This is a genomic window from Longicatena sp. 210702-DFI.1.196 (assembly GCF_020563125.1).
Lineage (GTDB): Bacteria > Bacillota_I > Bacilli_A > Erysipelotrichales > Erysipelotrichaceae > Longicatena > Longicatena caecimuris.
This window is the reverse complement of sequence record NZ_JAJCPX010000001.1, coordinates 1-57,671: the sequence shown is the minus strand read 5'-3', so window position 1 is coordinate 57,671 and position 57,671 is coordinate 1. Positions and strand designations below refer to the sequence as shown.

At 38.3% G+C, this 57,671-nt stretch carries 50 protein-coding genes (1 of these 50 running past the window's edge); 6 read left to right on the top strand and 44 right to left on the bottom strand.

The features are described from left to right. From LI241_RS00255 to LI241_RS00245, 3 genes are all read right to left on the bottom strand, one after another. Window positions 1-316, bottom strand: the 5' portion of a protein-coding gene (locus tag LI241_RS00255; protein ID WP_008689125.1) for an RNA polymerase sigma factor. Its footprint begins 173 nt before the window's first position; 316 of the gene's 489 nt are visible here — the first part of the coding sequence; the start codon lies at window positions 314-316; the stop codon falls past the left edge of the window. A gap of 187 nt (window positions 317-503) precedes the next feature. Continuing rightward, the gene (locus LI241_RS00250) at window positions 504-1,778 is read right to left on the bottom strand and encodes a glucose-6-phosphate isomerase (protein WP_008689126.1); all 1,275 of its coding nucleotides are present in this window, start codon (window positions 1,776-1,778) and stop codon (window positions 504-506) included. Between the two features lie 14 nt (window positions 1,779-1,792). Further along, complete coding sequence (locus LI241_RS00245; protein WP_008689127.1) at window positions 1,793-2,146, bottom strand: CvfD/Ygs/GSP13 family RNA-binding post-transcriptional regulator; 354 nt, start codon at window positions 2,144-2,146, stop codon at window positions 1,793-1,795. Between the two features lie 197 nt (window positions 2,147-2,343). On the opposite strand from LI241_RS00245, the gene LI241_RS00240 reads away from it, so the two are divergent. Then, entirely contained in the window at window positions 2,344-2,802 is a 459-nt protein-coding gene (locus tag LI241_RS00240) for a divergent PAP2 family protein (RefSeq protein ID WP_008689128.1), read from the top strand. A gap of 15 nt (window positions 2,803-2,817) precedes the next feature. Next, the gene (locus LI241_RS00235) at window positions 2,818-3,054 is read left to right on the top strand and encodes a NifU family protein (protein WP_008689129.1); all 237 of its coding nucleotides are present in this window, start codon (window positions 2,818-2,820) and stop codon (window positions 3,052-3,054) included. A 170-nt stretch (window positions 3,055-3,224) separates the two neighbouring features. Here LI241_RS00235 and LI241_RS00230 read toward each other — a convergent pair whose 3' ends face one another. Beyond that, entirely contained in the window at window positions 3,225-3,920 is a 696-nt protein-coding gene (locus LI241_RS00230) for a manganese catalase family protein (RefSeq protein WP_008689131.1), read from the bottom strand. A gap of 119 nt (window positions 3,921-4,039) precedes the next feature. On the opposite strand from LI241_RS00230, the gene LI241_RS00225 reads away from it, so the two are divergent. After that, on the top strand, window positions 4,040-4,765 hold the full coding sequence (locus LI241_RS00225; protein ID WP_008689133.1) for a suppressor of fused domain protein: 726 nt from the start codon (window positions 4,040-4,042) through the stop codon (window positions 4,763-4,765). Window positions 4,766-4,910: 145 nt separating this feature from the next. On the opposite strand, the gene LI241_RS00220 is transcribed toward LI241_RS00225, so the two are convergent. From LI241_RS00220 to htpG, 28 genes are all read right to left on the bottom strand, one after another. Next, entirely contained in the window at window positions 4,911-5,549 is a 639-nt protein-coding gene (locus LI241_RS00220; protein WP_008689134.1) for a lactate utilization protein, read from the bottom strand. Between the two features lie 2 nt (window positions 5,550-5,551). Beyond that, on the bottom strand, window positions 5,552-6,058 hold the full coding sequence (locus tag LI241_RS00215) for a gamma carbonic anhydrase family protein (RefSeq protein ID WP_008689136.1): 507 nt from the start codon (window positions 6,056-6,058) through the stop codon (window positions 5,552-5,554). A 709-nt stretch (window positions 6,059-6,767) separates the two neighbouring features. Then, window positions 6,768-7,664 (bottom strand): N-acetylmuramic acid 6-phosphate etherase, encoded by an 897-nt coding sequence (gene murQ, locus LI241_RS00210; protein WP_008689138.1) that lies wholly within the window; start codon window positions 7,662-7,664, stop codon window positions 6,768-6,770. After that, on the bottom strand, window positions 7,643-8,104 hold the full coding sequence (locus tag LI241_RS00205) for a DUF3284 domain-containing protein (protein ID WP_008689140.1): 462 nt from the start codon (window positions 8,102-8,104) through the stop codon (window positions 7,643-7,645). Before LI241_RS00205 ends, murQ begins: the two co-directional genes overlap by 22 nt. Continuing rightward, entirely contained in the window at window positions 8,101-9,066 is a 966-nt protein-coding gene (locus LI241_RS00200) for a Gfo/Idh/MocA family protein (RefSeq protein ID WP_008689141.1), read from the bottom strand. The genes LI241_RS00205 and LI241_RS00200 overlap by 4 nt, the downstream gene beginning before the upstream one ends. Next, the gene (locus LI241_RS00195) at window positions 9,063-9,989 is read right to left on the bottom strand and encodes a GNAT family N-acetyltransferase (protein ID WP_008689142.1); all 927 of its coding nucleotides are present in this window, start codon (window positions 9,987-9,989) and stop codon (window positions 9,063-9,065) included. The genes LI241_RS00200 and LI241_RS00195 overlap by 4 nt, the downstream gene beginning before the upstream one ends. Window positions 9,990-10,022: 33 nt before the next feature. Further along, window positions 10,023-11,120 (bottom strand): MupG family TIM beta-alpha barrel fold protein, encoded by a 1,098-nt coding sequence (locus LI241_RS00190; RefSeq protein WP_008689143.1) that lies wholly within the window; start codon window positions 11,118-11,120, stop codon window positions 10,023-10,025. Between the two features lies 1 nt (window position 11,121). Then, entirely contained in the window at window positions 11,122-11,586 is a 465-nt protein-coding gene (locus LI241_RS00185; RefSeq protein WP_008689144.1) for a glucose PTS transporter subunit IIA, read from the bottom strand. 14 nt (window positions 11,587-11,600) lie between these two features. Continuing rightward, window positions 11,601-12,446, bottom strand: a complete 846-nt coding sequence (locus LI241_RS00180) for a MurR/RpiR family transcriptional regulator (protein WP_227150891.1) — start codon at window positions 12,444-12,446, stop codon at window positions 11,601-11,603. Between the two features lie 119 nt (window positions 12,447-12,565). Continuing rightward, window positions 12,566-13,483, bottom strand: a complete 918-nt coding sequence (locus LI241_RS00175) for a class I mannose-6-phosphate isomerase (protein WP_008689146.1) — start codon at window positions 13,481-13,483, stop codon at window positions 12,566-12,568. After that, window positions 13,480-14,049, bottom strand: coding sequence for a glucose-6-phosphate isomerase family protein (locus LI241_RS00170; protein WP_008689147.1), 570 nt, complete (start codon window positions 14,047-14,049; stop codon window positions 13,480-13,482). Before LI241_RS00170 ends, LI241_RS00175 begins: the two co-directional genes overlap by 4 nt. 14 nt (window positions 14,050-14,063) lie before the next feature. After that, window positions 14,064-15,926: a class I mannose-6-phosphate isomerase gene (locus LI241_RS00165; protein ID WP_008689148.1), complete on the bottom strand. Its 1,863-nt coding sequence runs from the start codon at window positions 15,924-15,926 to the stop codon at window positions 14,064-14,066. 184 nt (window positions 15,927-16,110) lie between these two features. Continuing rightward, complete coding sequence (locus tag LI241_RS00160) at window positions 16,111-17,505, bottom strand: PTS transporter subunit EIIC (protein ID WP_008689149.1); 1,395 nt, start codon at window positions 17,503-17,505, stop codon at window positions 16,111-16,113. A gap of 203 nt (window positions 17,506-17,708) precedes the next feature. Next, window positions 17,709-19,070 (bottom strand): hypothetical protein, encoded by a 1,362-nt coding sequence (locus tag LI241_RS00155; protein WP_008689150.1) that lies wholly within the window; start codon window positions 19,068-19,070, stop codon window positions 17,709-17,711. 232 nt (window positions 19,071-19,302) lie between these two features. Beyond that, complete coding sequence (locus tag LI241_RS00150; RefSeq protein ID WP_008689151.1) at window positions 19,303-19,494, bottom strand: FeoB-associated Cys-rich membrane protein; 192 nt, start codon at window positions 19,492-19,494, stop codon at window positions 19,303-19,305. Window positions 19,495-19,547: 53 nt separating this feature from the next. After that, complete coding sequence (feoB, locus tag LI241_RS00145) at window positions 19,548-21,563, bottom strand: ferrous iron transport protein B (RefSeq protein WP_008689153.1); 2,016 nt, start codon at window positions 21,561-21,563, stop codon at window positions 19,548-19,550. After that, the gene (locus LI241_RS00140) at window positions 21,560-21,799 is read right to left on the bottom strand and encodes a FeoA domain-containing protein (protein ID WP_026006704.1); all 240 of its coding nucleotides are present in this window, start codon (window positions 21,797-21,799) and stop codon (window positions 21,560-21,562) included. The genes feoB and LI241_RS00140 overlap by 4 nt, the downstream gene beginning before the upstream one ends. A gap of 431 nt (window positions 21,800-22,230) precedes the next feature. Beyond that, on the bottom strand, window positions 22,231-22,845 hold the full coding sequence (locus tag LI241_RS00135) for a J domain-containing protein (RefSeq protein WP_008689158.1): 615 nt from the start codon (window positions 22,843-22,845) through the stop codon (window positions 22,231-22,233). Beyond that, window positions 22,829-23,674 (bottom strand): DUF5685 family protein, encoded by an 846-nt coding sequence (locus tag LI241_RS00125; RefSeq protein WP_008689159.1) that lies wholly within the window; start codon window positions 23,672-23,674, stop codon window positions 22,829-22,831. The genes LI241_RS00135 and LI241_RS00125 overlap by 17 nt, the downstream gene beginning before the upstream one ends. 84 nt (window positions 23,675-23,758) lie before the next feature. After that, window positions 23,759-24,706, bottom strand: a complete 948-nt coding sequence (locus LI241_RS00120) for a tyrosine-protein phosphatase (RefSeq protein ID WP_008689160.1) — start codon at window positions 24,704-24,706, stop codon at window positions 23,759-23,761. A 375-nt stretch (window positions 24,707-25,081) separates the two neighbouring features. Further along, window positions 25,082-27,634, bottom strand: a complete 2,553-nt coding sequence (locus tag LI241_RS00115; RefSeq protein ID WP_008689161.1) for an ATP-dependent Clp protease ATP-binding subunit — start codon at window positions 27,632-27,634, stop codon at window positions 25,082-25,084. Window positions 27,635-27,978: 344 nt separating this feature from the next. Further along, a complete protein-coding gene (locus tag LI241_RS00110; RefSeq protein ID WP_008689162.1) occupies window positions 27,979-29,637 on the bottom strand; it encodes a diphosphate--fructose-6-phosphate 1-phosphotransferase in 1,659 nt (552 codons plus the stop codon). Window positions 29,638-29,847: 210 nt separating this feature from the next. After that, window positions 29,848-30,465: a hypothetical protein gene (locus tag LI241_RS00105; protein ID WP_008689163.1), complete on the bottom strand. Its 618-nt coding sequence runs from the start codon at window positions 30,463-30,465 to the stop codon at window positions 29,848-29,850. 469 nt (window positions 30,466-30,934) lie between these two features. Beyond that, complete coding sequence (locus LI241_RS00100) at window positions 30,935-31,498, bottom strand: GNAT family N-acetyltransferase (RefSeq protein WP_008689164.1); 564 nt, start codon at window positions 31,496-31,498, stop codon at window positions 30,935-30,937. A 689-nt stretch (window positions 31,499-32,187) separates the two neighbouring features. Next, on the bottom strand, window positions 32,188-32,508 hold the full coding sequence (locus tag LI241_RS00095) for a TfoX/Sxy family protein (protein WP_008689165.1): 321 nt from the start codon (window positions 32,506-32,508) through the stop codon (window positions 32,188-32,190). 704 nt (window positions 32,509-33,212) lie between these two features. After that, a complete protein-coding gene (gene rlmD / locus LI241_RS00090; protein WP_008689166.1) occupies window positions 33,213-34,574 on the bottom strand; it encodes a 23S rRNA (uracil(1939)-C(5))-methyltransferase RlmD in 1,362 nt (453 codons plus the stop codon). Next, complete coding sequence (locus tag LI241_RS00085; protein WP_008689168.1) at window positions 34,568-35,182, bottom strand: HAD family phosphatase; 615 nt, start codon at window positions 35,180-35,182, stop codon at window positions 34,568-34,570. Before LI241_RS00085 ends, rlmD begins: the two co-directional genes overlap by 7 nt. A 175-nt stretch (window positions 35,183-35,357) precedes the next feature. Next, window positions 35,358-37,292, bottom strand: coding sequence for a molecular chaperone HtpG (gene htpG / locus LI241_RS00080; RefSeq protein WP_008689171.1), 1,935 nt, complete (start codon window positions 37,290-37,292; stop codon window positions 35,358-35,360). Between the two features lie 239 nt (window positions 37,293-37,531). On the opposite strand from htpG, the gene proB reads away from it, so the two are divergent. Continuing rightward, entirely contained in the window at window positions 37,532-38,332 is an 801-nt protein-coding gene (gene proB / locus LI241_RS00075; protein WP_008689172.1) for a glutamate 5-kinase, read from the top strand. After that, a complete protein-coding gene (locus LI241_RS00070) occupies window positions 38,329-39,570 on the top strand; it encodes a glutamate-5-semialdehyde dehydrogenase (protein ID WP_008689173.1) in 1,242 nt (413 codons plus the stop codon). The genes proB and LI241_RS00070 overlap by 4 nt, the downstream gene beginning before the upstream one ends. 347 nt (window positions 39,571-39,917) lie before the next feature. Here the strand turns inward: LI241_RS00070 and LI241_RS00065 are convergent, their stop codons facing one another. From LI241_RS00065 to LI241_RS00015, 11 genes are all read right to left on the bottom strand, one after another. Further along, window positions 39,918-40,874 carry a sodium:calcium antiporter gene (locus LI241_RS00065; protein ID WP_008689174.1) on the bottom strand — a complete coding sequence of 319 codons (957 nt, stop codon included), beginning with the start codon at window positions 40,872-40,874 and terminating at the stop codon, window positions 39,918-39,920. Between the two features lie 197 nt (window positions 40,875-41,071). Continuing rightward, window positions 41,072-41,755 carry a ribonuclease III gene (gene rnc, locus LI241_RS00060; RefSeq protein ID WP_008689175.1) on the bottom strand — a complete coding sequence of 228 codons (684 nt, stop codon included), beginning with the start codon at window positions 41,753-41,755 and terminating at the stop codon, window positions 41,072-41,074. Window positions 41,756-41,920: 165 nt separating this feature from the next. Further along, window positions 41,921-43,930 carry an ATP-dependent DNA helicase RecG gene (gene recG / locus LI241_RS00055; protein WP_008689176.1) on the bottom strand — a complete coding sequence of 670 codons (2,010 nt, stop codon included), beginning with the start codon at window positions 43,928-43,930 and terminating at the stop codon, window positions 41,921-41,923. A 139-nt stretch (window positions 43,931-44,069) separates the two neighbouring features. Next, a complete protein-coding gene (locus tag LI241_RS00050; RefSeq protein ID WP_008689177.1) occupies window positions 44,070-44,600 on the bottom strand; it encodes a GNAT family N-acetyltransferase in 531 nt (176 codons plus the stop codon). Window positions 44,601-44,660: 60 nt separating this feature from the next. After that, complete coding sequence (locus LI241_RS00045; RefSeq protein WP_008689178.1) at window positions 44,661-45,503, bottom strand: radical SAM/SPASM domain-containing protein; 843 nt, start codon at window positions 45,501-45,503, stop codon at window positions 44,661-44,663. A gap of 237 nt (window positions 45,504-45,740) precedes the next feature. After that, window positions 45,741-48,314, bottom strand: coding sequence for a calcium-translocating P-type ATPase, SERCA-type (locus LI241_RS00040; protein WP_008689179.1), 2,574 nt, complete (start codon window positions 48,312-48,314; stop codon window positions 45,741-45,743). A 171-nt stretch (window positions 48,315-48,485) separates the two neighbouring features. Then, window positions 48,486-48,935, bottom strand: coding sequence for a hypothetical protein (locus tag LI241_RS00035; RefSeq protein WP_017144613.1), 450 nt, complete (start codon window positions 48,933-48,935; stop codon window positions 48,486-48,488). Between the two features lie 2 nt (window positions 48,936-48,937). Further along, window positions 48,938-50,050, bottom strand: a complete 1,113-nt coding sequence (ftsZ, locus tag LI241_RS00030; RefSeq protein WP_008689183.1) for a cell division protein FtsZ — start codon at window positions 50,048-50,050, stop codon at window positions 48,938-48,940. A gap of 24 nt (window positions 50,051-50,074) precedes the next feature. After that, window positions 50,075-51,334 carry a cell division protein FtsA gene (locus tag LI241_RS00025; protein ID WP_008689184.1) on the bottom strand — a complete coding sequence of 420 codons (1,260 nt, stop codon included), beginning with the start codon at window positions 51,332-51,334 and terminating at the stop codon, window positions 50,075-50,077. Between the two features lie 146 nt (window positions 51,335-51,480). Continuing rightward, the gene (locus LI241_RS00020; protein ID WP_008689186.1) at window positions 51,481-52,992 is read right to left on the bottom strand and encodes a cadherin-like beta sandwich domain-containing protein; all 1,512 of its coding nucleotides are present in this window, start codon (window positions 52,990-52,992) and stop codon (window positions 51,481-51,483) included. An 11-nt stretch (window positions 52,993-53,003) separates the two neighbouring features. Continuing rightward, on the bottom strand, window positions 53,004-54,905 hold the full coding sequence (locus LI241_RS00015) for a glucosaminidase domain-containing protein (protein ID WP_119957477.1): 1,902 nt from the start codon (window positions 54,903-54,905) through the stop codon (window positions 53,004-53,006). 271 nt (window positions 54,906-55,176) lie between these two features. Here LI241_RS00015 and rpmB point away from each other — a divergent pair, with 271 nt between their 5' ends. After that, entirely contained in the window at window positions 55,177-55,368 is a 192-nt protein-coding gene (gene rpmB / locus LI241_RS00010) for a 50S ribosomal protein L28 (protein WP_008689190.1), read from the top strand. A 121-nt stretch (window positions 55,369-55,489) separates the two neighbouring features. On the opposite strand, the gene LI241_RS00005 is transcribed toward rpmB, so the two are convergent. Next, window positions 55,490-57,103, bottom strand: a complete 1,614-nt coding sequence (locus LI241_RS00005) for a nucleoside kinase (RefSeq protein WP_008689191.1) — start codon at window positions 57,101-57,103, stop codon at window positions 55,490-55,492. Window positions 57,104-57,671: the final 568 nt, after the last annotated feature.

Genomic DNA, 57,671 nt, shown 5'->3' with positions numbered 1-57,671 from the left:
GCATCCATTCCATCAATTGCTCCATCAGCGCTTCATAGTCATGTTGCCTATCTTTATCGGCAACAACAAAACCATCTTGCAAGACATCATAGTGCACTTCTTTTTTACGTTTTCGTAATTCTTTGAATGTCACATGCCTGGCAATCGAAAATAACCATGTTTTCAGACTTGCCTTTCCTTTGAAAGTCGGCAAGGATAGGATCATCTGGTAAAACGTTTCCGATGTCAGATCTTCACTTAAACTGGCATCATGACACAAGGAGTAAATATAGATATAGACATCCTTGTGATATGCTTCATACAGTTCTTCTATCATCTATGTTTTCCTCCTTCCACCTATATGTACCGCAACCTAATAAAAACGTTACAAACTTTATAATTTAGTATAGCATAGTATCAGCATGGAATATGATTTCTGTGCTTTAACTTTACGTATTACTTTCATTTAAATCCTAAAAAAAGTGCCTGCTACAGCACTTTTTTAGGATTTATTATTTGCTTTTTTAGTTCTTACCTAATAAACGGAACATATTCTTCTTATAAACTTCTACACCTGGCTGATTGAATGGATTGATATCCAACATATAACAAGTCATAGCGCAAGCACGGAAGAAGAAATAGCACATATAACCAAAGCTTTCCGCACTCATATCAGGCATCGTAATAATCAGATTTGGTACATTTCCAGTTACTTCATGCGCTTCTAAAGTACCTTTTGCTGCCATCTTATTTACCCAATCAACCGATTTACCTGCTAAGTAATTCATGCCATCCGCATTGTCAGGATCACTTGGGAAAGTGATATCCAACGTTGGTTTTTCTACTAACAACAAGGTTTCGTACAGTACTTTTTTACCTTCTTGGATAAATTGACCTAAAGAATGCAAATCGGTAGAGAAGTTTGCACTTGTTGGTAAGTTTCCTTTTTCTTCCTTACCTTCACTTTCACCAAACAGCTGCTTCCACCATTCCGCAACCATGGTCATTTGTGATTCATAGCTTACCAGCATTTCCACATTTTTGCCCTGATTCTCTAAAATGCGACGGCAGACTGCATATGCATAAGCATCATTCTTAGCCAGATCAGGATCCGCCATATCTTCATATGCCTTCTGTAAACCAGTCATGATGGCATCAATATCGATACCGGCTACAGCGATTGGGAATAAACCTACCGGTGTGATAACAGAAAAGCGTCCACCGATATCATCTGGAATTACAAAAGTTTCATAGCCTTCTTTATCAGCGATTGCCTTCAATGTTCCCCGTGCTTTATCGGTTGTCGCAACAATTCTTTCACGTGCACCGTCTTTTCCATATTTATCTTCCATGAACTGTTTCAGTAAACGGAAAGCCAATGCTGTTTCCGTCGTTGTTCCGGATTTAGAAATAACGTTTACACAAACTTCCTTATCTTTTATATAATTCAGGACCTGTGCGATATACGTACTGGAGAATGTATTTCCCATAAAGATAATTTCTGGTTTTTTATCAGCATACAAGCCATTGATCATTTCAATAGCAGCACGTGCTCCCAGATAAGAACCACCAATACCACAAACAATACAAACATCACATTTCTCACGGATTTTTTGGGCAACCTTCTTCATACGGTCAAACTCTTCTTTATCATAGGTATGCGGCCATTCTACCCAACCTACAAAGTCATTCCCTTTACCGGTACGCTTCATCAGCTGTTCGTGATATTTATTAACGACTTCCTGATAGCTTTTTACGTCTTCTTTTAAAAATGCATGCGTAGTGTCTAATTTCATCATATGCTTTTTCTCCTTTATCTGTTTGCATCCTCAATCCATGAATCCAGCTTTTCTGCCAAGGATGTGAATCCTATTTCCATCTTTGGCAATTCATGAATGATCTTGCGTTTGCGCATAGAACGAGCTTTCTTTGCCTCTACAGCTTTTAAAGACAGTTTGAAGTGGGTGCCATCTTCATCAATATCAAGAATTTTCACTTTTACCCGCTGATTAATTTTCACATACGTATGCACATCACGGACAAAGCGTTCACTGATTTCGGAAATATGAATCAGTCCATTATGACAATTATCTAAATAGACGAATGCCCCATAAGGCTTGATGCCGGTAATCACCCCTTCAACGACTTCACCAACCATATAATGCATCTACTCACCTCATTTCGCTCGTGTTAATTATAGCACGTTCTTTTCTAAAATTAACAGTCCTTTCCATATGTTTTATATGACATTACATCATAGGAAGAGAAATTGCTGGCAAAAAGCAGACAACTATCAATAATTTTGGTTTTTGTGCTATAATAATGAAGACGAGAACTTTTTCTCTTTAATGAGGTGATACTTGCATGAGTTCCATATATCCCCTGCTGGCAGCTTTATTTGCCAATGTATTGGCGCAGGTCTTAAAACCTGTTGTCCTTTATTTGCGTACACAGAAAGTAGATATTCATCAATGTATTGCATGCGGAGGATTTCCCAGCTCTCATAGTTCCACGGTCACTGCATTGACGATGGCAATTGGATTGAGTGAAGGCTTTGATTCCACCTATTTTGCGATTACATGTGTATTCAGTTTCATTGTTATTTATGATGCTGCAAATGTACGTTATTATGCAGGGCGAAACATACAGCTGACCAAACAGCTTATATCAGATTTGGAAGGTATGAAGGGTCTGAAATTAAATGATCCGATTTATCATGAAAAAATCAAAAGTGTTTTAGGACATAAATTTGTTGAAATTATCGGCGGCATGATCTTAGGCTTTTTCGTATCTTTACTTATGTATCAGCTGCTGCATTTATAGAAAGTAGGTGAATGTATGATTAATAAAGAAGATGAAATACGCAATGTTATTGAAAAAATTCGTCCTTACATTCAGCGCGATGGTGGCGATGTAGAATATGTTTCTTTCACGGATGGCATCGTTCGTGTACGTTTGTTAGGAGCCTGTGTTGGCTGCATGTCCATCGGTGATACCTTAAAGGATGGCATTGAGGCAATTATCATGGATGAGATTGCCGGTGTCAGTGAAGTACGTTTAGCAGATGAAGAATAAAAGGGCTTAGGCCCTTTTTCTTTATTATCAGATGGATGAGCAAGCACCTGAATCATCGAAAAGAAAAGCATCCGTATTCAGTAAATCTTTAAACTTTTCGATAAACATCTTCATTCCTATAGAAAAAGCATGATGAAGTTGGGAATACTTCACCATGCCAAGTGTTTTCACTAGTTCTTTTTCGCAGTCGTTTTTCCTTTTTTGGCGTTTGCCATTTCTACCGGTTTAGGATCTGGGTCATCAAAATAACGTCCTGGCTTCGATAAGTCAAAATACAAACGACTATCTTCACTCATACCGAAGTTACGGTTACTGCCATCATCCGTAATCTTATTCAACGCCTCACAGAACAATGCATTATGCGCTTCTTCACGCTCAAGTAAAAACATGATTGTTTCCTTTACATACTTATCGTCAATCTGGCGATATAAGTATTCATAAACGACTTTGGCACGCTGCTCACTGGCAATATCCGCTAATAAATCAGCTGCTAAATCGCCAGTCACGGTAACATAATCAGCTGTCCATGGATTTCCACTTGAGTTAACTAAAGCCGGATTTAAACCAAAGGTTACCATTGTTTCTAATTCACCATTTTCAACCTTTTTGTAATCAACATCACCGCCGTTTAATAAATTAATCGTTTCTGCCACCATTTCCATATGGCTTAATTCTTCCGTACCGATATCTAAGAATAAATCTTTAAAAACAGGATCTTTTGCACGAAAGCTCTGAGATAAATACTGTAAAGCTGCTTTTAATTCACCATTGTTTCCACCTAACTGCTCCTGCATTAGTACTGCATATTGCGGATTTGGACGTTCTACTTTTACTGGATGCAATAACTTTTTCTTATGTTCAAACATATCATCACTCCTTTTTCATCTTTAGTATGGGTATATTGAAACGCCTTATTCGTATTTTTTATAAAAAACAAAAGTATGCAAAGCCACTTGTGGTAAAATAAAAACAGGGAGGGATCCTTATGCGTATTTTTCATAAACCGAAAAAGAAAATTGTCCATGCACATGGTAAGGAAAAGATTGTAGCAGGAATGCGATTTGAGGATTATCGAAAAGCATTAGCTGATGAAGATTTTGCGCCGGGTTGGGAAGTGATTGAGGATAGTTTTGCCAAATGTTATCCTAATCAAAAGCCAAAACATTACGCAACTACATTAACATCTCGTGCATTATTTGGAGGAAATGAATATTTGGATGGCTATAGTATTTATACTTCACCAAAAGGATATCAACATATTGTTACCTATGGCATGACCAATCTATATGGCGATGAACAGGCATTTGGACAAACATATAGTCGCTGGGGCTATGAAATGACCATGAAGCTGCAAGAACATAGCAGTGAAGATTGTGTATGGGCTTGTAATATGTTGGGAAATCTTGCCCGTTATACCTATACGACAAAGCGCTTTTTTGAAGAAAATCAATATGTGCTTGGTAATCAAGAACCAATCAAGCGAGGCTCTGATAGTAAGATCACATCGCTACTTATCATAAAAGACAATGAGATTCCTGAAGTAGAAAGCGTTCATGGACTTGTCACTTATTTACAATTAGTCGGCATTTTATGGGAAGAGGCTTGTGCAATTAGAGAAGATCCATCAAAAATTCCTATTCTTTTAGAAAACATGCGGAAAGATAATCCGAATGGTGTTACGGATCTTGAAAGAGTAAACGCTTACTTATAACAAGAGAAGCTTAGCTCACACTCTTTGCAATAGTATTGCTAAACACCTTATCTATTGCATAAAATAGCATAAGAAAAGAGATGATAGAAAGCTTATGAGATAATACTTTACGCTTTTTTCCTCATCTCTTTTTTCGTGATCGTTTTTAATACCCATATGCTTCCGCAATCAAAATTACGCGGATACGATCTTCCTTATCATAGTTGATCTTAACATAACTGCTGCATATGCGATCTTTACTGTAACAATCCTGACAGCTTCCTGTCTTGCTGCAAGGTGTCTGCTTATGCAAGCGTACACTATTGGCTGGAGCAGCAATTTCACGGATACGTTTCTTTGCCGCCTCTTCATCTTCGACAATCTTATTATACCCGGCTACGATAATGACTTGCTTCGGTCCAAAAATCATAGCACTGACCCGGTTTCCATGACCATCGATATTCACCAATTCTCCTTGCAAAGTTACCGCATTGGTACTGGCGATAAAGGTATCTGCTGAAAATGCTTTACGTGCCTCTGCATCACTTTGTTCCCGTGTCATCGTAGGATCACTGTGTGAATGAAACACAAGATCACGATGATTTAGCATATCCAAAATACCGGTTTCTTGTAATGTCATCGTCCCACCATCACATACTGTTTCATGATCTTTGATCATCGCATTCACTAATTCTCTGGCAGCCTGTGCATCTTCCACAAGATACGCTTTCATACCATTCTTCTCTAATGCCTTTTTACAGGCTTCCATTTTAATTTTGATAATTTCCTTTACATTTGCATCCATCTTTACATCTCCTTATACTCTTTGCCTAGTTGTGCATAATGCATAGCATTGTCTTGAATTTCCTGTATTTGTTGTGCTGATATTGTCTTTATAACCTTGGCAGGGCAGCCAACAACGATACTGTTTTTAGGTATCTGCATATGTTCTGTCACTAAAGCCCCGGCTCCGATAATACTATGGGAACCAATATGAGCACCATTTAAGATAATGGCACCCATACCAATTAACACCTCATCCTCAATATGACAGCCATGCAAAATGGCATTATGACCCACCGTTACATGTTTTCCTATAGTCAATACATGCTGTGGATCGGTATGTAACGTACAATTGTCTTGAATGTTACTGCCTTCACCGATTTCAATATGATCTTTATCCCCACGAATCACACTGCCAAACCAAACACTGGCATCTGCTTTCATAGTTACATCACCAATGATAGTCGCATTATCCGCAACAAAGCAGGTGGCATCAATTCGTGGAGTATGGTTTCGATATGTCTGTATCATATGTTTCACCTCTTTGCCTTTATTGTAGTTGTATTTGAAAGAAATGTAAATGCTTCTTTAGCTTTTTACAAACGCTTTAAAATGGTATCTTCCCCATCTTTGATTTTTATGAAGCACCATTCAACGCTAAAACCCAATCTAGATGTGTGATAATTACATGCTTATCTATCAGAATTGTAGCGTATAGTAAAAATCATAGATCTTTATACAACTACTTTCCATTGCACTGTTATACCATGCTTTAACAGGTATTCTATGAAATCTTCCTGCTCTATATCAAAATCTATTATCTATTCTAACGAATATTTGCTCATCTTTTCATTTTTTCTTATGTTTATCAAAAATGAGCCTTTCTTTTTTTTGGTATATTTATACTTTGTCACATATTGGTCGATAAACCCAGATAAAAAAGCTAATAGGAAAACCTGATAATCCGTAAATACTTTACCGGTTACAAGCCTCTGTAAGAATAAAACTCAGATGAGAACTACATTGGTGTTTTAATGACTAAAAAAGCATTTTAATTAACTTCCCTTTTAATCGTTTTATATATTTCATCGTCTTTTCAACTCATCGCAAGAATTTCCTCTTTAATCATAAAATCCACCTCTTTCATTGACAAGATCTGTTGCCAATAACTTTATGTAAAGTTACTTGTTAATTCGCATTTTTAATAGGCTTCACATAAAAACACGCTTCTAGCGTGTTTTTACTTACCGGATAATACTTCATTTAAATTGTTGTTTGTTTTTAAGCGTTTTTCTGCTTCCTCATAGGACAGCTTCAGCTTATGCATGACAATGGCGGCTTTTACACTATGATGACTTGCTTCAAATAGCTGCTCTGCACAACTTTCATCACAATCACAGGTCAATTTGATGAGATGCTTTGCTCGCTGCAATAATTTTTCATTTGTTGGCATCACATCTACCATATAGTTTTTATATACTTTACCTAAGGCTATCATTAACGAAGTGCTGATCATATTTAAAACCATCTTTTGTGCCGTACCGGCCTTCATGCGAGTAGAACCGCTGACTACTTCAGCGCCGGTAATGACTTCTATTGCTGTTTCGGCATAAGCCGATATTTTTGCCTTATGACAACAGCTCAATGCACCGGTATATGCACCGATTTCTTTGGCATAGCGTAAAGCTGCCACCACATATGGCGTTCTGCCACTGGCTGCAATGCCAAGCAGGCAATCATTCTTGGTAAAACCGACCTGCTTTAAATCTTCAACTGCCTGTTGTTCATCATCTTCACAACCTTCTACCGCATCCGTTAAAGCAATCGTTCCACCGGCGATAATGCCCTGCACAAGCTCTTTCTTTACACCATAGGTAGGAGGACACTCACTGGCATCCAATACTCCCAATCTGCCCGAAGTTCCTGCACCGATATAAAACAGGCGGCCCTGCTGTTTCAAACACATGGCTGCATGATCCACAAATTCTGCTATCTTTGGCAAACATAACGATACGGCCTGTGCAACCCGTTTATCTTCATTATTAATAATGGTAAGTCTTTCTAATGTGGAAACTTCACTGATCTGTGAAGAAGCCGGATTGATCTGTTCTGTATCTAAGGTTTCGATGGTATCCATGACGTATCTCCTTGTAATTGTTGTTCAATGGCTTTTAATGTTTCCTTTACACGCATTTGCACATTGGCCTCTCGAAATTTTACTCTTGTCTTATAAAACCAGTTATTGATACTTCCTTTTGCACTGTTATCCTCACAATACGTCACTTCAATATGATGTTCATCAACTTCTGTAATATCATAGAAATAACGATTGGATGCCGTCGGTGTCTGATACTTCACTTCATAATAGCGGTTTTCAATTAACGGTCCAACCTGAATTCGAATTTCCAATGCATCTTTTTTTTGTCTTTTTAAAAATCTTGAATACGTATAGCCATCTAGTTCCTCTAACGTAGCCGGTACGGTATTTTTAGAAGCCTGAATATCGGTTTTGATCTGTTTCAACAGATATGTATAAAAACTTTGGGCACTTACTGCCAATGGTACACTGACCTTCATACTGTTTTATCTCCTTTCTCTTGTAATTCTTCCAGCAGCTGACATACCGCAAGAGATTGTTCCCATTGCTGTTGTTGGAAGGCATGATTATTTTTTTGTATCATTTTCAGAAAGGCATCTACTTCATACCAGTGATGATTTTCCTTTGTTTCTGTACCAAGCGCATGCGTGCCTTGTTCATCATGAAAAACAATCGTTCGTAATCGGCTGCAAGCTCCTTCCATATCATAATACCCTTCTTCACATTGGATTCTAGTATGGGCACTTCCCTTACTGTCTTTTCCATAGCTGATGATGGCATTGCATTGCTCATACTGCATCACGATAACACCGGAGGTATCAATACCATTGGTATATCTTACATCATATTTCGTCATAGCTTTCGGATATCCAAGAATGCCATATACAAAATGTAAACAATATACACCTAAATCATACAAAGCACCGCCTTTCATCTGCTTAGCAAACACATTGCTTATTTCTCCCTGTTTTAAAGCATCATATTGTATTGAATATTGGGACAGATCACAGGTTAGTAAATGCGGATGTTTATCCTGTATGGCCTGTTTTAGGATGGAAAAGTTTGGCATGTAAGTTACCGTCATAGCCTCTTGAAAGAAACAGTGATTCTGCTTAGCCAATGCAATCAAAGAATCCAGTTCATCTCTGGAAAAAGCAATCGGCTTTTCACAAAACACATGCTTGCCATGTTGTAAACAGATCTTGCTTTGAGCTACATGTAACGCGTTAGGGGAAGCGATATATACCAAGTCTATTTCTTTATCGTTTACCATATCCTCAAGATCTGTATAAACTTTGGTACAGGAAAATACCGATGCGAATTCCTTTCCTTTTTCCTTTGTTCTTGAATACACAGCATTTACTTGCATATCCGGAAACGTAAGAAAGGTGCTTGTCAATTTTTGGGCAATCTTACTTGTCCCGATAACAGCCAGATTCATGTTCTCACCTTCTCACAGTGTACTAATTTTCTTACGACCTGCATGCCCTGTCGTTCATAAAAACGTCGCCCGTTCTCATCGGTAGAGTGAAACCAAACATTTTTTAAGCCATTTGCTTTCATATCCTGCCACATCAGATGCGCTAAGATGGAACCGATACCGGCATCGCGATATGTTTCTTTCACACCAAAAGGGCCATATCGGTTGGCTTCCTGTAAAATGCCTCTTTGCACATAGCCGATGATTTCCTTTCCTTTTTTACATAACAGAATCGTATTTTCTGCCGTAGCTGATTGCATTGCCGATATAACGTGTTTGCGCCAACCGGCACTGAAATTCATTTGTAGAAAAGATAAAAACGCTTCGCCATCTGCCCATGTAAAGTAAACAAAAGAATAGCCTTCTGCTTCCTTGCGTTGCTTTAATTCCTGGATGCTTTTTGGCATTTGATACGTCGTAAGATCCATCTTCATCGGATATGCGCAAGCTTTGAGCTGATAACCGTGCTTTGTGAAAAAAGACACAGTTTCTTGTTTATTTGCATCAATACCACACATTAGATAATGTGGACTATAAGCACCGACAATCACATGTGGACATTGCAGATAGTTTTCTGCATAAGCCAGTAACCGACTGCCTATCCCCTGTCTTTGATAAGCTTTTTTTACGGCAATGGCATAAATCCATCCCTTATCTTCTTCCAGACCTTTTTCTAAATACGGATACTTTCTTTTGATTGCTATACAAAAACCTACGATTTCTTTTTCGTTCTCTGCTAAGAAAGTAGCCTGATTATCATAATTTTCATCACAAAATAAAGTCTGTACCAGTTTTTTCATCGTTAGCGGATATTCTAAAACCACCTCATTCCACAGTTCCAAAAGCTGGGAAACATCTTTACTTGTAAGTTGATGATAGTTCATTTCCTGCCTCCTAAAAAGACATCCCAAAGGATGTCAAACAGCAATCAGACGATATGCGAAACCTTCCCGATAATATTGCAGTTTCCATGCATCCTCTTTCGCTATACAGCCTGCTACATTAACCCGTTCATCACTGGGCAGATCCTGTAAAACAAACTGTACTTCCCCGCTATAACGCAGGTAGTTTTCATTATCAATGGTAATTGTCAAAGCTTTTCTTTCAACTGTATTATGCGCTTTGATTTTTTTCGCAAACTCCGCCATCTCTCGTGATGATTGGGAACGGAGTATGCGGGAATTGCTGTCATAGCGAATGGCATGCACGCGCCCTAACAGCAACTGCTTTTCTTCCTTTGTTGCATTTTCTAAAAATGAGACATGCAGCACCAATTCCTTTTTATGCAAGATGCAATACAATGCATCCAACTCGGTTTCCTTTAAATAGGCATCCCCTGCCAACAGCCAATCAGCCACTAATGAAGCAGAAAGTTCTAAAGCGGCTTTTTCCACCGACATGTAACGCTGTTTTTCCATGGTAGGCAATCCTTTGAATATCGGCCCTCTTGGATGAGTGTGAGAAGCGATACAGGCAGTGACCGGAATACCATATTTATGAAACAACTGATATTGACTGATCATGAAATCCATATCTAACCCAGTATCTTCTCTAGGATAAAAATTATGACAGGCCTTTATTTGTATCTGATGCTCTTTTGCTTTTTCCAAATATGGAAGCAATTCTTTTTCCTGTAAGATGGAAGCATTTAAAATAAAGGTAGAAATCCCGGTTTGCTTGTGCAAAGCTTCCATGATATCCGCATTACATCCGTAATCCAATCGCATGGCATCTAGTTGTAATGAAGCAATGGCTTCGCATGTAAAGGGATCCTGTAATATTTCCATGATACTGCCACCACCGAAATCCACACTGATTTCCATACGGAAACGATGTACCTGTTTAACCAATATGGCGAGGAATCGGAGTTGTTCTTTTAGCGTGTATTCTGGTAAATGGGCAGAAGTAAATATTTCCTTACAGTCTTTGCTTTTTGCCAATGCCAGATAAGACTGCATTTTTGTTTCATCTGCATGTTCTTCTAAATAAAGAGATACACCATATCCCTGTATCATATTAGGCATCCTGAACAGTGATACGGATGATACCGGTATCTCCTGCTTCTACCATTTCGTTTTCTTTTAATAATTCAATCTTTTCCTGATTCAAAAAAACGATTGGCGTAATTGGTGATTTGGCCTTTTTACGTAATTTTTTATAATCCGCAACAACCAGTAAATCGCCTGCCTTCACATGTTGTCCCTGTTCAACTTTTGTTTTATACAAATGTTTGATAGTGTGCGTTTCCAAGCCGATATGTATCAATACCTGTACACCGCAATCCGCTTGCAGACAAACTGCATGTCCTCCCGGAAATACTGCCGTAACGACACCATCCATCGGAGCAATGACTTCACCGCCTAAAATATCCAGCGCAAAGCCATCTCCCATAACACGATCCGCAAAAACCTCATCAGGAACACAACTGATATCCAACAGTTTTCCTTTTATCGGAGCAAGAAAAGTCTTTATCTTTTCCATAACATTTGAATCTCCTATCTGTTTTCTTTTAATTCCTTTAAGATTTCTCGATAACCATCCAATAACTGGCTCGGAGAATTACTTATCCGTTTTGCCAGACCGACAAAGAGCATATCGACAACAAATAACTGTCCATAGCGTGAAAAAATAGCGGCCAATCTTGATTCATTCATTTCCACACTTGGTATCACAATATTAATATCACTTAAGGCACACAATTTGTTTTTTGTATTATTGGTAATAGAAATTACCTTTGCGCCCATTTCCTTTGCTTTTCTGGCAGCTATATTGACTTCCTTGGTACGACCGCTGAAACTGATTGCCACAACCACATCTTTATCCGTACACAAAGCGGCATTTAACGTACCAAAGTTAGAATCGGTAATATATAGAGCCCGCTTTCGCAGCTTAATCATTTTCTGATGCATATCCTGAGCAACGATGCCACTGCTGCCGACACCAAACAGGAAGATGTTTTCCGCATCTGCCAGTAAGGTGATAACTTCCTCAAATACCTTGATTCCATTGAAGTCCAGCACATCCTTACAAACCTGATCGATATGCGAAATGATTTTATTCGGCATATCATCAAAGTCTGATGCCCATTCAAATATTTCATGGGTATTTTCCACACTCAAACTTTCAATATTCTTTGCCAGTTCAATCTTGGTTTCCGCAAAACTCTTTCCTAATACTTTTCTTACGAAACGAGAAACAGAAGCAGAAGAAGTACCGATTTCAGCCGCAAGTTCATGAATGTTCATAGAAATTATGTCTTTGCCATGGCTTAAAAAATAATCCGCAATGGCTTTGTCAGATTTAGACAATGTCGCATAGACACTTTCAATTTTTGTGTTCATATTCACACCCCATTAACATTCATATTATATCATTACCCCGGTTATTATGCTAACTGATTTCTCGTTTATCGCTCATTCTTATGCTTTTTAAATAGCATTTTCATGCATATTTCATCGTTTTATGGTTTCCAACCTTGTAAAATACGCAAATTTCCTTTGATGCGATATTGCTTCGCACTTGCCGGTATGAGTAGCGTCTGCGTATAGTTTAAAGCAAATGCTTCCCCTTTACACTCTACAACCCCACTTCCATCTACGCATACGATTACATGATATTGGTTGTTTGTTTCAAACAGTCCTTCCTTGGCAATATCAATCACATCAACATGAAACAGCGGGTGATCCACACCAGTATTTCTCTGATTGCATGGTTTATCTGGCAATGGATGATGTGTCATGCTGCAGGCTTCATCACAATCCAATACCGCAAAGCCTTTTTCCAGATCCAAGGGTCTTGGTCTGCCATAGTCATACAAACGATATGTGATACCGCCAAAGCTGCCAATCTCTATCGCCAGCATATCCTTACCACAAGCATGCAGCAATCCTGCCGGAATCAAAGCAAAGTCGCCTTTTTTTACCGGTATGCGTTGAATGTATTTTTCTAACGTACCTTCTTCAATCGCTTTTTTCAATACTGCTTTATCCGTAGTAGTCGTACCTGCTACGATGCTTGCACCTTCTTTCGCATCCACAATGTACCAAGATTCTGATTTTTCATAATCCCCTAAAATAGCGGCATCTGTTTCCTTGGGATGTACCTGAATGGATAGATCTTCGATTGCATCAATGTAAGCAGCCCGAATCAACTGATTACTATCATCCCTACCCATCAGTTCCTCATGATGTTCTTGAATCAATTCCTTAATACTTTTTCCCTGATATTCACCTTCCGCAATTAGATTTTCTGAATTTTTATAGGCACATACTTCACGGGCGATTCCAATACCTTCTTCCGGTAAGGAACGGATATCATGTAGGGTATGCCCTGCCCATATCGTTTTGATATAGACAGGCTGAAGTCTTAAGGGTTTCATTCCTGCTTCTCCCAGACAATCTTACCATCTCGTTTATAACAGCGGTAAGGGAATCCTCTTTCTTGAATGGATTTGTGATCCTGTTTACTAGAAGGTAGCGAACATGCCGCCACTGCCAACACTTCATCGCCACTATTGATGATACGATGTGCATAATGCCCATTGATATAATGCAAGGAGCCTTTGAATATTTTTTCTACATAGAAATCCTGTGCGCCATCCCAAAACAATAGGAAACCTTCGCCTTTTAAACCATAATAGTATTCATCACAATCACTATCCCCATGATAATGGCCGCTGGTCATGGCACATTCCCCATCTACCGTAAACGGATTGATATAAGTAATACCCCATTGCAGATTTCCTTTCACATAACTTTCACGATTAAAGTTTTGATTGCTTACCCAATACGCTAAGTTATCGCCATGTTCCTTTAATGCTTCTTCATTATTATAAACACCGATGCATTCCTTAACTTTCTTTTGTCGATCTACTACATTTTGTCCCTGTAATTTACAGGTATCCCAAAATTCCTGTATTGCTTTTGGTTCTCTGATAAAATCCATGGTATCCTTCCTTTCTAACGATTTTTATAGTCCAAATTCTTATAACGTGAATAATTTTCTCTTAAGAAGGTCTTATGTATCACAACCGGCTGATAGCCTTTAGCTTCAATGACATAATCCTCAATCGTTGCCGGAATCGTTACAATATCCAAGTATTTCTGAGTATAGCTAAATTCCGGATGCGATTTGGAATATACCTTGATTTCTTCTCCATCCACTAAGGTGAGTACGGTAAACTGACCGTTATTTTTACCTTCGTAAATTGCATGGGTTTCCATTTCGATTCGATTGGTCTGATAATACATCAAGTCTGTAGAACCAACGGTATATTCACGATATTGTGGTGTTTCTTCGACCATTATCGGTTCAATGGCAATGTTGTTATCTACCCATTCACTATCCCTTTCAAAATGTAAAACCTTTTCTGCATTCGCAGTATGGATTGGTCGTACCTTACCTTCTTTATCCTTACGGTTATAATCATATACCTTATACGTATATGAGCCAATCGTTAAGCTTCCCAGTTCCAAAATCAACTGATTTCGTCCGGATGAATGAATCGTTCCTGCCGGCAGCATGATCTGTTTGCCCGGTATGGATGGTACGGCATTAACATATTTCTGATAATCAATATCACAGTGATCCTTTTCTGATTTTTTCGCCAGCTCCAAAAATTCCCTGCCATCATTTTTCCAGCCGACATACGTCTTGGCTCCATGTCCGGTCGCAATCACATAATAAGCTTCATCCTGACGGCCGAATTCATCATAGTTTTCAATGATAAAATCTTCATCCGGATGCACCTGAATCGACATGTTGCCATCACTGTGCCATGTATCATCATAGTTGAAACGAATTGGGAAATAACCTTCAAATTCTTCCATACAATGCTGTCCCATCATTTCTAAGCCTTTCTTTTGAACAAAGGTATAGAATGGGATATCCGCAACATCATCTCCCACTGCGACTTCAATACTTACTTCCATCGGGATAAATTCAAAGATCCATGCGATATTGCCGGCAATATCCATAGGAATATTACGAATCTTACGGATGTATTCTCCTCCCCAGATGCCTTCCAGATATACCGGTTTGGCACGGAATGGATATTGAATCAGCGTATCTAGGATTTCATTTAAGGCATGGTTGTATAACATGCGGCGATCATTATCATCATTATCCAAGATGTAGAAAGTAATGGCATCTTCATCTAGTAAAGTCTTACGTAAACGCAGTGTTACTTCAAAGTCGACAAAGTAATTACGACGCATCAACAAATTGAATGGTCTTGCACTTTCATCGCCGATATTCACGAATTTTTCTTCTCGAGCACGAATCGCCGCAACTTTCGGTGTTACATCTAAATAGGCAATGCCATTGGCTGCCTTACGGATGGCTTCACTGGCACTTCCCATGCCATATATCAAATGAATGCCTTTTTTTCTTTCCTTCAGCGTTTGTACTACTTCCGCCTGTTTCGCAGGATCAATAAAATTCTCGATATTCCCTTTGTATAATCTACCGAATAATAGTACCGGATCATCTTCATAGTTTAATGGTAGACTTTCTTTTGTCAGCTCATCTATTTGCGCCTGTGTTTTATAAATATCCCACATATCGTAAACATACAGGTCTGTTTGATTTTCTTTTGCAGCTTTTTGCAGTGCTTCCACCATAGATCCAAATTGCGCACTGACATAGCCATCCATGCATAAGACATAGCAATCATCACGCATGGCAGTCTGCATAGTGGTAATCATCGTTTTAGCGATAATTTCATTCCCACGAATGAAATTTTGTCGTACATCATCTTTCAATTGAATTTTGTTTACAGCATTTGGCTCATCATAAGCTAATGGTTTAAACATGAAACTCATAACAATTTCCTCCTTTATACGATACATTCATTCTGCTTCGCATATATACTATATGAAAGTTCATTTGCATAAAGTTTTGATACATATATTTTACATAGTCGATACAGAATGAATGGTTTTGTTTTTAATTATGAACTTATGCACCATCCTGCCTTTCATAGGCAGGATGTACATAAGTCTTTTTTTATTCTTCTACGATGAAGGTATCCAGATTTTCCTGTTTAACACCAACAAACCAAGTGAATAAGAAGCCGCAAGCAATAGAAGTCGCATATGCTAATAAGTATACCAGTGGTTTGGTATTAACCAAAGTTCCTAAGATACCGGAAACGTTGATTGTTACGGCGCCCATTTCTGGGAAGAAGCCACAAACCAAGCCGCCAACACCGGCACCTAGGCAGGCAGTCACAAAGGCTCGGCCTAATGGTAAGGTAACACCGAAGATCAATGGTTCACCGATACCTAAGATACCAGCAGGTAAGCCACCGACGATGGCACTCTGTAAAGCTTTTTGTTTACGATATTTGAAATACAACGCGGTCGCTGCACCAACCTGTCCGCCACCAGCCATAGAGTTAAATGCATACAACGGTGTGTAACCTAACTGCTGAATCAATGCCGTATGTACCGGTGTCAGACCTTGATGCATACCGGTCATTACCAATGGCAGGAACAATGCAGATATAACAGCACCGCCTAAAGGACCGGCATTATTGAATAACCACATCAATGCTTCTGTAATACCATCTGTGATAAGTCCGCCAACCGGCTGCAGGATGTAAATCGTAATGATACCGACAATGACAACCGATAAGAGCGACGGCATGTGAATGCGCAAGGCATTTGGTGTATGCTTTTTGATTTTTCTTTCGACAACAGCAATCAATGCACCAGCTGCCATTGCGGCCAATGTACCACCACGGCCATTTGCGAAAGATAAGCCTAAGAAGCCCATCGCAACGCCATTTAATCCGGCAACGTTGGTAACAATACCACCGGCAACCAAGCCAAGGTATGGATTTCCACCCATGACTTTTGCGGCCTGCATGGCAACAGCAATATTCAGATACGTAAAGAATGTACTAGCTAATACATTTAATACAGCCATGAATTGTGAACCGCCATCCACAACAGCAGCCGGATCAAATAAACTAATACCGGTCATGTTAAAAATCAACACAAACAGCTTCATGATACCAAAGATCAAACCGGTTCCGGCAAATACCGGAATCAATGGTGCGAATACTTTCGCAAAGAAACTGAAGATACCTTTAGCATCTTTCTTCTTCATCAAAGCACCATCGGCTTTCACTTCGGAGTAGTTCAAGCCGGGCATCGTTTTTAATTCCGTACAGACATCATCTGCCACACCCGGACCTAATACGATCTGCGGTTCTTCCGGAGAACCAACTACCCGTAAAACCCCTTTAATGTTTCCCAATGCCGCTCTGTCAACCTTAGATGGATCCACTACAACGACACGTAGCCTGGTCATACAATTCTCAAAGACCTTAATGTTTCCAGCTCCTCCTAAGCCTTCTAAGATCTGCTGACCTAGTGATAATTTTTCAGCGCTCATAAATTACCCTCTCTTTCTTACACCGAAATTACATTATCTGAAACTAACTGTAATTTAATTTCATGTATATTATAATATCTGTGTAATTAAATTACAACTATTTTTTATACTTTCTCGTAATTTAATTTCATTTATGTGTAAAATGTATTAAAAAATGGCATTTTTTGCCACTTTTCGACGTATTTTATCTTTTATTATGTAATTTATTTTCTTTTTTCTATAGTATAAAAGTGTACACTTGTTGGATTCATCTCTCTTGTGAACGTAATTTTATCTACATTTTGAAATTTAGTTTCTCTTGAAATACTCAATTTCATACAACTTTTATCTTGCAGACAGTTGTTATGAAAAGCATCCACATAATATTCTTTCATGATATAATCCGCCTTTTTTATATGTTTTAGCAGAAAATGATATTCCCGTTTATCTTCTAATGGATTCGCTGCCATGATGGCATAGCTGTCTTTATCTTTGGTCGCGATGATTTGATTTTCCGTATCTTCTTCCACAATGAGCTGCCAAGGCTTGAGCCAGTGAAACATCGTCATGACATGCCCGCTTGGTGTTGGGATATAAGTATCTTCCATTTGTAAGAACATCGTTCTTCCTAACTGCTGATTCGGATTATGAAAACTGCACCAAGGAAACATCTTTAAGTTTTTACAATAGGAACCTAACAACATGCCGGCTACTTCACCACTGGCGTTATGTAAATTGTCCGGTCTGCCGGCATCTCCCAAACCATAACGCATACCGTATTCGCTCATCATCAAAGGCAATTCCGGTAAGTTAAATTCTTTTCGCAGTTCTTCATGACGAATATAAAATTCTAAGATGCGGCATGGATTTCCATGATATTCATGCATTGAATAATAATCAATTTTGCGCTTTTCATCCTTTGCCAGAAGCCGCATAAAAGCATCCCAGTATTTCCAATTGGACATACCTGCCGACATCCCAAAACCACCAATCTGCAATGGCTGTTCATAAGAATGTTTGGCATTTAAACGAGCTATGGCACGACTAGCACACTGATATAACGGATAGTATTCTTCCATGCGCAAGCCACCGAAACGCGGAATTTCCACTTCATTACAACATTCAATATAGACAATATTGGCAATATGCTCTTTATAGTATTCCACTACCTTTTCAAAAACTTTTTCATAGGTTTCCAGAGTAATGATTCCTTCAATAACTTCACGCTCATAACGGCGAATATTCAACATAACCGTTTTGGCATGCGCCGCATGAGAACGCAGATAATCTTCTTCATGCACCTGAAAAGGACTTACTTCCGTCAACGGCCAATCGTATTCATAATGCTTATTATCACCAACATAGCGATTTTCACCAATCAGATAATTCCAATGATATTCATTCGTTCGATAATCCCAAACTTCGTCCAAGGTCACAAACAGCCGAATGATATCCGGCTTACCGATAATCTCCTCCATGACCTCAGGAAAATCCGTATTCGGGGTATAACGTAAAGTCGTGTTCTGGTATTTCTCTACGTTTGGCCATGCCCTTAAAACAGTTGCTGCATCAATTACAATGTTCATGATATCCTCCTCTTATGTAATTATATTTCATTTATAAGATATCACCATTGTAATTAATTTTCAATATGTTATTGATTCTTTCTTTTCCAATACCTTTTATCTGAAAAATTTATTTCTTTATCTAAAAAATTCATTACAGCATGAAACATAGAAAAAAGAGACTGTAACCTCATAGACTTATCAATCTTGTCTATTTCATTACAGCCTCAAGTAAGACAATTATTTATGCAATTTATTCTTTCAGCTTTTTATCAGCCTCATCTTTTTTATAATCTTCATAGAAATTGGAAAATGCATGACAGGAACTGCAATCACTTGTACAAGAGCCACAACCGCTATTTCCTTTTTTAGCTCTGGTTACATAAAAGACAATGATCAATAAGCCGATAATAATGGCGCTCACGATAACATCTGCTAAGTTCATATCATCACATCCTTCTTATACTATTAGTATATGTTTTTTTCTTGATTCTGTCATCAGAAAAGCAAGGAACCTATCTGATAAACAAGTAGTGCTACCACATAAGCTACACCGGTTTGATAAGCCACTGTAGCCAATGCCTGTTTCATAGAACCTAATTCACGTTTTGTTGCCGCAAAAGCAGCTACACATGGCATATATAACACCGTGAAACATAGGAAAGCAAATGCGGATACCGGAGAGAAGATCGTTTGCAGAGCTACGGATAATCCGGCATCACTAGTCGTATTGGTTAATACAGAGAGGGTAGAAACAACACTTTCTTTCGCCGTAATTCCGGTAACCAATGCCGTTGATGCACGCCAGTCCTCAAAGCCTAATGGGGCAAAAATATGGGAGATCCAAGTTCCGATGTTAGCCAACATACTGGTAGATGAATCTTCTACAAAGTTAAAGGCAAAGTCAAAGCTTTGTAAGAACCAGATGATGATACTAGCTACAAAGATGATCGTAAAAGCTTTACGTAAGAAATCTTTTGCTTTTTCCCACATGTGTAAGAGCACACTTTTCGCACTTGGAATACGATAAGCCGGTAATTCTAAGACAAAGGGTACAGATTCCCCTTGAAATACAGTACGCTTTAATAATAAAGCAGACAGTATCGCAACAAAGATGCCTATCAGATACACACTAATCAAAATAAGTGCCGTATGTTCAGGGAAAAAGGCAGCTGTGATCATGCCGTAAATAGGCAGTTTTGCACTACAGGACATAAAAGGTGTTACCACGATTGTCATCTTGCGATCACGATCACTACTTAAGGTCCGAGTTGACATGATTGCCGGTACGCTGCAGCCAAAGCCAATCAGCATTGGCACAAAGCTTCTGCCACTTAAGCCAAGCTTGCGCAATGCCTTATCCATGACGAAGGCTACCCTTGCCATATAACCACTATCTTCTAATAAAGAAAGAAAGAAAAATAAGGTAACGATGACTGGAAGAAACGATAAGACACTTCCTACCCCATTACAGATACCATCAATCACCAAGGCATGCAGCCAAGAGCTTACTTGTAAATGCATTAGTAAATCACTTAACGCATTGACCGCAATGTCAATTCCTTCTTCTAATAAGCCTTGCAAAGTACCACCAATCGGTCCAAAGGTTAAATAGAAAATCATCAACATAATAAGGATAAAAACCGGAATACCTAAGTATTTATGCGTTAACAGCTGATCAATGCGCTGACTGCGCTTTAATCCTTGTGAGCGATGATTTTTCACAACACAATCTTTTACCAGCTCTTCAATATAAGAATAACGCATATCCGCTAATGCCGCCTCACGGTCTGTACCTAAAGCATCTTCCATGCTTTTAACGATTTTTTCTATAATATCCAGATCATCTTGATGTAAGTGCAAAGCACGCTGCATCGGTTCATCACCTTCAACCAATTTGGTAGCCGCAAAGCGTGTTGGATAATCTGCAGTCTGCGCATGATCTTCAATGATATGTGCAATTGAATGAATGGCACGATGTACTTCACCTTTACAAAAATCCAGATGAATGGCTTCTTGATGTTTACGTGTTTCCTTCTTGATTACACTAATCAAATCATTGATGCCTTCATTCTTACTAGCGGAAATCGGTACGATGGGAATTTGTAAATGCTTTGACAGCTTTTCTACATCAATACTGTTTCCACTGGCAGTAACTTCATCCATCATATTCAATGCGATGACCATCGGTGTCTTTAATTCCATCAACTGTAAAGATAAATATAAGTTTCGTTCAATATTGGTCGCATCCACGATATTAACAATTAAGGCAGGATGATCTTTTAAGATAAAATCTCTTGTGACAACTTCTTCACTTGTATAAGGCGACAAAGAATAAATGCCCGGAAGATCGACAAGTGTTGCCTCTTTGAAATTCTTAATGATTCCCATTTTCTTTTCTACTGTTACCCCGGGAAAGTTACCGACATGCTGATTGCTTCCGGTTAAACGGTTAAATAAGGTTGTCTTGCCACAGTTCTGGTTACCGGCTAATGCAATTAGCACTTCACTCATAGCACTTCCTCCTTAACTAGTACTTCAATCTCTGCTGCATCCTGCAAACGCAGTGTTAATACATAACCACGCAAATATAATTCCATGGGATCTCCCATAGGGGCAATCTTAGTTACCTGAATTTTGGTCTTAGGAGTTAATCCCATATCTAAAAGTCTTCTGCGCAATGCTCCTTGCCCACCTACACTTTGTATGATGCCGCCCATACCCGGACGTATTTTGTCTAATGTCGTCATCATGCTGTCTACCGCCTTCCTAAAAAAGTTATACGCGTCTAACGTTTACATATCTATCATACTCGAAATTCTTAACTTGTCAACAAATTGCATGTGTTTCGTAAAGAAAAGTAATAAATTCATGTATGAATGCGTTTACATCAAATGATATGCTCTGTCGTGTATAATGATAAGTAAAAAAGACAAGAGCGAAAGTAAATTCTCGTTAGCGGGTCTTTCTGGATTTGATGCATATTAGGCAATGAAAAGCACATCACCCTGTGAAACAAAGTAACGACTAGCTTTGTGCCTAATTGAGGCAAAGACTGCCTTTTATATAAAACAGCTTTCTATATCATAAAGGCTTTTTCCAGATAGATGTGATGTATCAATTAAGATTCTTCATTACAGGAAAAAGCAAAAAACGCCATAATAAAAAGAGTGTTTCCACTCTAACAGCATAATATAGGATAGCACATGCCGCCTCCACCAAGGCACATATTACATAACAGCAAATAACAACAGAAATTGCTTGCACCACCAAACGGTGTCTGCATCTGCTGATAGCGCGTCCTGCCTCTTTGCAACTGCGCATACAATTGACGATACTGTTGGTTGCTTGGATCCATTTGACAAGCTTTTTCCGCCGCATCCATTGCCGCAATATGATTACCTAAGCCATAATTCGCAATGGCAAACAGATAATACCAGCTGGCATCACGTTCTTGAATATTAATTAAAACATTGTACGCTGCCTGATATTGACCGGTATTCAGATAATTCACTACCGCTTGATAATCATTCGTTGCCCCACCCTTTTGATAGCCTTGATAATTACCATAGCTACTGCTAAAGCCACTGGCATTCCAAAAGTCTTGCGGTCCACCGTTTTTCTTATAATCCATGATCTGCTGGTAAGCATTCTGAATTTCTTTAAACTTTTCTTCAGCTCCCGCTGTTTTATTTACATCCGGATGATACTGCTTTGCTAATCGTCGGTATGCTTTTTTTATTTCATCTTCACTGGCATCTCTTGATACCCCTAATATCTTATAAGGATCTTCCATCTTCTTCACCTGTTCTCTTTTTACGTGCTAATTCATATTTTGCCCATATCCCTGAGTATAATACGTTGCGGATGATATCTGCATACGCAATGATAGGCAATATTTCAAAAGCCTCACATGATGCGGAAATCATCAATTCTAAAATCGTGCGCATGCGTTCATCAAAATCGCTTTTCTTCGCTTCTTCTAACAAAGGATTAAAACACTGTTTCTTTTTATCTTCTTCTAGATCATCATAAGCATCCAGCAGATAAATATAGCGTCCCAGATAATCGCCCATCGTTCTTAAAGTGGGTGCCCACACATCTTCCTTGTAGCATAAAATTTCTGCCATAAAACGTCCTGTATAGGAAGCCAACAGATCCAGATCCCTAGTTCCCTTTTTTTCTTCTTCACCAAGTGCTATCAAGGCTTCTTCAATACGTGTTACTTTCTCAGGATACTTTTGCTTAATGCTTTCATAGCGATGCTTTAATACTTTCTGATACATATGTGATGTATGCGAATGTTCATCCTGCCAATTGTCTTCACACTTTAAATACGTTAAGACAATCGTCATCTCGGCCGCATAGCTAAGATAGATGTTATCATACATCCTATGCTTTTGCATGGGATGTATCATACAGCGTTTCATCTTCTCTTCCGTAGGCGGTTCATATAACGCAGTTAACAAAATGGCCAGAAATGTCATATCGTAATTTAAGGAAAACCGTGACAACTGTCCAAATTCTTTTTTCAAACATTGACAAAGGCCACAGTAAAAACTGCGATAAACATCAAAATCTTTGATTTTTAGTTCCGGTTTATTTACAATGACATAGCCAAACATGCTCTTACCTCAAATATATTCATGTCATATAGTTTAACCTGTTCTTTAAAAAAATTCAAGAACAGGCGTTAAAATAACATGATTCTACATATTCAAAGGATATAAAAAACATTGTTTTAGATGCTTTCTTTGTGTTTCATCAATACCGAATTCTGCTTGAAAATAGGCTTCATAGGTTTGATAGCGTTGTTTAATAGCCTGCAAAGCTGCCCTAAGATACTGCTTTTGTACCCCCATTACAGCCTCCATATCCGTTTGCGAAGCTGTTACCTGCGCATAGATTTTCGCATTCTCCTTTTTACGATACTGATTGCTTAAGACATAATCATTTAAGATGGTTTCTTCATCAACATCAAGCAGCAACAATAGCAAAGCTGCCCCAAAACCAGTGCGATCTTTTCCTGCACTGCAATGAAACAATACAGGTACCTCTTCCTCTAACACCACTTGTACAAGAAGGCGATATGCAGGATTATCAAAAGGAAGCTTCCTATAAACCTGCATCATCATATTCTTTAACAATGTGACATCTACTTGTTGCAATAATGTCGCAAAATCAAAACTGCCTTTTACATCCATTCCTTGATCAAAAGTTATCGCCGATATGGGATGATACTTCGCTTCCCGTAAGTGGATGTCCTCCTTGCCTTTACGTTCCATATCACTACGCAAATCCAGAATATGTTGTATATGCAGTTGATGCAAATAATCCACATGATCCTTCTGTAAATCACACAAAGGAGCACTGCGATAAAAACAATCATAGCGTACCTGTTGTCCATCACGATTCACATAACCGCCAAGATCACGAAAGTTCACAACACCGGTGTCAGGTAGCGCCCGTGGTTTTACGACAAAGGTTTGCTTGTCTTTGCGAATATAGAGCATTGGACGTTTGTCCTTGCCAGAAAGCAAAAGGCGCTGATTTCCTGTAACCTGCTGTAAGAGGCATCTTTTCTCATCGTAGACATCATAAACTCCTGCATCTGCATCCATCTCTAACAACCAACCATCTTCATAACGTAATTCCATAGTTAATATCTCCTATTCATCACACATATCATATATTTTCTACTATCTTCTAGTATACCTGCAATGTATCATGAAAACAATTCTTCAAGAAGGAATCCATACGTTTTCTTGCATTTCGTAATCCTCTATCTGCACATTAATCCTAGCCGTTAGGCGTTAGATAAGTCCTTATTCGATTTATAATTCACTGGAAAGGCATAAAGGATACATTGGTAATGTACCTTATAAAACTACTGGGTAAAACAGCCATAACAAAAAAAGATCCCTCCTTTCATAAACAACGTTTTATTTATTTTCATTGTCTACTTTAGAGGAATCATATCAAAGCTGTCTGAAAAACAGTCAACAAAGGGAATCTTTTTTTTATTCTAGTCCTTATGCATGAACCGTAACGACGTAATCGCCATCAACGACATCAACACTGATGACATCATCCTTACCGGCATTGCCTTCAATCATCTTACGAGCAATCAGCGTTTCAATGTTACGCTGGATATAACGCTTCATAGGTCTTGCCCCATATACCGCATCAACGCCTTGAGTAGCAATACTGCGATATACAGCGTCACTAACTTCTAACTTAATATCTTTATGGGCTAATCGCTGTGTCAGCTCATCCATAAATTTATGAGCAATCTTACCTAACATATCATCATTTAAAGCATTGAACACAACAATTTCATCAATACGATTGATAAATTCCGGCTTAAAGTATTTCTTCACTTCGTTTAAATATTTGTCTTCTTTATCTTCTTCATCAAAGGCAAACTGACTTCCCAGATTACTTGTCATGATCAGCAGCGTATTCTTAAAGTCTACGGTCACACCTTTGGAATCGGTAATACGTCCATCATCCAGAATTTGCAATAATACGTTAAAGACATCCGGATGGGCTTTTTCAACCTCATCAAACAGTACGATAGAATATGGATTCCGACGGATTGCTTCCGTTAACTGACCACCTTCATCATAACCGACATATCCCGGAGGAGCACCAATCAAACGGGCAACGCTATGTTTCTCCATATATTCACTCATATCAATACGAACGATATGTGATTCACTATCGAAAAGCTGTTCTGCCAATGCTTTGGCAACTTCTGTCTTACCGACACCGGTAGGTCCTAAAAATAAGAAGCTTCCGATAGGACGATTTTCATCTTGAATCTGGGCTTTGCTACGTAGAATGGCATCACTTACAAGCTCTAAGGCATTATCTTGTCCAATGACACGTTTTTGCAATGCTTCTTTTAAATGCAATAATTTCTGACGCTCACTTTCCACTAATCGTGCAACTTCTATACCGGTCCAGCGCGAAACAATCTTGGCAATGAGCTCTTCATTTACCGTTTCCTGAATCAAGGCATCCTCATTATGTTCTTTTTCAGCTTGCTCACGAATGAGCTTCTCTAAATGCGGAATGGTTCCATACTGCAGCTTCGCCGCATCCTCATAACGAGCCTCACTTTGTGCCTGTTCTAAGTCTAAGCGTGCTTTTTCCAGTTTTACCTTGGCATCTTTGCTTTCTTCCAAAACAGCTTTTTCATCTTCCCATTTTGTATAAAGCTCATCTTTCTTTGCACGTAACTCTTCCAATTCTTTCTTAATATCATTCAATCGTTCAATTGCTTTTTTATCTTCTTCCTTCTTTAACGCCGTTTCTTCGATTTGCAGTTGCATGATCTTACGTTGTAATTCATCCAATTCTTGTGGCATGGATTCCATTTCCACCCGTAAGGTAGCACAAGCTTCATCTACTAAATCAATGGCTTTATCCGGTAAGAAACGATCTGTGATATAACGATTTGACATAGTAGCTGCCGCAATGATTGCTTCATCTAAGATTTTTACACCATGATAAGATTCAAAGCGATCTTTTAAACCACGCAAGATACTGATGGTATCCTCAACCGTTGGCTCTTGCACAGTAACTCTTTGGAATCGACGTTCCAAAGCTGCATCCTTTTCGATATACTGACGATATTCATTAAAGGTCGTTGCTCCGATACAACGCAATTCTCCACGCGCTAGCATTGGCTTCAACATATTGCCGGCATCCATACTGCCTTCGGTTTTACCGGCACCAACCAAATTATGAATTTCATCAATAAACAATATAATGTTTCCTTCGGCATTTTTTACTTCTTCCAAAATTGCTTTTAAACGTTCTTCAAACTCACCACGATACTTCGCACCGGCAATCAAAGAACCCATATCCAATTCAATCAGTTTTTTATCCTTTAACGAACTAGGTACATCACCCTTCATGATACGCCAAGCAATTCCTTCCACTACAGCGGTCTTACCAACGCCTGGCTCACCAATCAATACTGGGTTATTTTTCGTCTTACGAGATAAGATTTGGATAACACGGCGAATTTCATCATCACGGCCAATAATAGGATCAATTTTACCGCTTTTTACATCTTCGACCAAATCACGACCGTATTTACTTAAAGCCTCTAAATTGCTTTCCGCATTTGGTGTATCCATATTTTTGCCACCACGACGTTTCAGTTCCTCTTCCTTGCATGCTTGCTCATTCAGGTGGAACTCTTTCACCAACTGTTTAGAAATATAAGATTTGTTAAACAGTAAGGCGATAAAAACACTGGCAACACTTAGATAGCTTTCCTGAACGGAATCACTCCATTGCTGCGCCTTATCAAATGACTTCGCAACTTCATTTGAGAATTGCGGATTCACATTGGAACTGCGAGCTACCCTGCTCATCTCATCATCAATCATTTGTAAAGCTCTTATCTTATCAATATTCAATCGCTTAAACAGTCCATCTAACACATCGTTTTCAAAGATAGCTTTCAGCATTTGAATTGTGTCAATGGTTGTATGCTGATAGGTTTTACAGATTTCGACGGCATGCATGATAACTTCTTGCAGTTTCTCACTCATCTTTTCAAAGTTCATAGTATCACGCTCCTTTAGCACTCTAACACTTTGATTGCTAACTGTATTATAGCACAAGTTTTAGCACTGTCAACACTTGAGTGCTAATTTTTACTTAAAATGATTTTCATTTAAAGTAGAGGTATGCTATTTTTAAGAATCATTTGCCAATATTTTAATGACTTGTATATTTTATATTCTTGCATCATAACAAAAAGCTATACTGCATATTGCGCAATATAGCTTTTTACATGTATCTGAAAACTTTTTATACACTATTTTTTCCATACACCACTTTTTTTACGAATACGTCCATTACGAAGGACTAACATTTCGCAAAATAGCAATCGTTTGACAATAACGTATTATTCTTGCTCAAGAGCAAGCGTTCTCGTAGTGATATCGCATACTTCAGCAGGTCCGTAATACTGGATAGCTCCTGGATAAACAAAGCAAGTTTCACTCGCCCATTCTTCTCTATGTGCTTCGAAGAATTTGAATGGTTTTCCATCAAGTTCAACTAAAGCCTTTCTGATAACTGGTTTATCTTCGCCATGACGTCTTTCTACGTTCATCATCTTCGTGATTGGCATACCACCGGCAACCCATTCGCTAGCTGGCTTAGAAAGATTAGAAATCTTTGATAAGTAGCCTGTATAACCATACTGGATCAACATAAATGCGTTATATCCTAATGAGTAGCAGTAGTCTGAATCGAAATTAGATGGGAATGCACATCTTCCTTCATATCCAAAGAAATGGTGAAGAGGATTAAATTTACCATTGTATGTACCGGCTTTTCTTCTCTCTTCTAATTTATCTTTTACTAAAGCAGAGAATAATTTTTCTGATTCGATCAAAGAAACCTGCACATTTCCATGTGGATCTCTTTCTAAGAATAACTGCTGCTGGATACCTTCTGGAAGGATTGCAAATACATCCATAGATGCTTTTGTTAAACCATTTTCGATGAAGGCATATTTTTCTTTCCAAGTTGCTAAAGCATTGAATGCTTCTGCTTTGCTGCCTGCTAATAATTCATTGATTTCCTGAATCAGTGCAGAGAATTCAGGAACGAATTCAACAACACCTTCTGGGATGATGGCAACACCAAAGTTCATGCCTTTCGCTGCACGTTTTTCAACAGAATCAGCGATATAATCAGCAATCTGTGATAATGACATCTTTTTCTCAGCTACTTCTTCAGAAATCAAGCAGATGTTTGGCTGTGTTTCAAGAGCACATTCCAAAGCTACATGAGATGCAGAACGTCCCATAACTTTGATGAAATGCCAGTATTTCTTTGCAGAGTTTGCATCTCTTTCAATGTTACCAATCAATTCACTGTATGTTTTTGTTGCTGTATCAAAACCAAAAGAACATTCAATATCTTCATTTTTAAGGTCACCATCAATAGTTTTAGGACAACCGATAACCTGAACACCTGTATTATTAGCTGCAAAATATTCTGCTAATACAGCTGCATTTGTATTAGAATCATCTCCACCGATAATAACGATAGCCGTGATACCATGTTTTTTACAAACTTCAGCAGCGATAGCAAACTGTTCATTTGTTTCCAGTTTTGTTCTGCCAGATCCGATAATATCAAATCCACCAGTGTTTCTGTATGCATTGATATATGCATCATCGAAAGTTAAATAATCATCTTCGATCAAACCACTAGGACCATTTTTAAATCCCAACAATACATTTTCTTTATTGGTTGCTTTTAATGCATCGTATAAACCACAGATAACGTTATGTCCACCTGGAGCCTGTCCTCCAGAAAGGATAACACCGACAACCTGTTTTTTTGCTTCAGATGTATTTGCTCCTTTTTGGAAAGTGATTTCCTTTTTACCATAAGTATTTGGGAAAAGTTCTTTGATCTTTTCTTGATCGGCTACACTTTGCGTTTCCTCACCTTCTACAACACAAATATCTGCAATACCGTTTCTTAGCATTCCTGGAAGTTTAGGTGCATACTCATATCTAGCTTTTTGTAGTGATGAAATTTCCATAATCATTCTCCTTTTCATTTATCTAATTACATCCTAAATTATAAGGCATTCACCTTAAAATGTAAACTACTAAAAGGTCATAAGTATGATTTTAAAGAGTCCAAGACAGATGTCCATGATAATCACTCATACTTCATTTAAAGAGATAGCTTTGAAACAAAAAAGCTTGTATGATATCTTGCTTATTCACAATCTTTGCTACCTTTAGATCTATTGCTTATTCATCCTTTTTTTGCAATATTCTTTTATAGCATCATGTATCCAAAGACCTTTATTACAGAATATACCTTCACCTTTATCTTTTAGATATTCTATTGCTTCTTGATATTGGGCATTGTAAGTCATTGATAGAGATACCCTTAGTTCTTCATGATATGGTTGATCACTTATATGAGCATAAAAATCATCTATTGTGACCTCATTCATAATCTGATTAAATTTTTCTAAATACAGATCCACATAGCTTTCCATTTCTTCGCTTGTCCACTCTTTTAGATAATCATAGTCTAAATATACTTCAACACCACTAACCGTGAATGCGCCGACAGCCCTTAAACTCAGTGGCTCTGTTTTATTGTTATCCATATGTAGACAATCCCATAATAAATCATCTATCCATAAGGGCTTGATTTTTACTCGTATACTGCAACAACATCTATCGTCAACTGTTTCTCTAACATCAATCATACATTCTATAAACAAATCATTTTTACTATACCAAATCATATAGTCTTTCTTCTTCATTTTGTATGCCTTGACTTTTTCCTTTAACATCCTTGGCAATGCTTTTTTTAATTCTCTTAGTTTTCTTTGTTGCTCTCGTTTCATATTCATTCTCCCAACATATCGTAATAGACTCATCTATGGTTATTCTTACCATATACGTTTCCTCATAAAACTTGTTAGTTATAAATACCTATTCATTCGTTTTTTAATTGTATCATGAAATCTCATTCCATTGATAGATAGTTTCTTTTTAATTATAAAAAGACAATCAATTTCTTATTTAAAATCAACTGTCTTTCCTATGTCTTATTCAATTTTATGTGTTAAATGAGTGCCTTTCAGTTAACACCCTGTTAAAAGCGGTTTTGCCTTGTAAATACAGCGTTTTCCGCTTAGTAGTGTATATTGTCTCTTGTTTTTTGTGCCCCCCTTGTTAGATAACGGGGGCTTGATAAGGCTCGCTACGCTCGCCAGCAAGCTGGCGTGGCGATATGTCTTACGACCGCCACCGCTGGCGGATCACTCCGTCGATTTGCAACATTTTGAGCGTATCTCCCATACAAACTGAGATTTATTGCTCTAACACGAAATATGAATCGTATTCTGTTCCGTCATGACCTATTAGTTTTTCTTCCGAGAGTTTAAAACCTAAGCTTCTCAATGCTGAAATGCGTTCCGTCGCTGATGTAATCCCTTTTGTGGCTATTTTATCACAGTGAAACAGTGTATATGTATGTTCAATTATCAACTTTAGAATTGAAACAATCTCACTTGCAATTTCATAATCACTCCGAATATCTAATCTAAGTAAACCACAATTTGTAAAATAATCATCAGCTTCTCTGTGGAAAAGCTCTATCGTACCTATCGCTTCATTCGTTGCCTTTGAAACAATCGTCCAACGGACAAATCCTTGTCTCTTATACTCCCAAAGCCAGTATTCAATTGCCTGCCCCATTCTGTTTTCAGTTGTATAATGAAAATCATCTTCACCACAATTATCACTATTAAAAAAAGGTACAGATTTCTCATCAGAATAAACTTTTAACAAATCTGCTTTATCCTCCTTGTTTGTTAATCTTAACATATAATATTCATTCTCATAGTTAGGACAATTTTTATATACATCAACCATTTTGTTAATCCCCCTTGATAAATTCCAATTTGCCTTTACTTGTATTATACCATGCTGTTATAAACATTGTCATTTCTTTTCTACTTTTGAAAAGTTACTTCTCAGTCCATGATTTGTAAAGGGTGCTATATAGCATTGCTTACGCAATAAGCCCTTGACAAACCATAGCCCGATAAGTGTAGAGTAATCAAGCAGAAATGAAATAGTCTGCTGTTTCACGATATAGAAAAAGACGCTCTTTTTCAAGCGTCGTTCTTCCATAACTCTGCATTTCTTTGTATAAGTCGTTACATCAGGCTCTTTCGTTTGTTGTAATTTCGTTGTAATTTTCTTTATTTTTCTTCTGCTGTTTTGTCGATAGACACTGTATTTATGCGGATTTTCTAAATTTTTTATCCGTTTTTCGTATTATAAAAGTAGGAAAAATATCCTAGTGATAAGAAAATTAATCAAATTATAAAATGTAGTTTGCATGTATGAACTAGAAATAACATTAATTTTCATAATCAACGCTAGTTTATTATGAAAAGGTAATATAACTTTTATCCATCGACAGGTTTTTCTTTTTAACTTTTCTCAATACTCTTTTCATTTTAACCAACGAGAGTTTGAAAACAGGGTTCTGTTCATAGGGGAACAGGTAATGCCATATATTGTAATAGAAATCAATTCTGCAAATCGAGGTTGTTCTATTTATTCTTTTTGGGTTTTGGATTTGGCAATTCATCATACATGGCATCAAATAAGCCAGTCAAGTAATCCTCGTCGTCAACATCATCAACAAGTAACATCTCTTTTGCTCCTTCATATGGCAATTCATGCACAGCATTTGGCATATATGAAATGGCTGATTTTACTGGTTTCACGAGTAATCGATCATCATATATTCCGCCGACAATCTTGCCCTTATAATAGAGTATAAATTCTCCCATCATTGCTCTATATGATACTTCTTCCAACTCATATAACTGCCCTAAAATAAATTCTAAATATTCTTTGCTCGATGCCATAATTTCCTCCTCAAATTCTAATTTCATATTCATTACCTACAAATGACTGACCGTGCCATTTCCGATGAGAAGATTTTCTCCTGTGGAAGTCAAAATCCCGTGCAGATGCTTTGCCCAATCTTCCATTGTCATAGGCACTTCTCGTTCTGCTTATCTTTCCACAAAATCAGGATATCCGGAAACAAGCTGTTCCATTGCTTGAAGATTGTAAATGGCATCTCCCTTGCCACTTCACGATTTTCTTCTTTTTGAACCTATCGGAATTTTTGACAAGTTGAATTTTCATTCAGTTCGCCTTCACCATAAATATGCTTAATGTGTTCTACAACATTAGTTCGTGAAGTCTGAAACAAGTCTGCCATCTGTTGTTGCGTAAGCCACACCGTTTCATCTTGCAGGAGGTGACCCATTTGGGTTGTGACTTGAGATAATCAATCATCTCCTAAATTCGTTCTTTTTCCTGCCTAGTAATTCACGTTGGCAACCATCGCTGATATTCTGGGCAAAGATAAGTCTACTGTCGCAAAAGAAATAAAACTTCACCGTACAGAATGCCTTTAGAACGCTCTTCTTATTCTTCATACTTGCTTCACACCCATAAAATCAGTCTTTCCAAGAAAACATTATATACATATATAGAAAATAATATTTTCAAGAATATAGGTATCGACATTTCCACATTACCTTCGCTAGACAAGAGAACCCTACTTTTCTTTTCTTGACATCAATACGATACTTTCCACATGAAACGTATTCGGAAACATATCGACACCATACAGTACATCCCCCACATAGCCATATTTTTGAAACAGCTGCAAATCGCGTAACTGCGTTTGTGGATTACAAGAAATATACAGCACCTTTTTAGGACGAATGGTCGCAACACTGCGAATAAACGCTTCACTACTGCCTGAGCGCGGTGGATCTAAGATTACAACATCCAAACGTTCTTTTTTCGCAGCCATCTTCTGCATGAACTTACCGGCATCATCGCAAACAAAACGAATATTACGAATTTGATTCAACTTCGCATTATTCTTAGCATCCTCCACTGCATCCTTATTCAGCTCCACACCAATGACCTGCTTAGCAAACTGTGCTGCATACATGCCAATCGTTCCAATCCCACAATAGGCATCTAAAACCGTTTCTTTGCCTGTCAACTGTAACAGCTCCATACCTTTTTTATACAACACTTCACATTGCTCATGATTAATCTGATAGAAAGATTTTGCCGATATGCGAAACTGTAAGCCACATAAGGTATCTTCAATATAACCCGGACCATATAAAATACGTTCCTGTTCACCTAAGACAATGCTCGTCTTACGTGTATTCACATTTTGTACAATGGTCGTTATCTGCGGATGCTTTTTCAATAGCTCCTGCACAAATGCCTTACGTGCTGGGAATACCTGCTGATTGATGACCAGTACCACCATGATCTGCTTACTAAGCATACCATAACGTATGACAACATGACGAAGTAACCCTTTTCGCTTATCCTCATCATAAGGTTCAATGCGCAGCTTTATCATCAATGCCGTAATCGTATGTAAGATAGCATCACAGATTTCCGGATGCAGCAAGCATTGTTCATAAGGGATAATATGATGTGAAAATTCTTCATAAAAGCCTGCCTGCAGTTTCCCTTGTTTATCCTTTTGAAAACCAATGATCATCTTATTGCGATAATGATATGGGTGTTTCATTGTGGCAATTTCCTCTGCCTTGATGTGCAACTGTTTGTTTTTTGCACACAACTTCTGTAAGTAGGATAGCTTCTGGTGCTTTTGCCCCTGCGCACTCATGTGCATTAAATGACAGCTGCCACAACGCTCATAAATTCCACAAACCGGTTTTATGCGTTCCTTATCTTTCTGAAGAATTTCGATAACATTTGCACTATAACCTTCTTTCAAACGCTTTTGTATTTTCACCTTAACTTTTTCTTTCGCCAATACATGACGTACAAACACCTTATCCTTGCCAGCCATCAAAATACCATTGCTGGATTCATCTAAATAAGCAATCGTTCCGGTTAGGATTTGTCCACTTCTTAACATACCTTCTCTCCTTCCAGCAATTCTTTTAGTTCCTGTAAAGCTGTCTGAATATCACAAACAACGATTCCTTGCATACCTAAGGAACAAGCTTTTTCAATATTTTGTACTCCATCATCTAGAAATACACAAGTTGCCGGTTCTAAATGATAGCGTTGCAGCAGCTCTTCATACATCGCCGCATCTGGTTTGATGGTATGCAGCTCATAAGATAATACCGCACCATCTGCATAGGCAAAGAAATCCTGCGTCTTTTTCAGATAATCTGCGCTATCCTGACTGATATTTGATAACAAATAGATGCCATAGCCTTGCTGTTTTAACTCCTTCATACAAGCTAAGGTTTCCGGAATTGGTTCCATCAGCTTTAGCCAATGTGTCAGCATATGATCCATTTCTTCATGATACTGTGGATACGCCTGATGATAGATCTCATACAGATCCTTTCGCAACAGAATACCTGCATCATACTGTGACCAAGCCTCATGTGAAAACATCAGTTCACATAAGGTACGCGTTTTGGTTTCTTCTTTAAAATACTTTAGAAAATAAGTATAAGGGTCAAATGTCACTAAAACATTCCCGATATCGAAAATAATATTTTGTATCATCGCTAAAGCCTCCATCATGCTCTCATTATACTATAGTCCACAAGGTGAAGAAAGCAAAATTGTCTATCCCCGACATATCTTTTCACAGACGAAAAAAGACTGGTCTTGTGTTTCCCCACACAGCCAGTCTTCTTCTAAATAATACTTTCTTAATGATTCACTCTTATCGACGATCTTAATTTGCTGCTTTAACCATAAACTCACAGATTTTTCTTGAGAATTCTGCTGGATCATCAATTGGGAATCCTTCAATCAACAATGCCTGATCATACAGTAATTGTGCATAATCCTTTACCGCATCTTTATCTTTCGCATACACATTTTGTAAGGCGGTAAAGATTGGATGGCTAGGATTGATTTCCAGTATTCTTGTGGCTTTCATGCCGTATGGATTGCCATCTGGCATTGCGCTTAACACCTTTTCCATCTCAAAGGACATACCTTCATCGGCACTTAAGCATACCGGATCATCTACTAAACGTGTACTCAGTTTGACTTCTTTGACTTTTTCACCTAAAGCCTCTTTTAAGCCATCAAGCATATCCTTGCTTTCTTCAGCCTTCTTTTCCAGTTCCTTCTTTTCTTCTTCACTATCTAAGTCTAAATCTCCCTGTGAGATATTCTTAAAGTTCTTTTCCTTATAGTTCATCAAAGACTGTAAGACAAATTCGTCCACATTATCTGTCAAATACAAGATTTCATAGCCTTTCTCTTTGACCTTTTTAACAATTGGCAACTGGTCAATCTTTTCTACCTTGTCACCACTGACAAAGTAAATATCTTTTTGCCCTTCTTCCATATGGTTGATATACTCGTCCAGTGTAATCAATTTCTTTTCCTTGCTGGAATAGAACATTAATAAATCCTGCAGCAATTCTTTATGTGCGCCAAAATCATTGTATACACCAAACTTGATCTGTACGCCAAAGTTCTGCCAGAATTTCTCATATTCTTCACGTTCGTTTTTCAGCATCAGCAACAGTTCTGATTTGATTTTCTTTTCAATACGGTTTGCAATAACTTTTAACTGACGATCATGCTGCAACATCTCACGGGAAATGTTCAAAGACAGATCCTGAGAATCTACCAAACCTTTCACAAAACGGAAATGCTCCGGCAGTAGTTCTTCTGCATTATCCATGATAAAGACACCGCGGCTATACAGCTGTAAACCTTTCTTATAATCCTGTGAATAGTAATTCATTGGTGTCTTACCTGGAATGAACAATAAGCTGGTAAAGGATACCGCACCCTCTACACTGAAATGGATGACTTTTTGGGGATCGGTATAGTCATTAAACTTACTCTTATAGAAGTCATTGTATTCCTCTTCCGTGATCTTTGCTTTTTCACGTTTCCACAATGGAATCATAGAGTTCAATGTTTTTTCTTCCATCACAGTTTCATATTTTGGTTCTTTTTCTTCTTCGCCTTCTTTTGTTTCCTCTTCCACACGGCGCTGTTCTTCCACCATCATCTGAATAGGATAACGGATATAGTCAGAATATTTTTTGATCAGACGTTCAATTTCATACTGCTGCATGTATTCATCATAGTTTTCATCATCACTGTTCTCTTTCAGATATAAAGTGATTTCAGTACCACAGCTATCCTTTTCACATGGTTCAATCGTATAGCCATCAACTGCATTGGAACTCCAGATATAAGCTTCTTCACTGCCATATTTCTTTGAGATGACATCAACTTTTTGAGCAACCATGAAAGCGGAGTAGAAACCAACACCGAACTGTCCGATGATATCTACATCATCCTGTTTTTCCTCTTCTTCTAATTCCTGCTTGAAGGCCAAAGAGCCACTCTTCGCAATTGTTCCTAAGTTTTCTTCCAGCTCTTCTTTATCCATACCTAAACCATTATCACGAATGGTTAAGGTACGAGCTTCCTTATTTACTTCCAGATAAATGTGGAACTTATCGCGTTCGACATCGCTCAGATTTTCACTTAAAGATTTATAGTATAATTTATCGATTGCGTCACTCGCATTGGAAATCAATTCACGTAAGAAAATTTCTTTATGCGTGTAGATAGAATTGATCATTAAATCTAACAGACGTTTTGATTCTGCCTTAAACTGTTTCTTTCTAGCCATTGCAAATTACCTCCCATTTAGCACTCTTTTACTAAGTCTGCTAATAGTATAAATCTTTTCTTTAGCACTGTCAACACCCTAGTGCTAAAAAATCTTGCTTCTCTACATGCAGGTGGCAAGGAATCGTATATGGGGTTGTCCTTTTTGTTTTGTTCTATCTAAGTAACTAAGAAATGTTTGCTTGTTTTCTGTTTCTCGTCTATAATATAAGAAACAATTTACAAAGGGGTTGTAAAAAAATGAAAGAAATGAAAGATGTGCGCAGAATTGTTGTGAAGGTAGGCTCTTCCACCTTAACCCATCCACAAGGAGGACTTCACTTTCAGAAGATTGATCAGCTTGCCATGGTATTGAGTGATATCAAAAATAGTGGCAAAGATGTCATCTTAGTGAGTAGTGGTGCTGTGAGTGCCGGTGTTGCGAAATTGCAAATGCGTCATCGCCCCACTTTGATGAAAGAAAAGCAAGCAGCAGCTTCCGTAGGACAGAGTGAATTGATGTTTATCTATGATAAATTCTTTTCCCAATACGGTCAAACCATTGCACAGCTGCTGTTAACAAAAACCATAACCCATAATGAAACTTTACGAATAAATGCCGTTAATACGTTAGAAACGCTGTTATCTTATGGTGTCATTCCGATCGTCAATGAAAATGACAGTGTCGCAACGGATGAAATTGCCTATGGTGATAATGATACGCTAAGTGCCGTGACTGCTTATCTTACAAATGCCGATTTACTTATTTTGCTATCTGATATTGATGGCTTGTATGATGATAATCCTACCCTTCATCCAAATGCCAAGCTGATTCCTGTCGTCAATCACATCAGCGAAGAAATTCAGGCAATGGCAAAGGGCGCCGGCAGTAAGCATGGAACCGGTGGTATGGTGACAAAACTATATGCTGCACAATATGCTGGTGAACATGGTATTCCGATGATCATTGCCAATGGCAAGCAACCATCAATTTTATATCATATCTTAAAAAATACGTATCGTGGTACGTTATTTGATTTAAAAAAGGAGGAGAATTTATGACGTTAGAACAATTGGCACAGAAAACAAAAGCTGCTTCCACCGCAATCATGAATGCGGATACAAAACGCAAAAATCAGCTCTTAGCAACCATCGCAAAAGGTTTAGAAGAACATATGGCAACCATTTTAAAGGCGAATCAAAAGGATGTCGAAACAGGCAAAGTGAATGGCATGCCAGCTGGTTTGTTAGATCGCATGATGTTGAATGAAGAACGCATGAAACAGATGATCAAAGGCATTGAACAGGTTATCGCCTTACCTGATCCAATTGGCGAAATACGTGCTATGCATACAAATGAAAATGGTTTACAAATTGGTAAGATGCGTGTCGCCTTAGGGGTTGTCGGGATGATTTATGAAGCTCGTCCAAATGTTACCGTAGATGCGGCCATTCTTTGTTTAAAAGCAGGCAATGCCGTTATGTTAAGAGGTTCTAAGGATATTTTGGAATCAAATAAGAAACTCGTTGCCATCATGCAGGAAGCACTTATGAGATGTGGCTTTGATAAATATACCATTGCTTTATTAGAAGACACCTCCCATGCATGTGCAACGGCATTCATGCAATTAAATGGCTATTTAGATGTCTTAATTCCCCGTGGTGGTGCCGGACTGATTCATAATACGATGCAGCATGCAACCGTTCCGGTATTAGAAACCGGTACCGGCAACTGTCATGTTTATATCGACGCGGATGCTGATCTGCAAAAAGCGATGGATATTGTTATTAATGCGAAGACTTCTCGCACGTCGGTATGCAATGCCTGTGAAAGTATTTTGATCCATCGCGGCATTCGTGACAGCTTCATTCGCTCTTTATTGCAAGAATTATCAAAGTATAATGTTAAGATTCATGGCGATATGACCATTTGTGAGTTGCATCAAGAATGCATTCCGACAACCCAAGAGGACTATTACAAGGAATATTTGGACATGGAGGTTTCGATAAAAATGGTAAACAGCTTAGCCGAAGCCATAGCCCATATCAACACTTGCAGCACGCATCATAGTGAAACGATCGTATCTGAGAATTATACGAATGTGAAAAAGTTTTTAAAAGAAATTGACAGTGCCTGCGTGTACGCCAATGCCTCCACAAGATTTTCCGATGGCTTTGCATTTGGCTTAGGTGCCGAAATCGGTATCAGTACCCAAAAGCTGCATGCCCGCGGGCCGATGGGATTAGAAGCTTTAACGAGTGAGAAATATATCATTCTCGGTGATGGACAAGTTCGCTGATGAACGTAACAAGAAATATGCAATTTTCGACAATTTTCACGCAAAATCATCCAAATAGTTTCACAAAATTTCAAAATACTTCTATAAGGAATGAATTTCTTTTTCTATCCATCCTACACATAATACGAAACATTTAAAAAAGTTATAAAGAGCTCTAATGCAAACAAAGAACTATTTCAATAAATGAAGAGAATTTGCCTTATGAAATACGCTCAAAAAGATACCATCAAAAAGGAAGGACTATAACCTATGCCTATGCATACTGACATGTCAAAACGTAGTCCTTCCTTTTTTAATATTTTTAAATTTTTTATGTGCCAACAGTTCTGCTAAGTATAAATTCTCTTCTACATGGATAAGGCGATACTCAGCACGTAAGATACTAAGATCAACACACTACATAACAATACTGCTCCGCGATGTTTTTTTCCATAAATAACACCTAATGTTGCCAGCATGGAAAATGCCCCAAAACCTAACAAGTTCAAAACTTGTGGCTCATTCACATAAATACCACCCTTGACATAAAGCACATCCGCAAAGCATAAAATGATAAAATTAAACAAATTGCTTCCCACAATATTGCCAAAAGAAGCATTAAAGTTCCCAATACGTACCAAATTAATGGAAGCACTCAACTCAGGTAATGAAGTTGCCACTCCAAGGAAGATAGCACCAGCCACCGTAGCTCCCAACTGCAATTCATTCGCAATCTTATCTGTTACTTGGGTTAATAAGATACTTACAACAACCAAAGCAACACTGAAGATGATAAAACGCAAAGCAATTTGTTTTACTGTTAATGAAATATACACATCCTCCACATTGTCTCCACTTTCATCATGTTTCATGAACTTCACATTCACAAGATAAACAATCAGAATGAGAACCGACATCAAATTTACCTTTAAAAAGCCAATTCCTAGTTCATAAGGATAAAAAATGGCTATAAAGACACAGGCGTACATGACGATGCCATACCATAACGTCTTAGAATGGGAATTTGACAGTGTTGCACGTTGATAGCGTTTGCTGGTAAACAGCATCAATCCGCCAATCACACAAAGGTTAAAGATATTAGAGCCAAGCACATTCCCCTGCACCAGATCAGGCTGATCTAATGCCAACACAGCAGTTAATGAAGTGAATAGTTCAGGCAGTGAGGTGACTGCTGCCAGCATGACTCCCCCGATAAAAGCGCCGGATAAATTGGTCTTTTTATCCAGGCAATCCACATAATAGGATAGTCGGACAGACAAATAAACAACCAGGATCGCTAATACCAGATATTCAATATATATCATACATTCGTTTCCTTTCTTATTTTCAGCTTTTTTATGATACCTTCCCTTACGAAAGAAGTCAATAGCCTTTCTGGGAAAACACCATCCGTTTCCGGCTTGTAATCATTCTTGTAAAAAAACAGAAACACTTTAGGTTTCTATTTCATGATTTATCCTTTTTTAGTCGTAGGAACACGTTTACTAAATCACCTACAAAGTTATTTCACCATTTTTTCAAAAGCATCCTTGGCAGCCATTTGCTCAGCCCGCTTTTTGGAAAAACCCTTTCCTCTTCCTAACGTGATATCATCCAACATCACAGCTACTTCAAATTCCGGCTTATTGCTAGGTCCTGACACATGAATGGTTTCATAGTGGACCGTCTTGCGTGAATCGGATTGGATATATTCTTGTAATTTTGTTTTATAGTCAATGACCTTCTCACTTTTTGGTTGTGTGATGGCTGGCGTAAGTACCTCTTCTAAAATAACATTAATGCTGTCCATCCCGGAATCTAAATAGATAGCACCTAATACTGCTTCAAACATATCCGCCAGTATGGAATCACGTTCTCTACCACCAGTCTTTTCTTCTCCTACCCCAAGCAAAAGATAACGACCTAAGCCTAATTTGCGATTATATTCCGCTAAAGCCTCCTCACATACCAATTGTGCACGCAAGGTGGTCATCTGCCCTTCACTTAATTCCGGTGTCAATTTAAACAACTTGGTTGTTGACCATAACTGTAAAACCGCATCCCCCATAAATTCTAAACGCTCATTATCGTGGGCAAAGGTCTTATGTTCATTCACATAAGAAGAATGAACCAGTGCCTGACGTATTAATTCCTTATCTGTATATGGAATTTTTTTGCTTTCTAACCAATCAAAAATCGTATTCATATCATTTCTCCTTCTTATATACCCTATTTAAAGTCACCTTTGCTTTTCATGAGTATGATCTTTCCTTTTATTAGTAAGCAATCACGAATCCCTTATCTAAAACGAAACATCATACCAACTGCCATTGTATGATCAAAAGCGCGGTCACACCGCTATTATATCACACTAATCCAAATATGTGGCACGCGCAATGGTCATATCAATATAATTTTTTATCTGTTCATAACCAGGATCATGGATGTGCTTTAATAATGCTTGTGCATCTTCTCTGGCAACCTCTAAAATATTTGCATCTTGAATAACATCCCCTAAAATAAATCCCGGAACACCACTTTGCCGTGTCCCTAAGATATCTCCCGGACCTCGCAATGCCAGATCATAACGCGCAATCACAAAGCCATCATTTGTTTTCTCACAAACCTTTAAACGCTGTAGGCTATCTGGATCTTTTGAATCACTTAATAAAAAACAATACCCCGGTTGACTGCCGCGTCCCACACGTCCGCGGAGCTGGTGAATTTGACTCAAACCAAAACGATGTGCATCATAAATAACCATTATATTGGCATTAGCGACATCCACACCCACCTCAATAACCGTTGTTGATACTAAGATTTGCAAATCCCCCTCTACAAATGCTTTCATTACAGCATCTTTCTCTTGCGCACTCATTTTTCCATGGAGCAAGCCTATCTGATAACGTCTTCCTAAGGAAGCCTGCATGCCTTGATAGATATCTGTGACATTACGCATCTCATAATCTTCATTTTTCTCAATGGCCGGGCAGACAACATAACACTGATTGCCTTCATCAATTTTCTCTAACACAAAATCTAAAATACTACTCATGGATCTTGCGTGCACCAGCTTTGTCGTGATTTTTTGACGTCCAGATGGCAATGTCTGAATCGTGGATACATCCATGTCGCCATACAAAGAAATGGCTAATGTTCGCGGTATTGGTGTAGCACTCATCAATAAGAAATCAACCTTATCCCCTTTTTCTAACATTTTCTTTCGCTGGGCAACCCCAAAACGATGCTGTTCATCCGCCACGACCATACCCAAATCATGAAACTCTACACCTTCTTGAAACAAGGCATGCGTTCCTACAAGAATATCAATTTCATTTCGCGCTAAACGCTCTAAAATATCTTTTTTCTCTTGTGTCTTTAAGCTGGCATACAATACCTCAACCTGAATTTCATAATCGTGAAAGATTTTCTTCAAATTGTTTCCATGCTGTTTCGCTAGGATTTCCGTCGGTGCTAAAAAAGCTGCCTGCTTATGTGCTAATACACAGGCATACATGCCAAAAGCCGCCACCAAGGTCTTTCCACAGCCTACATCTCCCTGCACCATACGATACATGATGTGATCACTCTTCAAATCGGCTAAAATCTCTTCGATTGTTTTGATTTGATCCTCGGTCAAAGAGAAAGCTAAGGTTTTTTGCAGATCCATGACTTCCTCATTATCAAATCGCTTTTCATGTCCATGTACCACTTCTTTTTCCTGTACCTTTAAAGCTTGCATCGTGATTTGGAATTTTAAAAACTCTTCATATTTTAAATGGCGCAGGCTCTGTTTTACCGCCTCCATATTTTTGGGATGATGGATGAAATACAAGGCCTGCGAACGAGAAATTAAGCGATACTTCTGTAAGTATTCCATGGGCAGAAATTCTTTAATGCTTTCTTGTTGCGCCAGCCATGCCTTATCAATGTATTTACGGATATCTTTTTGACTGATTCCCTCTTTTACATTATATACCGGGAAAATACCAAGCTGTTCCTGTAATGGCTGAAAATTATATTGCAATGCCGTCATCCGTGAACCACCTTCATATTTAGCGATAAGTGTAATTGTTTTTCCTACCGTAAACGCTGATATCCAAGGGCGATTAAAGATAGCGATATCCAATTCTTCCTCTTCATATAGAAGTTTAAATTTTGTGACACTCTGTTTGCCTTTCAAGCGTATTACTCTGGCACGATTTAAAATCACACCTTCCAATGCGATCCGATCTTCTTTTTGCCATTCCTTACGTGGTTTCGTTTCTACGCTTTCATAACGAAACGGATAATACGTTAAAAGATCCATGGCATTTTCAATTCCCATGGTATGCAAAAGTGCTCTTTTTTTCTCTGATATCCGCAGTTCCTTCAGTTCCATATGTCACACCCTAACTGATTTTCATTATATAATAGGTTTTGAAAACATTCAAACAGAAATATCCTTCCCCTTTACGATCGTATCGCACAATAGCATTTCTTCTTATTATCTTTATCTATCTTCATCTTATCCTTATCTTTTATAAAAGTGATGTTTCCATCATCCTTACCTGATACTTCCCCATATCCATTTCTTCTTTCGTAAAATGAAATCCCAACTTTGTCCAAAACTTTTCGGCCACGACATTTCCCTTAATGCAGCCCAAACGCGCATACTTAGCAGAAAAACACTGATGCAACAGCGTCTTCATCAATGTTTGGGCAAACATCGTACCTTGATACTTTTTGTGAATCATAAACCATCCGATATACAAACAATCTTCATTGGGATAGCCAACAATAGCATCCAAAAAACCTAACAATTCCTCCTGGTGATAAAAACCAAGAAAGTACTTATCCTGCATGCTTTTCCCCATAGGTAAAGCAGTTAAATCTTCTTTCAATGAAGCTTTCGTTGGTTTGCTTTTCATACAAGCAAAATAATAGGGATTGCTGATACAGATGGCATACATAGCATCTATATCTTTTTCACTCAGTTTACAAACCTTAATACCATCCTGATACGGTGGAATCGTTATTATGCTTTGAAAACAATGCTCTTTATTTTTCATGATATACCTCCATTGGCCATTTTTTTAGTTTCTCGTTATTCGCTTTACTTTCCTAAGATATCATAGAAATCTTAAGCGATACGTGCAATGCTGACACAACGCTTCCTCTACTTGATGCTTTTGAAAGCCCTCCAACATCTTTAAACAGCGTTTCGATGATAAGATTTCTTCCAAAGGGGTCTCAAATAAATTCCCCAAAGCAATATCTCCTTTACTGTCTAAACAGCATGGCACTAGTGTACCATCCACCAATACCCCACACATGCTTTTCATACCTAAACAACTTCCTGTCTTCGACACAAAAGGATTCATCAAAGAAGGCCAAGTAAAGATATTCTCAAAATGCAGATGAATATGATCCGCTAAATCAAAACGATGCATTCGCTTAATCATCACATCTTCTAAGTTCTTCTGATATTGTTTTACTACGGTCGTTAACAGTGTTTGTGTTTCTTTGCTTAACTTTTCATCTTGTATGCTCCATAAACGATAGTTCACATGTATACCACAGGCTGCTAGCTTTTCCGCACATTCCCATATCGTCTCTAAATATCGTGGTTGTTCATGCTGAGGAAAGCTGTGCAAGGAGATATTTAATTGTCGGATACATTGGGAAGCACATAAAGCATCCACTTGTTTTTTTAATAAAGTTCCATTTGTCGTCAGGATGACCTCCATATCATTCGCTTTGCATATCTGTAAAAAAGCGGGAAGATCTGGATGGGACAGCGGTTCCCCTAATACATGCAGATAAACATGTCTTGTGACACTGCGTACCTCCTGAATGACATGCGTAAATTCTTGTATATTCATCCTGCGTGGCTGTCGCTGATTTTGAATACAGAAGCTGCAGGCAAGATTACAAGTGTTGGTAATTTCGATATAGACTCTCTTAAATCGCATAAACGCTCCTTTTTTTCTCTTATTTTACCACAGCTGATAAAACAAAGAAATAAGAAAGCTATCTTCGCTTTTGTTAGCAAATCTACTTTTTCTGCAAAAACATAAAAGGAAGTAAGAAAATCCCATCTTCGTAGGTACACATTTACTCATTCTTGTATCTTCTTTGATGGGATCCTATCAATGCTTTTAAACTTCCATATTTATTCAACAATCACTTTCTGCCTATAACCTGTTTTCTTATTTATCCTTCGCGAACCATTTGCTAGCTTCATTAATGAAAATCACACTGGCACTTAAGCCAAACACCAACCCCCAACTCATCATATCTAACGGTACCGTTTTTAATATAAAATTAAAGATCGGCAACTGACATACGGCGATCTGCAATGCTGTACTAAACAAGAACGTCAAGATTAACCATTTGTTCTTAAATAAACCGACGGCAAAGATAGAATGGGTACGGCTGCGCAAATTAAATGCATGGAAAAGCTGTGATAAAGACAATACCATAAATGCCATTGTTTGTGCTTTAGCGGGACTGCTATTTAATCCATAACGGAAAGCGACTAGTGTAATGGTACCGATAAACATACCATTTAAAATGGTAAACATCCAACCTCCATGGGCAAACAAACTCTCTTTTGCATTTCTTGGTTGTTGCTCCATGATATCCCATTCCATAGGATCTACACCTAAAGCAAGTGCAGGGAAAGCGTCCGTAATCAAATTAACCCATAAGATCTGGATAGCACTTAAGGTTGATACCACATGTGGCATGCATAAAATGGCTAAAAATAATGACATAATTTCTCCAAGGTTACAACTTAACAGATAAAGAATCGCTTTTTGGATATTTTCATAGATTCCTCTGCCCTCTTCCACAGCTTTCACAATGGTCGCAAAGTTATCATCTGCCAAGATCATATCACTCGCCTGTTTACAAACATCGGTCCCTCCCTGTCCCATAGCGATACCGATATCTGCCTGTTTCAAGGAAGGCGCATCATTGACTCCATCTCCCCCCATGGCTACCACCATATCATTTTGTTTAAAAGCCTGAACAATGCGTACTTTATGCTGCGGTGTCACGCGGGCAAACACACGATATCCTTTTACACTGGCACACAGTTCCTCATCACTCATCGCATCTAACTGATTTCCGGTAATCACTTCTGTCTCTTGTTTGGCAATTCCAAGTCTGCGGGCAATTGCTAATGCGGTTAAAGGATGATCTCCGGTGATCATCGCCACACGGATACCGGCTTTATAACATCGGGCAATAGCATCTTTAACTTCTTCTCGCGGTGGATCCATTAAACCAACAAAACCAATGAAGCACATCTTATTCTCAACATCATCTTCATAAGGCGATTTCAATGTTTTTCTTGCTAATGCCAAGACCCGCTGTGCATCTTCACTCACTTGACGGCTGGCTTCTAAAATGCGCTGCTTTTCATAATTTGACATGCGTACTGCCTTGCCATCCTGCCAAACACTGGTGCACATCGCTAAGATCTTTTCCAATGCTCCCTTCGTATAAGCAACAACTTCTCGCTCATGCTGATGGATTGTCGTCATTCTTTTTCGATTAGAATCAAAAGGAATTTCATTGACGCGGACATATTTCATATCCAAGTCCTTCTTATGAAAGCCTTGTTTTTCACCAAAGCATAACAATGCTGTTTCTGTTGGCTCTCCTAATACTTCATTTTGCGATATACTGGCATCATTGCAAAGCACCATACCTTTCAATAATTCATCATTTACTTCCTGCAACATGCCATTGGCATAACTGCTGACCACATGCATCTTATTCTGTGTTAAAGTTCCGGTCTTATCACTACAAATAACACTAACAGAACCCAATGTTTCTACCGCATGCAGTTTGCGCACGATGGCATTTTGCTTACTCATGACCTGAACGCCTAATGCTAACACAATGGTGACAACGGCTGGTAAGCCTTCTGGAATAGCCGCCACTGCCAAAGAAATGGAGAGTAGCAGCATATCAAAAAGATTTCGCCCTTGTAATATGGCAACCACAAACATGGCCGCACAAACTCCTAACGATAGCATTCCCAAAATCTTTGATAAATGTGCCAACCGTTGCTGCAAAGGCGTCATATCCTCTTTTGTTTCATCCAGCATGCGGGCAATCTTGCCAACCTCACTGTCCATCCCACAGCGAACGACCATCCCTTGTGCTTTACCATATGTAACATACGTCGACATGAACACCATGTTGCGCTGATCCGCGATATGCATCTCATCCGGATAGACAATATCTGCCTGTTTTTCAATAGCCTCACTTTCCCCAGTTAGCGTGCTTTCTTCCACCTTTAAATTGGTACTGGTGAGCAAACGCATATCGGCAGGTATATAACGACCTGCTTCCAGCTCTACAATATCTCCCACAACTAAATCTTCGGAATTGATTTCTTTCAAATAGCCATCTCGCAGGACATACGCTTTTGGCTCTGATAACTTTTCCAAAGCATCAATCGCTTTTTCTGCTTTAAACTCTTGAATGACACCAATGATTGCATTTAACACGATCACAACCAAAATGATACAAGCGTCCATATATTCCTTTAAAAATATAGATACGATTGCCCCAATAATCAATATAATGACCATTGGATCCTGAAATTGTTCCAGAAACATTTGTAAGAGCGTTACTTTCTTTTTCTTATTTAAAATATTTTTCCCTTGCTCTTTTTGTCTTCTTTGTGCCTCTTCTTCACTCAATCCTTTATGAAGATCACTTTGACAAGCTGTTTCTATCTCCTGAATCGTCTTTCGATACGGCATACGATCCCTCCTTCAGTTACACCTTATGATGCTTTCATGCATGCTATGTACACTTCGTCAAAACATGACAAAACTACTGAAAAAAGGTGTTTTCACATAGGAAGAAGGCGCAAGTGAGTTCTAAAGAAAAAAGTATAAAACAACCGCAGCTATTTCATACTTTCTTATTATTTAATTTATTTCATCTTTCTTTTTCTTCATGTCAAAGATTTTATCTTGAATGGCTTTTTCTAGTTCTTCCACCAGAAAATCAAAATTTTCTTCCTCATGATGATCCACAAACATATCCAGATAAATCCGTTTCGCTTTTTTTTCTTTTTCATCAAATTCCACGCAAGTACCCGAATATGCATGCTGAATTGGATAACCCTCAATGGCCGCATACCCAGTATGCAAGGTTCCACAAATTCCATCCACATCAAATATTGCTGGACTGCGAACGATGGAAATATTCTTACATTCTTCAAGGAACTTACGGTATCGTCCATTCTCCTTATGAGCTGCACTCACCAAAATCAATTTCACCTGATTTTTACGTAAATGGCACAAAAAGCGATGACGAATTTCTTCTTGAAATGCCCCGGCTTCAAACATAGCATCATCTATGTAATAAAACTTCATCATTATCTTCTAGTGAAGAAGGAAGGAATCCCTTCATTGTCATCCTCTTTTGCATCATTTATGCGTGAAGTTGCATATACTTCCGGTTCTGATGCTTTTACACTTTGCTTTGGCGCAGCCTTAGCAGCAGAATAAGAGAATGCTTTTTCTAAGACATCTTCTTCATTCTTATCAGCGTCAAAACCTGTAGCAATGACGGTAACAATGATAGAATCTCCTAGTTTTTCATTGATCGCAACACCAAAGATAGCATCAATATCATTTCCAGCAGCCTCACGTACTAAAGCCATAGCATCCTCAGCATCAAATAAGGTGATAGATTCTCCACCGGTAATATTGACAATAGCATTGCGTGCACCAGTAATCTGTGCCTCCAGCAATGGGGATTGAATAGCTTTTTCAGCTGCAGCACGTGCTTTGTCTTCTCCTTCTGCCATACCAATACCAATTAATGCAGAGCCTTGATTTTCCATAATTGTGCGAACATCCGCGAAGTCCAAATTGATCAATGCCGGTACGGCAATTAAATCCGTAATCGTCTGCACGCCCTGACGCAATACATTATCAGCAGCCTGGAATGCTTCCGTCAATGGTCTTCGTCCGATGACCTCAATAAGGTTATTATTAGAAACGATAATCAAAGAATCTACGTATTCTTTCATTTCAGCTAAGCCTTCTTCAGCTGCCTTCATACGTTTCTTGCCTTCAAAGGTAAATGGTTTGGTTACGATACCTACAGTCAATGCGCCTTCTTCTTTTGCTATCTTCGCAAATAATGGCGCAGCACCAGTACCAGTACCTCCACCTAAACCGGTAGTTATAAAGACCATGTCACTTCCTTTGATTGCCTCACGAATTTCATTTTCATTTTCCTGTGCAGCTCGTCTTCCCATTTCCGGGTTTGCGCCTGCTCCAAGACCTTTGGTAATCTCACGTCCAAGCACCAGTTTATTTTCTACAGGAGAAATATTTAATGCCTGTAAATCCGTATTTGCCACATAAAACTCGACCCCTTTAACACCTTCGCTCACCATACGGTTCACCGCATTACAGCCGCCACCGCCGATTCCAAACACTTTAATATTTGCTACCTGTTCAAACTGTAAATCACTCATCTTTATTCCTCGCTCTCTCTTCTTTTATCGATCATTCAACAGAATGCTTTTCAATTTCTTCGTAAATCCGCCTTCTTCATCCTGTGTGGACGTCTTACGGCGTATAGTTTCCACAACCTGTTCTACTTCTGCATCAGCACAGCTTGTACGTTGATCATTGCGAATATCTATCTGTTCCTTCCAACTGTAAAATAAGCCTAAGCAAGTTACTAAGGAACAATCTCTAGCTCCAATCGTCTGTGGCACATATAGCTGCCAAGGCGCATTTAATTCATCGAACAACGGTTCAACTGCCTGAATCTCACAGCCTTCTCCTGTGATTAGATAGCGAACATCGCCACTCTCAATAATTGGTGCACAGGCTTCATTAATGCCTTGGATCCATTCATGAATGTATGGCGCAACCAGCTGACATACTTGCTTTTCACTCAGCTGTTTCTGCTCTTTGCCTTCACTCCAAACATAAATAATCGTATCCTTTGCTTCATGTTCTTTTAAACAGCAAGTATTTTGTACCAAGCGATAACCGACATGTGGCGATAAATGGTTTTCTTCACAAAGCTTTGCTAACCATTTGCCATATCCATCTTCTAATACCTCGCAGTTTACAAGTTTACCATGCGTAAATAAAGAAAGTGTAGTATTCTGTCGAGCTAAATCAATTAATATGACATATTTATCAACCGTCTGCTCAAAAACCGCTGCTTCTTGGGCAATGGCATAAGAATCCAAACATACATCCAGAATTTCTAAACCAGCTTTTTCGATACAGCGTGCATAGGAATACACGGTTTCTTTATCTGCGAATAATAAATCAACATCCATGATCAACATATCACTTATTTCATCGATTGGCATTTTTCTTGAAGTAATACCATTGGTTATGTATTTAATACAGCCGACATTCACCAATTCTAATTCAGGATCTGGTTTATATGTAATCGCTTCATTCAGTCCTTTTTGAATATCACTTAACCGAATACGTTTACTGCTTGCCTGTGGCAATACATGAACACGTTTATTATGTCTGGCCACATTGACGCTCGGTAACGATACCAATGCTCGTTCAATATGATAACCAAGCGATTCCTCCGCCTGTTTCACAGCTTTTATGATTCCATTTACAACATTTTGTTCATCTATAATTTTCTTTTTTTCAATTCCAGTAATCCCTGCTCTTTCAACCCGCAGAATATTAAATCTGGTATCATAAAATTCTCCAACAATCAGGCGAATTTCATGATCGGCAATTTCTACGGAGGCATAGATTTCCTTTCGATTCATAAGGTTTACCCCCTTACACACGTTTTCACTTATACTCATATATAATATCATAAAAATGGTGGATAAAAAACATTTTACAGGAATTTGTCATATTTTTTTCAGATTTAGGATTTTCCTTGCTCCGCCGTTTTAAAAAAGAGAGAATCTTAGAAATTCTCTCCATCTTCTTGCTGCATTTTAACCAAACTTTCGTGCTCTATTTCAGCGCTTTTTGATAATGGTCTACCCTTCACATCAATCTTATTAAAATGTTTTGGTTTGCGTTTCTTGACACATATGATAAGAATAGCCAAGAAAAGGATAGCACTCAATGCACAAAGACCATACACGATCAGTTTCAGCTGCTTCGTTTCTTCCTCATGTGCTTTTAGTAATTTTTCATATGCATTCTGCGTGATTGCCGCACCACCGGCATACCGCTGTAATGTATTCCCTGTTTTCTCATATTGATAATACACCTTATCACCGGCATCATTCATTACATAAAGCAATGCGTAATCAGCAAACGCCTTATCTTGATATGTCCAACCAGGAAGTTCTTTTCCATCGACCTTTACTGTTGTAAACACCATACCGGTACGTTTTTGCAACGCTTTTGGTACATCAATAATCGCAATATTTTCTCCAAGTAAGCCCACCGGGCGATAAATGGATGTTACTTCTTTCTTTTCCGTATCATAAAAATAAAAGTCTTTTTTATCATCGTTTTCTAAATACAACAATGTCATATGTAAGCTTTTATTGGTCCAAGCTGGTACGACTTTTCCATCAATGGTAAGCTTTGTTTCCTCAAATAATTTCTTAGACAATTTCGCAGCTGAACGTGAAACACCAAGTTTTTTCCCTTGATAATTTACAAAGACTAGTGGTTTTTCATCCACATGTACTTTTATCGTATAGGTTGTCGATGTCCCATTTTCTGCAGTACATATCACTTGAATCGTATTATTACCGGGTTTTAACTTCTTTTTCCCGATTCCACGCAGTGATGCCTTGCTGTTATTTGCTGCTGCACTGACCTTTAGTGTATCTACACTACCAGGCAGATCAACCTTATATGAAGTTGTTCCAGCTTGAAATGCCGGTGATAATTTGCCTTCGCTGATACTTAAAGACTTCAAGGAACTATCCTTATTTTTCTTTTCTTCTTTTGGTTTCTCTGTTTTATTACTAGGCTCATTCTTTGGTGTATCATTATTGGAAGGAGCATTGTTATAATCATCATTATTGTTCTGTGGAGTATCATTATTTCCTGAATTACTTGAACTATTATTATTGTTGTTTGATGGTTTGCTGCGTTCTTTTACCACCACGGTACAAGAAGAAGACAATGACTGATCCTTTTCCGTATTAAAATCGGCAATCGTTCCTGAAGCATAGACGCTAAGACTGCCAGCACTGGTTCCTTTTACGGTATAGGATCGAGAATTATTTTCAAACCAATCAGAATCATTTGCAGCACCACTCACAGCCACCATACCTGCTCCGCCAGAAACACTGACCGTAAAGGTCACAGTATCTCCAACATAAATTGTTGAACTACTACAAGATACGGATAAGCCTGCTGCAGCGATATGTTTTTTAGGCAGATTCAGTACTGTTACTGCTAAAATGGCAACACTGATACCTGCCAGAAATTTTGTTATTTTCTTTCTCATCTTTACCTCCACTATTTCCCCATGATCCTGTTCTTAACGACTACATAATCAGCTGGTGAAATTTTACCATCTTGATTTGCATCCGCTGCTTTTAAAGGCGTTCCTTTTAATTTTGTCACACCCATGATATGATTTTTGATTTTCACATAGTCAGCAGGAGATAATTTCCCATCACCATTAACATCTCCGGGTAAAACTTTTTCATCTGGTTTATTCGGTGTGTCAGGCACCTTATCATGGTTAGCATCTTGATTACCTTCATAAATGACCATCATCGAGTCTTTCACCTTTATGTATCCATAATTGTATGTGTAATCATATAGACCATTGGAATCATTATCCTTAGCACTGCGATCTGCTTTTAAGATGCAGTCTGTACGTATTTTATACCATGTACCTTGACTGTTTTTTACCGTATCTAACACAACAAATGGGAATTGATGAATGACCTTGCTATTGCTATTTCCGTTTTGATAATATTCTTTGCTGGAGGTTTTAGCATCCTTATATATACTGATTGGTTTTACACCGGTGTCAATCACAAGGGTGTACTTATCACTGTCCTTTTTACCAGAAAGATCTTCTAAAAAATAACCTTGTGCTGCCGCTTTTTCCCCCCAGTAAGGATCACTAGCATATTGCACATTCATACCACTTTGTTTATCCCCAAGATGAGGTCCATAATATCGCCAATCATATGGATCTGTATAACCAAGCGACACCCAGTTTTTCGCAAAATCATTGATACATGCCGCTACTGAGGCGAATGTATTCGCTGATGTTCCCGGACTGGTATCCACAGCATTTAATCCAAAGATGTTGTTTTTTTCCTGTGCGATAGAGCTATTGCCCCAAGCACTTTCATTCACTGCCAAACCAAAAGCCAAAGCTGCATTTGTACCATATTGTTGTGCATTGATAAAATCTACGCCACGATTTCGCAGCTTTGATTTCGTATTTGTCGTACCTTCTAACAAACGTTTATTTAAATGATCTGCTGTAAAACTAGATACCGTACGCATAGAAAGAAACTGATAGTAATTATAATAAGGTGATTCCTTATTAACCGCATGACTGTATACATCCTTTTGATAATCATTGATCATGGTTTCAAAAGCAGTATAAAAATAATGACCGTCATAGCTGAAATATTTTGTATTCTCTTTCAAATACGCTGGCGCATTTCCAACGCGCTGAGATGAACTGTAATATGGTGTAAATATCTGATGATAGAGTTTATTCTTTGTCACATAATAATAACTGACATTCATCTTTGCTGTATATTCCTGAATAGTAACATATTTCGCATCCACCAAACCGGTAACTCCGGCCATACGAAACTTGACCTTCCCATCCACTGTGCCAAGGTAGGCTGCATCTACCGCATAAACGGCACTCGTATACCCACTGATATTGGTATCGACTTCCTTATATGGTGTTGTCATTCCACCATCCAACACTTTAAATTTTACGATAGATGGTTTGGTAGTGCTGCGTAATACATTCTTACTATACACAGAAACATCTACATCACTATTTGCTGAACGCATCATGCTGCGTGTTAGCTGTAACATATTTGCTGTCTTTACCGCATCCTCAATGGTATCATAATGGCCAACCTCTGCACTAGCTCCATCTTTGGTTTCCATTTCCACATCAAACGTTACCTCTTCATCAGTTTCTTCCGGCAAGGTAATGTCCTCTTTGATGCCCTCTGGATTCGCTTTTACATAAGTGATTTTTCCATCTTCATCCATCTTTAAAAACATACCTGTTTGATCGCCATAAGAAGAACCCTTCCTAGTTTCTGAATGTTCTTCTTCTGCAAACAGCTTTTTTTCTATATTTGGCATAACGTTAACTGCCAGTAAACTTACCCCAAGAAAGATTGTAAATACCTTTGTTTTTCTCATACCATCATTCCTTTTGTTATAATAACTCAGTCTAATTATAGAACAGCCCTTTCATGAATGCAATTGGTAAATATTACACATCCTTACTACTAGCCCGCTATCCTTCCTTAAAATTGATTGAAAACCCTTTAAAATCACCGTTTTACAAACATATCCTTAAGGGTGATCAACAGATAAATAAAAATAAAAAATATTCTTGCATTTTATAATCTTAAATGGTATGATATTTAAGCGAATTATGTTAAGTATTATACGGAAGGAGGTAAACGGTATGTCAAAAGTTTGTGCAATTACAGGTAAAGGTCCTTTATCAGGTAATAAACGCTCTCACTCTATGCGTGCATCTCGTCGTAACTGGAATGTAAATTTACAGAAGGTTAAAGTCGTTGTTGATGGGAAACCTCAAACGATCCGTATTAGTGCTCGTGCATTGAAAACATTAAAGAACAAAAACGCTATCTAAGAGTGATTTAAACAGGGAAACCTGTTTTTTTTTATTCTCTAAACCTTCACGTACAATCTAAAATTTAATGAGACATCAGCAAGCAAAAAGAGCAGAAGTCTGCTCCTTTGGATTGCTAAAATTACGATACATCAAAGATGCTATTCCCAATAAACTCTGCCAAAATAGAGCTGCGTGGAATGGCTGAGGAATCCCCAGTCAAGAAATAGTCTAATAGCTTATGCAGACGATTCGCTTCCAGATACGCTTCTTCCTTTATGTCAACTTCTTCTAACAAAGGAAGAACAATAGGCTTTAATACTGCTAATTCATAGACCATAGAACTATTGAAAATGGCATCTGCTTCTTCTTGATATGGATAAATATAGCGATCTTCGCCATAACGGACATTTTTCCATGAATGAATCGTTTCTGCAGCACTCCAACCGCGAGATTGATAATCTCGTGCGATACGACGTATTAAACGATAATCACTTGTTGGAATACGATTATGATCATCTAAATTGAGATGCGTCAATGCATTGATATAAATACGGAATTTTGCTGAATCTGGTATATAAGCACTTGTCGTTGGATTTAATCCATGAATGCCTTCTATAATTAAAAGCTGATCCTGTTGCATGCATAACGTTTCTCTCCACTCACGTTTTCCTGTTTTAAAATTAAAATGCGGCATACGAGCTGGAAGGTTATGCAATAACTTTAACATCGTTTCATTAAACAGCTCCAGATCTAAAGCTTCTAACGATTCAAAGTCATAACTGCCATCCGGCAATTTTGGACAATCCTCACGGTTTTTATAAAAATCATCCATGGATATAGCAATAGGTTCTTTCCCATGTATTTTCAAATGGATGGATAAGCGCTTTGAAAACGTTGTTTTCCCTGCTGAACTAGGGCCGGCTATTAAAATAAAACGAGTACCTGCATGCTCTTTTAACATTTTCACTGCAATATCCTCTAATTTCTTTTCGACCATCGTTTCACTCATTAACACCAACTCATCCATCTTTCCTTCCATAATTTTCTGGTTTAGCTGCGCTATATGTGATACGCCGATGGCTTTTCCCCAGGCCTCAAATTCTTGAAATACTTGGAACATCTTTCCCTGATTCACAAAGTGTTCTTGTGGTGATAACCAAATACCGGGGGCATAATAGCGCAATGCAAAATGCGTCAGATAACTGGTGTTTGGCAGCATGATACCATAAAAATAATCATTGACATCTTCTAAATGATATATGCTACTTGTTTTACTATGGCGATTTCGCAATAAGCTTGCCTTATGCAACATCCCGCATGCTTCAAAAAAAGCTACGGCTTCTTTTGTAGGCACGACGCTGCGTAAGATCGCCATCTTTTCCCTGGTCATCTCTTTCATGGTCTGTTCAATTTGAAAAACATCCTCAGGTGTTAAATAACCTTGCTGTTCCACTTCACAAAACAAACCATTACTTAGCGCATGTTCAATACACACATGCGCTTTAGGGTATAAGCGATGCACAGCTGCAATAAATAAAAAGCTCAAAGATCGTTCATAAATTTGTTTTCCTATCTCACTATCCGCATAAACAAAGGAAAGATCTCCTTCTTCCTTTAAACAATACTTCACATCATGGAGCTTCCCATTGAAGACAATGGCATAGACATTTGCTTTTTCTTCTGCCGGAATAAGCTTTTCCACTGGCGTATCTTTGGTGATTTCTATTATTTTTTGTTGTAACGTGATTTTCATATTCATCCTTCTTTCTCTGTTAGGATATGTCGTTGCTACCCTTATTATAATACAGAATAGCTGTTCCACAAAGAAGAACGATAAAACGAAAGGATTCACTCTATTTCATATACCGTTTCATCCTTAATAACAACTGTATTTTAAACAATGTTTGATGTACTACATATTGCCTCTTATATGCTAACCAATATACAAAAATTGCTGTTATCAACCGTGAACAACACAAGATAGCTTAAAACTGTCCAAAATGTTTTTTAACATATTTTTCTATCTCACATCCCTTTATTCACAATATGAAAACCGGCTAGTTATGTCGTTTCAGCTTTTTAAACAACAGTTACAGATCATATCATTTGCTTTCTGAGATTTTGCATCTATGAGCCAAGCAACAAGGATAACTACCCAATTACCAAAGATTCCATGTTGTCATAAGAAACTGTGTTTTTTATTATGAACATGCACCATCTGTATAAACAAAAAGCTACATGTGGTAAAACGTATATGAAAAAAACTGGATATCTAAATTATCGTAGGGATAAGCGATACCTCTAAATTATCATAGAGTTTC

What these genes read in the sequence shown, in the direction of transcription:
- LI241_RS00250 (WP_008689126.1), bottom strand. Translation starts at nt 1,778, where the DNA reads ATGATGAAATTAGACACTACGCATGCATTTTTAAAAGAAGACGTAAAA.
- LI241_RS00245 (WP_008689127.1), bottom strand. Translation starts at nt 2,146, where the DNA reads ATGCATTATATGGTTGGTGAAGTCGTTGAAGGGGTGATTACCGGCATC.
- LI241_RS00240 (WP_008689128.1), top strand. Translation starts at nt 2,344, where the DNA reads ATGAGTTCCATATATCCCCTGCTGGCAGCTTTATTTGCCAATGTATTG.
- LI241_RS00235 (WP_008689129.1), top strand. Translation starts at nt 2,818, where the DNA reads ATGATTAATAAAGAAGATGAAATACGCAATGTTATTGAAAAAATTCGT.
- LI241_RS00230 (WP_008689131.1), bottom strand. Translation starts at nt 3,920, where the DNA reads ATGTTTGAACATAAGAAAAAGTTATTGCATCCAGTAAAAGTAGAACGT.
- LI241_RS00225 (WP_008689133.1), top strand. Translation starts at nt 4,040, where the DNA reads ATGCGTATTTTTCATAAACCGAAAAAGAAAATTGTCCATGCACATGGT.
- LI241_RS00220 (WP_008689134.1), bottom strand. Translation starts at nt 5,549, where the DNA reads ATGGATGCAAATGTAAAGGAAATTATCAAAATTAAAATGGAAGCCTGT.
- LI241_RS00215 (WP_008689136.1), bottom strand. Translation starts at nt 6,058, where the DNA reads ATGATACAGACATATCGAAACCATACTCCACGAATTGATGCCACCTGC.
- murQ (WP_008689138.1), bottom strand. Translation starts at nt 7,664, where the DNA reads ATGGATACCATCGAAACCTTAGATACAGAACAGATCAATCCGGCTTCT.
- LI241_RS00205 (WP_008689140.1), bottom strand. Translation starts at nt 8,104, where the DNA reads ATGAAGGTCAGTGTACCATTGGCAGTAAGTGCCCAAAGTTTTTATACA.
- LI241_RS00200 (WP_008689141.1), bottom strand. Translation starts at nt 9,066, where the DNA reads ATGAATCTGGCTGTTATCGGGACAAGTAAGATTGCCCAAAAATTGACA.
- LI241_RS00195 (WP_008689142.1), bottom strand. Translation starts at nt 9,989, where the DNA reads ATGAACTATCATCAACTTACAAGTAAAGATGTTTCCCAGCTTTTGGAA.
- LI241_RS00190 (WP_008689143.1), bottom strand. Translation starts at nt 11,120, where the DNA reads ATGATACAGGGATATGGTGTATCTCTTTATTTAGAAGAACATGCAGAT.
- LI241_RS00185 (WP_008689144.1), bottom strand. Translation starts at nt 11,586, where the DNA reads ATGGAAAAGATAAAGACTTTTCTTGCTCCGATAAAAGGAAAACTGTTG.
- LI241_RS00180 (WP_227150891.1), bottom strand. Translation starts at nt 12,446, where the DNA reads ATGAACACAAAAATTGAAAGTGTCTATGCGACATTGTCTAAATCTGAC.
- LI241_RS00175 (WP_008689146.1), bottom strand. Translation starts at nt 13,483, where the DNA reads ATGAAACCCTTAAGACTTCAGCCTGTCTATATCAAAACGATATGGGCA.
- LI241_RS00170 (WP_008689147.1), bottom strand. Translation starts at nt 14,049, where the DNA reads ATGGATTTTATCAGAGAACCAAAAGCAATACAGGAATTTTGGGATACC.
- LI241_RS00165 (WP_008689148.1), bottom strand. Translation starts at nt 15,926, where the DNA reads ATGAGTTTCATGTTTAAACCATTAGCTTATGATGAGCCAAATGCTGTA.
- LI241_RS00160 (WP_008689149.1), bottom strand. Translation starts at nt 17,505, where the DNA reads ATGAGCGCTGAAAAATTATCACTAGGTCAGCAGATCTTAGAAGGCTTA.
- LI241_RS00155 (WP_008689150.1), bottom strand. Translation starts at nt 19,070, where the DNA reads ATGAACATTGTAATTGATGCAGCAACTGTTTTAAGGGCATGGCCAAAC.
- LI241_RS00150 (WP_008689151.1), bottom strand. Translation starts at nt 19,494, where the DNA reads ATGAACTTAGCAGATGTTATCGTGAGCGCCATTATTATCGGCTTATTG.
- feoB (WP_008689153.1), bottom strand. Translation starts at nt 21,563, where the DNA reads ATGAGTGAAGTGCTAATTGCATTAGCCGGTAACCAGAACTGTGGCAAG.
- LI241_RS00140 (WP_026006704.1), bottom strand. Translation starts at nt 21,799, where the DNA reads ATGACGACATTAGACAAAATACGTCCGGGTATGGGCGGCATCATACAA.
- LI241_RS00135 (WP_008689158.1), bottom strand. Translation starts at nt 22,845, where the DNA reads ATGGAAGATCCTTATAAGATATTAGGGGTATCAAGAGATGCCAGTGAA.
- LI241_RS00125 (WP_008689159.1), bottom strand. Translation starts at nt 23,674, where the DNA reads ATGTTTGGCTATGTCATTGTAAATAAACCGGAACTAAAAATCAAAGAT.
- LI241_RS00120 (WP_008689160.1), bottom strand. Translation starts at nt 24,706, where the DNA reads ATGGAATTACGTTATGAAGATGGTTGGTTGTTAGAGATGGATGCAGAT.
- LI241_RS00115 (WP_008689161.1), bottom strand. Translation starts at nt 27,634, where the DNA reads ATGAACTTTGAAAAGATGAGTGAGAAACTGCAAGAAGTTATCATGCAT.
- LI241_RS00110 (WP_008689162.1), bottom strand. Translation starts at nt 29,637, where the DNA reads ATGGAAATTTCATCACTACAAAAAGCTAGATATGAGTATGCACCTAAA.
- LI241_RS00105 (WP_008689163.1), bottom strand. Translation starts at nt 30,465, where the DNA reads ATGAAACGAGAGCAACAAAGAAAACTAAGAGAATTAAAAAAAGCATTG.
- LI241_RS00100 (WP_008689164.1), bottom strand. Translation starts at nt 31,498, where the DNA reads ATGGTTGATGTATATAAAAATTGTCCTAACTATGAGAATGAATATTAT.
- LI241_RS00095 (WP_008689165.1), bottom strand. Translation starts at nt 32,508, where the DNA reads ATGGCATCGAGCAAAGAATATTTAGAATTTATTTTAGGGCAGTTATAT.
- rlmD (WP_008689166.1), bottom strand. Translation starts at nt 34,574, where the DNA reads ATGTTAAGAAGTGGACAAATCCTAACCGGAACGATTGCTTATTTAGAT.
- LI241_RS00085 (WP_008689168.1), bottom strand. Translation starts at nt 35,182, where the DNA reads ATGATACAAAATATTATTTTCGATATCGGGAATGTTTTAGTGACATTT.
- htpG (WP_008689171.1), bottom strand. Translation starts at nt 37,292, where the DNA reads ATGGCTAGAAAGAAACAGTTTAAGGCAGAATCAAAACGTCTGTTAGAT.
- proB (WP_008689172.1), top strand. Translation starts at nt 37,532, where the DNA reads ATGAAAGAAATGAAAGATGTGCGCAGAATTGTTGTGAAGGTAGGCTCT.
- LI241_RS00070 (WP_008689173.1), top strand. Translation starts at nt 38,329, where the DNA reads ATGACGTTAGAACAATTGGCACAGAAAACAAAAGCTGCTTCCACCGCA.
- LI241_RS00065 (WP_008689174.1), bottom strand. Translation starts at nt 40,874, where the DNA reads ATGATATATATTGAATATCTGGTATTAGCGATCCTGGTTGTTTATTTG.
- rnc (WP_008689175.1), bottom strand. Translation starts at nt 41,755, where the DNA reads ATGAATACGATTTTTGATTGGTTAGAAAGCAAAAAAATTCCATATACA.
- recG (WP_008689176.1), bottom strand. Translation starts at nt 43,930, where the DNA reads ATGGAACTGAAGGAACTGCGGATATCAGAGAAAAAAAGAGCACTTTTG.
- LI241_RS00050 (WP_008689177.1), bottom strand. Translation starts at nt 44,600, where the DNA reads ATGAAAAATAAAGAGCATTGTTTTCAAAGCATAATAACGATTCCACCG.
- LI241_RS00045 (WP_008689178.1), bottom strand. Translation starts at nt 45,503, where the DNA reads ATGCGATTTAAGAGAGTCTATATCGAAATTACCAACACTTGTAATCTT.
- LI241_RS00040 (WP_008689179.1), bottom strand. Translation starts at nt 48,314, where the DNA reads ATGCCGTATCGAAAGACGATTCAGGAGATAGAAACAGCTTGTCAAAGT.
- LI241_RS00035 (WP_017144613.1), bottom strand. Translation starts at nt 48,935, where the DNA reads ATGAAGTTTTATTACATAGATGATGCTATGTTTGAAGCCGGGGCATTT.
- ftsZ (WP_008689183.1), bottom strand. Translation starts at nt 50,050, where the DNA reads ATGAGTGATTTACAGTTTGAACAGGTAGCAAATATTAAAGTGTTTGGA.
- LI241_RS00025 (WP_008689184.1), bottom strand. Translation starts at nt 51,334, where the DNA reads ATGAATCGAAAGGAAATCTATGCCTCCGTAGAAATTGCCGATCATGAA.
- LI241_RS00020 (WP_008689186.1), bottom strand. Translation starts at nt 52,992, where the DNA reads ATGAGAAAGAAAATAACAAAATTTCTGGCAGGTATCAGTGTTGCCATT.
- LI241_RS00015 (WP_119957477.1), bottom strand. Translation starts at nt 54,905, where the DNA reads ATGAGAAAAACAAAGGTATTTACAATCTTTCTTGGGGTAAGTTTACTG.
- rpmB (WP_008689190.1), top strand. Translation starts at nt 55,177, where the DNA reads ATGTCAAAAGTTTGTGCAATTACAGGTAAAGGTCCTTTATCAGGTAAT.
- LI241_RS00005 (WP_008689191.1), bottom strand. Translation starts at nt 57,103, where the DNA reads ATGAAAATCACGTTACAACAAAAAATAATAGAAATCACCAAAGATACG.